Here is a 55,123-nt window from a genome sequence, read left to right as displayed (position 1 = left end):
CCGCCAGCGCCGCGAACCGCGCACCACCATCAGCGGCTCCGTCGGCGGCGTCACGTGCGACCGCACCGCCCGCCGCAGCACCTCAGCCATCCGGGCGTCGCCCTTGACCACGGCCGCCGCCGGGTCGTCGGCGCCCCGCACCTCGACGTGCGCGACCAGGTCGTCGACCGTCGCCTGCCTCACCTCCAACTCGCCCAGCGCGGGCAGCACCTGCTCGATGTAGTGGAGGAAGGAGCGGTTCGGCCCGACGACCAGCGTCCCGGTGCGGGCCAGCCGCTCCCGGTGCGCGTACAGCAGGTACGCCACCCGGTGCAGGCCCACCGCCGTCTTGCCCGTCCCGGGGCCGCCCTGCACGCACACCGAACCCGACAGGCCGCTGCGGACGATCTCGTCCTGCTCGGGCTGGATCGTCGCCACGATGTCCCGCATCGGGCCCACGCGGGGCCGCTCGATCTCCGCCTGGAGGAGCTTGGAGGCCTGTTCGGCTTCGCCCGGGTCGGACAGGTGCTCGTCCTCGTACGCGGTGAGGTCCCCGCCCGTGTACCCGAACCGCCGCCGCAGCGCGACGTCCTGCGGGTCCTTCTTCGAGGCCCGGTAGAACGGCTGCGACACCGGGGCGCGCCAGTCGACGACCATCGGGTCGCCGTCGGCGTCGTGGACGTGCCGCCGCCCGATGTAGAACGTGTGGCCCTCCTGCGTGGTGTGCAGGTAGTCCAGCCGCCCGAAGAACAGCGGCGTATGGGAGAGGTCGGCGAGCGCCTTGATCCGCTCCTCGATCTGCGCCGACAGCACGACGGCGTTGACCCAGTTCGCGGTGACGTCACGGATGTCGAGCGCCTCGACGTCCTCGCGCATGGCGCGCAGGGCGGCGCGCGAGGCGGCGAGATGGGCGCGTTCGCGCGCGAGCGGGTCGGTGGGCACGGCGGAGCCTCCGGCGGTCGTACGGGTGTGATGGCGGGGCCGACCGGTTTCCGACCGGAGGGCGGCGCTCCACGGACGGGAGGCGGGCAAGGCGGGAGATTCTAGCCAGGGACGAAAACGGGGGCGAGCGAATATCCGACCCGTAGGGGATGCCGTATGCCTGGAGTCGTACGAGGGCGGCACCGGGGTTCGGTCTGCGGACCGATGTACCGCCCCGTCACGAAAACCATCATGGAGACATGACCACAGCCACCCTCCACAACGCCCCCGGCGCCACCGCCCTCGGTGCGGCCCGGCACCCCGCCCACCGCCTCGGCAACGCGCTGCGCGCGATCAAGGTGTTCGCCGAAGCGGCGTTCGGGGTCGTCGTCCTCGGCGAGTACGCGGAGGAAGCCGGCGTCAGGCGTCGCTGAGATCCGGATCGGCGTCCTGGGACGGGGACGACGACAGCAGCTCGTCCGCGTCCACGATCCGGTACGCGTACCCCTGCTCGGCCAGGAACCGCTGGCGGTGCGCCGCGAAGTCCTGGTCGATCGTGTCCCGCGCGACCACCGAGTAGAAGTGCGCCTGGTGCCCGTCCGCCTTCGGGCGCAGGACGCGGCCGAGGCGCTGCGCCTCCTCCTGCCGCGAGCCGAAGGTGCCGGACACCTGGATGGCGACCGTCGCCTCGGGCAGGTCGATCGAGAAGTTCGCCACCTTGGAGACCACCAGCACGCTGATCTCCCCGTTCCGGAACGCGTCGAAGAGCTTCTCGCGCTGTGAGTTCGGCGTCTCGCCCTTGATCACCGGCGCGCCAAGGTGCTCGCCCAGCTCGTCGAGCTGGTCGATGTACTGGCCGATCACCAGGATCTGCTGACCGGCGAACTTCCGTACCAGCGCCTCCGCGACCTTCTGCTTGGTCGCGGTCGTCGCGCAGAAGCGGTACTTCTCCTCCGTCTCGGCGGTCGCGTACGCGAGCCGCTCCGACTCGGTCAGATTGACGCGGACCTCGACGCAGTCGGCGGGCGCGATGTAGCCCTGCGCCTCGATCTCCTTCCAGGGCGCGTCGAACCGCTTCGGCCCGATCAGCGAGAAGACGTCCGACTCGCGGCCGTCCTCCCGCACGAGGGTCGCGGTCAGTCCCAGACGGCGGCGGGCCTGGAGGTCGGCGGTGAACTTGAAGACGGGCGCCGGCAGCAGGTGCACCTCGTCGTAGACGATCAGGCCCCAGTCGCGGGAGTCGAACAGCTCCAGGTGGGGGTAGATGCCCTTCCGCTTGGTCGTCAGCACCTGGTAGGTGGCGATGGTGACCGGGCGGATCTCCTTCTTCGTCCCGCTGTACTCGCCGATCTCGTCCTCGGTCAGCGACGTCCGCTTCACCAGCTCGTGCTTCCACTGGCGGGCCGAGACGGTGTTCGTGACCAGGATCAGCGTCGTCGCCTTCGCCTGAGCCATGGCCCCGGCGCCGACCAGCGTCTTGCCCGCGCCACAGGGCAGGACGACGACGCCCGAGCCGCCGTGCCAGAAGCCCTCGACGGCCTGCTTCTGGTACGGGCGCAGCGCCCAGCCGTCCTCGGCCAGGTCGATGCGGTGCGCCTCGCCGTCCACGTACCCGGCGAGGTCCTCGGCGGGCCAGCCCAGCTTGAGCAGCGTCTGCTTGATCTGGCCGCGCTCGGAGGGGTGCACGACGACCGTGTCCTGGTCGATGCGCTGGCCGACCAGCGGCTGGACCTTCTTGGACCGGAGCACCTCCGCCAGGACGGGCCGGTCGGTGGTGGTCAGGACCAGCCCGTGCGTGGGGTGCTTGGTGAGCGTGAGCCGCCCGTAGCGGGCCATCGTCTCGGCGACGTCCACCAGCAGCGCGTGCGGCACGGGATAGCGGGAGAACTCGACGAGCGCGTCCACCACCTGCTCGGCGTCATGGCCGGCCGCCCGCGCGTTCCACAGGCCCAGCGGGGTGACCCGGTAGGTGTGGATGTGCTCGGGCGCGCGCTCCAGCTCCGCGAAGGGAGCGATGGCACGCCGGCAGGCGTCGGCCTGCTCGTGGTCGACTTCGAGCAGGAGTGTCTTGTCGCTCTGGACGATCAGCGGTCCGTTCACGCCTCACCCTTTCCTGGCGGCCTGGGACTGTGGCCAAACATCCAGTGTCGCGCATCGGCGGAGTAAGCGGCCGGGGCTCAGCCGTCTTCCCTGTGATGCTGCTCACCGGTCACGTCCGTTCCCGGCGGGTTCCGTGACCGGTGAGGGGTGAACGGGCGGGGGTCAGATCAGGGGGCTGGTGAAGAGTGGTCCCTCGACCTGGATGTCGGTCAGCGGCCCGCTGATCGGGCCGCCGATCGGCGGCAGTGTGGAGGCTGCGGCGGGGCTGGCGAGGGCGGTGAACAGCAGGGCGGCGCCCGTGAGGAGGAGGGCGAGACGTCGGCTCATTGCGGCTCCTTTCGCGTGTACGGCGCGGGCCCGCACCGTCCGTGGTGGTGCGGGCCCGGTCGCGTCGGGGGGCGGGCGGTCAGACGATCCCGAGAGCTGTGGCGAGATCGATACCGACGGCGGCGGCCTGGGTGGTGAGCGCGGACAGGAACGCGGCGGTGGTGAGGAGGACGGTGGTGACTCGACGCATGGGACGACCCTTCCTGTGGTGCTGTTCGGGACGCCCCGTGGCTGCCCGCGCCGCGCCCGGGGAATGCGGAAGGTCCCCCTGGGGTGGGGTCTTGGTCACTCACGCGCGGTAAATCCGCCGCCCGCGCGCATGATCCGGGCCGGGCGGGATCAGGTCGCGTCGTCGGCGAGTTCCGCGACGCCCGTGATGCGGTGCAGCGGGTACGTGCGGACTTCGTCCGCCGTGTGGTCGTACGCCGTGACGAAGCCGCCCTCGACCCGGACCGGCGCGATGACGCGCTGGCTGGCGGTGCCCTCGGCGTTGACGTAGCCGATCCAGAGCACCGAGCCGGTCATGGCGGCCGCCTGGACGGTGGCGAGGGTTTCGGCGGCGGAGGTGCGGGGCGGTTCGCCGTTCGTGGCGGCGCGGCCGGCCGGCTCGTCCTTGCGGACCACCGTGGAGGCGAGGTCCCCGGCGCGGATCGCCTTCACGGCGGCGCCCAGCAGCGTGGCGTCCGGCTCCGGCGGGCCCTCCGGCACCGGCGCGGGCGCCGTGCGCGCCGGGGTGCGGTAGGCGTGCGCCCGGGTGATCAGGACGTCGCCCTCCGCCGACTCGGCCGCCGGGGCGAAGCCCATGGACCGCAAGCCCTCCAGCAGCGTCGCCGGGTCCGCCTGCGCGGCCAGCACCGTCGGCGCGAGGCGGCGCAGCCGGAGGGCGGCCGACCGCTTGTCGGCGAGGATCTCGCCCAGCACGGCGTCGTCGTCGCAGCGTACGTAGGCGGAGGCGGCGCCCACCCGGAGGTGGCCGTGCTTCCGGGCGACGTCGTCGATGAGGTAGGCGAGCGGCTGCGGAACCGGCGTGCGGGAGTGGGCCGCCAGGAAGGCGTGCAGGTCCGCCGCCGCCTGCCCGGCGTCGAGGGCGCGGCGTACCGAGGCGGGCGTGAAGCGGTAGACGGTGGCGCCGCCCTTGGACTCCACGTCCGCCGCCACGGCCAGCATGTCGGCGAGCGGCCGCTGGAGGGGGCCGGGCGCGACGGCCGTGAGGTCCGCCTGGAGCAGGACGTGGTCGACCGGCTCGGGCAGCAGCGGTGCGAGGAGCGCGGCGGCGCCCGCGTGGGCGGCGACGGCGGCGTGGGCGGGGCGGCGGCCGTTGAACGTCCCCCAGTCCGGGGCGGTGGGGGCGTGGGCGGGGCCATGGGTGTGGGCCTTGTCCGGGTGCTCCTGGGTGTGCCCGGCCGCGCCGTGCCCGGCCGCGCCGTGCCCGGCCGCGCCGTGCCCGGCCGGGCCGTGCCCCGCCGCGCCGTGGCCCGCCGCGCCGTGGCCCGCCGCGCCGTGGCCCGCCGCCGGGACCGGGTGGTCCGTGCCCGGGGCCGGCGCGCCGGGCAGCAGGGCCCGGCCGTGGGCGGACAGGGCGCCGCGCCCCGTCACGCCCAGCAGCTCCGCCTCCGTCAGCGTCCAGCTCGCCAGCCTGGCGCGCAGGTCGGCGCCCTGCTCCTGCGCGGTGCCCCGCAGCGGGCGCTCCCAGCGCAGCCGCGCCAGCAGCGCGTCAGGGTCCGGCGACGCCCCGGCCGGGAGCCCGGCCAGCAGCGTCAGCACCCGGTAACGCACCTCCGGCGCGGCGCCCCGGTCGAGGCCGGGCCCGAGCACCGCGAGGGTGCGGCCCTTCGTGTCCTGGGAGCCCACCAGGCCCGGCGTCCTGGTCGCGGCCAGCCACGCCCCGGCCAGTCGCGCCCACCGCTCGGCGGCCGGCAGGCCGAGCCACTCGTCGTACTCGGGCGTCAGCGCGTACCGCTCGTCCGCCTCCCCGTCCGACGCGATCAGCCCCGCCCCGTACGCGACCTCCAGCCAGAACGCCGCCACCTGCTCCGACACGTCCAGCGCCACCGCCGTCCGCTTCAGGTCGCGTACGGACATGCCGCCCGCGCGCAGGACGGCGGGACCGCCCTCGTTCCACTCCTTCGCGAGCTCCTCGACGGTCGCGAGCGCGGTGTACGCCTGACCCGCCGCCGTGCTGTCCACAACCTGTGGACGGTACTCACGGGTGGGCGTGACGGCGGGCGGCACCGGCTCGGGCGCCCGGTGCGCGCGCCCGGCGCGCAGGTGCAGCGCCGCCTCGCGCGGCAGCACCACCGTGCGCGCCGTCGCCGGCAGCAGCAGGCCCCGGTCGCGCAGCCAGCGCACCGGCGGCGCCGGATTCGGCGTCACCTCCCCGTACGGCGGCCCCCACACCAGCCGGTCCAGCACCCCCAGCGCCTCCACCGGCGCGGTGTCCAGCAGCGCGCCCATCCGCTCCCGGTCCGTGAACAGCTCCGTCAGCGCGGCCACCGCCGACACGGGATCGTGTGTCGTCGGCAGCCCGGCCGCCGCGATGATCTCCTGGAGCCGGGTCGGCGACATGCCCGCCGTCGCCTCCGCCACCGTCGGGCCGAGCCCGGTGGGGGAGGGGTGCTGGGGGGAGGGAGCCAGCAGTTCGCGGGCGGTCCGCACCAGCCGCAGCCGGTCGTCGTCGCCCCACACCAGGGCCTGCTCGCGCAGCGCCCCGACCGCCCGGGGCAGCGCCGCCTCGACGTCCGCGTCGCCCTCGTCGCCGGCCATCAGCCCGAGCAGCACGGGGTACGGGGCCGGGTCCGGCGCCACCGCGAGCGCCTCGGCGGTCTGGAGCGTGAACCGGTCGAGCCGCTCCAGCGCCCGGACGACGGACGCGCGGGTCCCGGCGCGGGTCGCGAGCTGGGTCAGGTCGCCCGGCACGGGAACCAGCAGGTCGGGGCGGGCGCGCAGCAGCGCGGTCAGGCCCTCGTCGCCGCGCGCCCGGAGGGCCTCCGCGAGGGTGCGCGGAGCCGCCGTACCGCCATTGCCTTCGGTTCCTGCGGCCACGTGCGCCTCCCGATCGAGCTCACCGGTCCCCATCCGGACCACGTTAGCCCCTGCGCAGGCGCTAACGTCGTGACGGTGGGGATCGAGAGCGACCAGTTGGTCTTCGACTATCTGAGCCGGGTCGGTGACCTGGCCCAGCAGCGGCAACTGTCCTCGCAGACGCGGATGCGGCTCGTGTCGTCGCTGCGCAGCGAGATCGACAGCCGGCGCGGCAAGGACGACAGCCCGGCGGCGGTACGCGGCATTCTCAAGGCCCTCGGCACGCCGGACGAGGTGGTCGGCGCGGCGGCGGGCGGCGGTGGCCCGGCGCGCCCCGCCGTACCGGTGCAGCGCACCCCGAGTACCCGGCCCGAGACGCCCGCGTGGGAGGCGGCGAGCCCGCACCTGGCCGGGCTGGACGCCCTGGGCGAGCCGGGCGAGCCGGGCGACGGGGCGTCGGCGGGTCAGCCCGACTGGTGGCGCGTCGAGGGGGACGCGCTGCCACCCGGCTTCCGGGGCGGGGTGGAGATCCCGGACATGCTGAAGCCTCCGCCGAAGGCGGGGGAGGTGGGGGAGGCGGGGGAGGCCGGGGAGGCCGGGGAGGTGGAGCCGGAGGCTGCGTCGCCGGAGCCGGTGGCGACGGCCCCCGCGCGTCGCCGGCTCTCCCTGACGGGACTGCGGCTCGGGCACCCGATGCTGGTGGCCGCCGCCGCGCTGCTCGTGGTCGGTGTCGTCCTCGGCTCGTGGCTCGCGCTCGGCGGCGGCTGGCTGCTCGCGTACGGCTCCCGCCGGCTCAGCCGCACGGAGGCGAAGCTCGCGGTGTTCGGCCTGCCGGGCGCCGTCGCGGCGGGCGCCGCGGTATGGCTCTGGGGCCGCATCGACGGCCGCTGGGGCGACCCGATCCCGCCGGGCGGCGACGCCCTGAGCGCCGCGCTCACCGCCACCTGGCCCTGGACGCTGCGCACCGCCGCCCTCGCCTCCGCCCTCTATCTGCTCTGGCGCGCCCGCCGCGCCTGACCGCGTGGCTTTGGCGCGCCCGCCGCGCCTGGCTGGCGCGTGGGTGGGGGGCGTGGCCCCTCCGGGCTCACCTCCTCAAGGCCGGCGCCCTTGGGTTCGTCGCCTGGGAGCCCCCGCCTCGCCGCCAACCTCTGCGGGGGCGACCCTGCACGGCCCCGCCCCGGCCGTCTTCCGGCTGACGGTTTCCTTCGCTCGGACGGTCGACACGCGCGGTGCGAAGCTGCCGCGTCCGGGGGTGTGGGGGCGTCAGCCCCCTTGCACGCCTCCCCCAGCGGAGGCCGGGGGCGGGCCCCCGGTTTCGGGAAGGGGCGGGGTGGGGGACAACGCCCCCTCGCCCGCCGGGCCGCGGCTGCACTCGCGGTGTGAAGCTGGCGCGTCCCGGGAGTGTGGGGCGTCAGCCCCCGTGTACGCCTCCCCCTGCGGGGGGCCGGCTGCCCGCCCGGGCGTCCGGGTGTGGGGGCGTCGGCCCACGCCGGGGCGTCAGGTTTCGGAGGACCACGGCGCGCAGGGCACCACCAGCGGGGAGCCCGTCACCGGGTCCGGGATGACGACCGCGTCGAGGCCGAAGACCTCGCGGACCAGGTCCGCGGTGACCACGTCCGACGGCGGGCCCTCCGCCACCACGCGGCCCGCCTTCATCGCCACCAGGTGGTCGGCGTACCGGGCGGCCTGGTTCAGGTCGTGCAGGACCACGACGACCGTGCGGCCGCGCTCGTGGTTGAGGCGGCGCACCAGGTCCAGGACCTCGACCTGGTGCGAGATGTCCAGGTACGTCGTCGGCTCGTCGAGCAGCAGCAGGTCCGTCTCCTGGGCCAGGGCCATCGCGATCCAGACGCGCTGGCGCTGGCCGCCCGACAGCTCGTCCACCGGCCGGTCGGCCAGCGCGGCGACGTCCGTGCGCTCCATCGCGGAGACGACCGCCCGCTCGTCCTCCTCCGACCACTGCTTCCACCACGCCTGGTGCGGCTGGCGGCCGCGCGACACCAGGTCGGAGACCGTGATCGCCTCGGGCGCCACCGGCGTCTGCGGCAGCAGGCCGATCGACTGGGCGATCCGCTTCGTGGGGATGCGCGACAGCTCCGTACCGTCCAGCAGCACCGAACCGCCGCGCGGCTTCAGCAGCCGCCCCAGCGCCCGCAGCGTCGTGGACTTCCCGCACGCGTTCGGGCCGACGATCACCGTGACCCGCCCGTCCGGTATCGCCAGGTCCAGTTCCCGCACCACCGTGCGGTCCTCGTACGCGAGGGTCAGCTCCCGCGCCGTCAGCCTGCTCACGCCCTACCTCCCGTACGGCTGCGCACGATCAGCCAGATCAGATACGGCGCGCCCACCGCGGCCGTCAGCACCCCCACCGGCAGCTCCTCCGGCGCGAACATCCGCCGCGCCAGCAGGTCCGCCCCCACCACGATCACCGCGCCCAGCAGGGCCGAGCACAGCAGTGGGATCTGCGCCGTGCGCGTCAGCCGCCGCGCGATCTGCGGCGCCAGCAGCGCCACGAAGTCCACCGGCCCGGCGGCCCCCGTCGACACCGAGGCGAGGACCACGCCCAGCAGGACGAGCCCGAGGCGCACCCGGCCCAGCGGTACGCCCAGCGCCGTCGCCGTGTCGTCGTCCAGCGACACCGACCGCTGCGCCCGCGCCGCCCACAGCACGGCGGGCACCAGGGCGAGCAGCGTCCACCCCAGCGGCGCCACCTCGTCCCAGCCGCGCCCGTTGAGCGAGCCCGTCATCCAGATCTGGGCCTGCTGGGCGACCAGGTAGTCGCCCTTCGTCATGAACAGCGTGGTCACCGACCGCAGCGCGATCGCGAAGCCGATCCCGATCAGGACGAACCGGGTCGCGTGCAGCCCGCCGCGCCACGCGAACACGTAGACCAGCCCGGCCGCCAGGACGCCGCCGACGACGGACAGGTACGGCAGCACGGCGTACGAGGTGACGCCGAACGTCATCGCCCCGACCGTCAGCGCGCCCGCGCCCTGGCTGATGCCGATGATGTCGGGGCTGGCCAGCGGGTTGCGGGCGACGGTCTGGATCAGCGCGCCCGCCACCCCGAACGCCGCGCCCACCAGCAGGCCCAGCACCAGCCGTGGCAGCCGCAGCGTGCCCACGACCAGCTCGCTCGGCGATGGCTGCCCGAGGAGCACCTTGAGCACCTCGGCCGGTTCGACGAATCGTTCACCGGCGCAGAGGTACGCCACCGACAGCGCCGCCACCGCCAGGGCCAGCCCGACGGCGACGACGGCCGCGCGCCGGTGCAGCAGGAACGATCCGCCACCGGCTCGTACCACGGTGTACGCGCTCACGCCGGCACCGCCTTCCGGCGTACCAGCGCCACCAGGAACGGCACCCCGATCAGCGCCGTCATCACGCCCGCCGGGACCTCACCCGGCGGGAAGACGATCCGTCCGACGACGTCCGACACCAGCAGCATCACCGGCCCGATCAGCGCCGCCATCGGCAGTACCCACCGGTGGTCACCGCCCACCACCGCCCGCGCGATGTGCGGCACCGCGAGCCCGACGAACGCGATCGGCCCGGCCGCCGCCACCGCCGCGCCCGTGAGGACCGTCGCGCCCACACCGCCCACGATCCGTACCGTCGCCACCCGCTGCCCGAGCCCCTTCGCCACGTCCTCGCCCAACGCCAGCGCGTCCAGGCCGCGCGCCACCGACACCACCAGCACCGTGCCGACCAGCAGGTACGGCCACAGCCGGGCCGCCACGTCGGCGTCGCGCCCGGCCAGCGCGCCCACCTGCCAGAACCGGAACTCGTCCAGCGCGGCGGCCTTCGTCGTCAGCACCGCCGTCGTCACCGACACCAGCAGCGCGTTGATCGCCGCACCGCCCAGCGCCAGCTTCACGGGCGTCGCCCCGCCCCGGCCGGCGGCGGCGATCGCGTACACCGCGACCGACGCGACCGCCGCGCCCACGAAGCCGAACCACACGTAACCCGTCAGCGTGTGCACCCCCGCGAACGCGATCGCCAGCAGCACGCCCACGCTCGCGCCCTGGCTGATGCCGAGGACGCCGGGGTCGCCGATCGGATTGCGGGTGATGCCCTGGAGCGCCGTACCGGCCAGCCCGAGCGCGGTGCCGACCATCAGCCCGACCAGCGTGCGCGGCAGGCGGAGCTGCGTGACGACCTCGCCGTCCTCGCCGCCCCCGCCGTGCAGCAGCGCGTCGACGACGGTGCCGGGGGCGATGGCGCGGGCCCCGACGGCGAGGCTGAGCAGGACCGCGACCAGCAGGGCCACGAGGGCCGCCGCTGTCGCGGCGACACGTCTGGAAGACATCGGACCCCATCGGAAGCACGCAGGTAAGGCTTGGCTGAGCGGGGTCAGTCTAAGCAGGCGTCCGAAAACGGCCGGCAGGCACAATGGCGACCATGGTCCCCACGGTGACGGTCGGCTTCGACCTCGACATGACCCTGATCGACTCCCGCCCCGGCATCCACGCCGCCTACCGGGCGCTCTCCGCCGAGACGGGCGTGATGATCGACGCCGACCTGGCCGTCACCCGCCTCGGACCACCCCTCGAACAGGAGCTCGCGCACTGGTTCCCGGCCGGCCGGATCGAGGAGATGGCGGACCGCTACCGCGAGATCTATCCGGCGTACGCCATCGAGCCGACCCTCGCGATGCCCGGTGCGAGGGGTGCGATTCAAGCCGTTCGCGAGGCGGGCGGCCGGGCCGTCGTCGTCACCGCGAAGCACGAGCCGAACGCCAAGCTGCACCTCGACCACCTGGGCATCGAACCGGACGCGGTGATCGGCTGGCTGTGGGCCGAGGCCAAGGCGGAGGCGCTGCGCGAACACGGTGCGAGCGTGTACGTCGGTGACCACACCGGCGACGTACGCGGCGCCCGCGCGGCCGGCGCCCTCGCCGTCTCCATACCCACCGGGCCGTGCGGCGCGGACGAGCTGCGGGCGGCCGGCGCGGACGTCGTCCTGCCCGACCTGACGGCCTTTCCCGCCTGGTGGGACGCCTACAGGGCGGGCTTGGCGGCCGACCTGGCCTGACGGCGCTGCGCCGCGATCGACCGCAGCACCCCGGCGGCGGCGATCATGAAACCGACACCCATCAGCATGCACACGGCGTACGCCACCGGCGGGAACGGCTCGGTGCCGAGGAACAGCGGCGCCACGGTGATCAGAGTGGCCACGGCGCCGACGATGAAGACGATCCCGCCGGCCCGGACGAGGCCGTCACCGGGGGCGGCGGTGCTCGCAGGGGTTTCACTATGCATTCGGCCAGGGTAGTTCCCTGGCCGGAGGAACAGACCGGCGACGTCTTGTCACCAGCCCCTGGACCATTAGCCTTGGTCCTGGCGGGCCCGAGCGGCCCGCTGTAGTGCTATCCAGAGCCAGTTTTTTATCGAGTACGAGGACGAGGACAGACGTGCCTACCGGCAAGGTCAAGTGGTTCAACAGCGAGAAGGGCTTCGGCTTTCTCTCCCGCGACGACGGCGGCGACGTCTTCGTGCACTCGTCGGTGCTCCCTGCCGGGGTCGACGCCCTCAAGCCCGGCCAGCGCGTCGAGTTCGGCGTGGTCGCGGGCCAGCGCGGTGACCAGGCGCTTTCGGTGACGGTCCTCGACCCGACGCCGTCGGTCGCGGCGGCACAGCGGCGCAAGCCGGACGAACTGGCATCGATCGTCCAGGACCTGACGACGCTGCTGGAGAACATCACCCCCATGCTGGAGCGCGGCCGCTACCCCGACAAGGCCCACGGCAAGAAGATCGCCGGCCTGCTGCGCGCGGTGGCCGACCAGCTCGACGTGTAGCCGGGGCGGCTACGGGAACGACAGTGCGTCCGGGCCGAGGGGTGGCACCAGCCCCTCGGCCGCCGCGCGTGTCAGCAGGCCCCGTACGGCGGCGTAGCCGTCCTCGCCGAGGTCGGCGGTGAACTCGTTGACGTACAGGCCGATGTGCTGATCGGCCACGGCCGGGTCCATCTCCTGCGCGTGTTCCCGTACGTACGGGCGCGACGCCTCGGGGTCGTCCCAGGCCATCCGGACCGATCGACGCGCCGACTCGGCGAGCAGTCGCAGCGTGTCCGCGCCCAGTGAGCGCTTCGCGATGATCGCGCCCAGCGGGATCGGCAGGCCCGTGGTGGACTCCCAGTGCTCGCCCATGTCGGCGAGGCGGTGCAGCCCGTACCGCTGGTAGGTGAAGCGTGCCTCGTGGATGACGAGGCCCGCGTCGACCTTGCCGTCCCGTACCGCCGGCATGATCTCGTGGAACGGCATCACCACGACCTCGCCGACCCCGCCCGGGACGACGTCCGCCGCCCACAGGCGGAACAGCAGGTACGCGGTCGAGCGCTCGCTCGGCACCGCGACGGTCCTGCCCGTGAGGTCCAGCCCCGCCTCCCTGGTGAGGACCAGCGGGCCGCAGCCCCGGCCCAGCGCGCCGCCGCACGGCAGCAGGGCGTACTCGTCCAGGACCCAGGGCAGGACGGCGTACGACACCTTCAGGACGTCGTGGTCGTCCGAGCCGCGCTCGGCCCACCCGTTGGTGACGTCGATGTCCGCGAACGTCACGTCGAGCGCGGGCGCGCCGGGGACGAGGCCGTGCGCCCAGGCGTGGAAGACGAACGTGTCGTTCGGGCACGGGGAGTACGCGATCCTCACAGGTCCTCCAGGAAGACGGTGGTGCCGAGCAGCGTGCTGGCGTGCCGCAGCGAGTCCAGGGCCTGGCCGATGCGCCAGGAGGCGCGGTCGCGCGGGCCGACGGTGTTGGAGACGGCGCGGATCTCGACGACGGGGACGCCGTGGGCGGTGGCCGCCTCGGCGACGCCGAACCCTTCCATGGCCTCCGCCCCGGCACGGGGGTGACGGGTGATCAGCTCGGTGGTGCGGGCGGCGGTGCCGGTGACCGTGGAGACGGTGAGCACCGGTGCGACGAGGCACGGCAGGCCGCCCTCGTGCAGGATCTTGGCGATCCGGTCGGGCAGCCCGGGCGGCGGCAGGTGGACGGAGCGGCCGAAGCCCAGCTCCTCGACGGCGACGTACCCGTCGGGCGTGTCGGCGCCCAGGTCGGCGGCGATGATCGCGTCGGACACGACGATCGCCCCGAGGGGCGCGTGGGGGAGGAACCCGCCGCCGATGCCGGCCGAGACGACGAGGTCGTAGGCGTACGGGGCGGTGGCGAGCGCGCTGGTGGTGCCGACGGCGGCGGCCGTGGGTCCGGCGCCGACGGTGACGAGGTCGACGACGGCTCCGTACGGCGCTCCTGCGCCGGCCGGCGACGCACCGCCGGAGGGGCCCGGAGCGTGCGGCACGGCGCCGTCAGGCGCGCCCGACGCGGCCCATGCGCCCGGTGCGGGTATGCCGTACCGCCCGCCCCACGGCAGGTGCGTCAACGTGTGGCCGGACGGCAGTACGCGCGGAGGCCCGGTGGGGACGAAGCCCGCCAGCCCGGCGGCGACGGAGTCCGCCTCCGCCGCCACCGCCGTCACGACCAGGACGCGCAGCGTCAGGATTCCTTCTTCAGCTCGAAGTGCCAGATGCCGGTCAGCTTCTTGCCGCTGGTCTCGACGATGCTGATCTGCGCCGTGTTGGACGTCTCACCGGTCTGGCTGGAGAGGAACGCGCTGGCCGGGATCGACCGGTACGTCTTCTTGTAGGGCTCCTGCTCGGCCTGCTGGCCGCCGATGAACAGGGTCCAGCCGTTCTCGGCGATCTCCGGGTCGACGCCGAAGCGGACCCGGTCGTCGGCCGAGACCGTGATGGTCTTCTCCGCCTTCTTGTTCAGGCACGACTGGATCTGCGATTCCTTGATCGCTTTGCCGTCGTTGTAGCAGGTCGCTTCGGCGTTGACCGATTCGGACCCGACCGTCACGGTCGCGAGCGGGGTCGGCTTGGTGCCGCATGCGGAGAGTACGAGGAGTCCGGCGGAGACGGCACCCAGAGCGACGCCGGCCCGGCGGGCCTTACCGGAAAAGAACGCAACGGTCATGGCTCGAAGGCTATACGCCGCCCCGCATCACGCCACGCGGGGGTGCGGCGTGCCGCGCCGCGCCGCCGTCAGCAGGCCCCGCACGGTCACCGCCACCCCCAGCGCCAGGATCGCCGCCGCGACCGACATGCCCAGGGGCCCGTTCAGCGGCAGGGCGATGCCGATCGCCCCGCCGACCACCCACGACATCTGGAGCAGCGTCTCGGAGCGGGCGAACGCCGACGTCCGCACCACCTCCGGCACGTCCCGCTGGATCATCGCGTCCAGCGACAGCTTCGACAGGGCCTGCGACAGCCCCGCCACCGCGCCCAGCGCCGCCACCGCCACCCCGCCGAAGAACGCCGCCGCCACGATCGCCGCCGACATCGCGAGCGTCACCATCGCGGCGACGATCAGCTCCGGCGCCCGGGAGCGCAGCAGCGCGCCCAGCGCCGTACCGCAGGCGTTGCCCACGCCCGCCGCCACGCCCACGATGCCCAGCGATACCGCCGCGCTCTGCCCCGACAGCGGGTGCTCGCGCAGCAGGAAGGCGAGGAAGAAGATCAGGAAGCCGGACAGCACGCGGTGCGCGGCGTTCGCCTGGAGGCCGTGCAGGACGGACGGGCCGACCGTACGGAGGCTGGGCTTCTGCTCGCCGTGCGTCAGCATGTGGGCCTTGCGCTCGCCCTTCGCCGAGTCCACCTTGTGCGGCATCGACAGGGCCAGGAACGTTCCGCCGGCGAAGAGCACGCACGCCCCGTACAGCGGCCACTGCGGCCCGATCTGCTGCAAGCCCACCCCCACGGGCGCGGCGATGCCCGTCGCCAGCAGCCCGGCGAGCGTCACCCGCGAGTTCGCCTTCACCAGGGAGAAGCCGTGCGGCAGCAGGCGCGGTACGACGGCGCTGCGGACCACCCCGTACGCCTTCGACGCGACCAGCACGCCGAGCGCCGCCGGATACAGCTCCAGGTCCCCGGTGGCGACCGCGCCCGACAGGGCGACGGCGAGCAGCACCCTGGTGAGCATCGCGCCCGCCATCGCCGCGCGCCGGCCGTGCGGCAGCCGGTCCAGCAGCGGGCCGATGACCGGGGCGAGGAGGGTGAACGGGGCCATCGTGACGGCGAGGTACAGCGCGACCCGCCCGCGGGCCTCGTCGGTCGGTACGGAGAAGAAGACGGTGGAGGCGAGCGCGACGGTGATCATGACGTCACCGGCGCCGTTCACGGCGTGCAGCTCGATCAGTTTGCCGAGGCCCGATTCGCCCGCGCCGTGGGCGTGCGTGGCTTTCCGGATACCGCGCGCGGTGCCCGTGAACGGCAGGTGCAGGGCACGGCCCACCCGCCGTACCGCCCTTCGGAGCGGCCCGGCATCCTCGGACGACCTCACGGCTGCCACCTCGTCATAGTGCCCCAGCAGCCTCTTCGGTGAACCGTGATGAGGGCTACTTGGGGCGGGCAGGTGGGCGGCGGGCTGCGGAGGGGGTAGCGTGCGTAGCGCGCCACCGGCGGAAGTTCTCGGCCGCGCGCCTCTTCGGCATCCCGCAGAATGGATGACGATAGGTGTGCCCGAGACACGTCGGGCGCGGACGTCGATGCGGCCCGCTGGTCCGCTCCGCCCGCCGCCCGTACATCGCGAATCGGCCGGCGCATCTGTGAGACGGCGTAGGAGATGAGCGAGACCTGTGAGTGCTGCGACGACGCGAAGCCGTACTGCGCGTACCCCGGCCCCCGACCGCCTGTGCGCCGAGGCGGTGGACTTCGCGCGGGAAGCGGCCGCCGAGGTGGCCGCGCCCGGGGTGGTGGGTGAGCACACGGGTGTCGTCGCGGAGGGCGACCGGGTCGTCACGCACTTCTTCGAATGCCAGGAACCCGGCTACCGGGGCTGGCGCTGGGCCGTGACGGTCGCCCGCGCCTCCCGCGCCAAGGTCGTCACCCTCGACGAGACGGTCATGCTGCCGGGCCCCGACGCCCTCCTCGCCCCCGAGTGGGTGCCGTGGAGCGAGCGGCTGCGCCCGGGCGACCTCGGGCCCGGCGACCTGCTGCCCACCGAGCAGGACGACCTCCGGCTGGAGCCCGGCTACACCGGTGAGGACGCGCCGCCGCCGAACTCGCCCGTGTCGGAGGAGATGGCCGAGCTCGTCGACTCCGAGGACGCCGACCTCGTCACCCGTACGCCGTCGCGCGGCACCATCGCGGCCGTCGCTGAGGAACTCGGTCTGCGGCGCGCGCGGGTCCTCTCGCGGTACGGGCTGCACGTCGCGGCCGACCGGTGGGAGGAGGCCTACGGGGCCAAGACCCCGATGGCCCAGGCCGCCCCGGCGACCTGCGTCACGTGCGGCTTCCTGATGCCGCTGGGCGGGTCCCTGAAGCAGGCGTTCGGCGTGTGCGCCAACGAGTTCTCGCCGGCGGACGGGCACGTGGTCTCCCTGACGTACGGCTGCGGCGGCCACTCCGAGGCGGCCGTCATGCCCAAGCCCCCGCGCCCGGCCCCGCCGGTCCTGGACTCCATGGGCGCCGACGAGTTCCCCCTCCGCCCCGCCCGCGACAGCGGCTCGGTCCCCCCGGTCTCCCCGGACGCCGCCTCCGAGGACCTCGGCCACAGCTAGCCCTCCCCCCGCCGGGCGCGTCCCCCCACGGGGCGGGCCCCGGACCCGGCGTCCCGTCGACGCGGTACCTTCGGGCCCCGGAGCAAACGCAGGGCGAGAGAGCGGAGCGACACGTGAGCGTGAGGGCGACGGCGACCGAGGGGGCCGACCCGTTCGGCACCGCACGGCTGCGGCGCGGGGTGCTCGACGCGTGGGGCGCCGGGCCCGCGAGGTTCCGGGAGGACGCCAACGCGGAGGAGGACCTGGCGCTCGGCGGGTACCGCGACCGGCTGGTCGTGGAGCTCGCCCAGAACGCCGCCGACGCCGCCGCCCGCGCGGGCGTCCCGGGACGGCTGAGGCTCACGCTGCACCCGGCCGACGGCGACGGCCCCGCCGTCCTCGCGGCCGCCAACACCGGCGCCCCGCTGGACGCGACCGGCGTCGAGTCGCTCAGCACGCTGCGCGCGTCCGCCAAGCGCGAGGGCCACGAGGGCGCGGTCGGCCGCTTCGGCGTCGGGTTCGCCGCCGTGCTGGCCGTCAGCGACGAGCCGGCGATCGTGGGCCGGCACGGGGGCGTGCGGTGGTCGCTGCGCGAGGCCCGCGAGATGGCCGCCCAGGCCGCGCAGGCCAGCCCCGGCCTGGGCGACGAGCTGCGCCGCCGCGACGGCCACGTACCGCTGCTGCGGCTCCCGCTGCCCGCCGAGGGCACCGCGCCCGAGGGCTACGACACGGTGGTGATCCTGCCGCTGCGGGACGCCGCCGCCGTGGACCTGGCCGAACGGCTGCTCGCCGGGATCGACGACGCCCTGCTGCTGACCCTGCCGGGGCTCACCGAGGTCGTCGTGGAGACCCTGAAGGGCACACGGACCCTCACGCGTACGCAGCGGGACGGGTACGTCCACGTCGACGACACGGACGGGGGCACCCGCCGCTGGCGGACCGTCACCCACCAGGGCGCCATCGAGCCCGGCCTGCTCAAGGACCGGCCCGTCGAGGAGCGGCTGCGCCCGCACTGGGCGGTCACCTGGGCCGTCCCCGTGGACGACGAGGGCGCGCCCGCCCGTCCCCGTACCGCGCCCGTGGTGCACGCCCCGACGCCCACCGACGAGCCGCTCGGCATCCCGGCCCTGCTCATCGCGACCTTCCCGCTGGACACCACCCGCCGCCACCCCGCGCCCGGGCCGCTCACCGACTTCCTGGTCGGGCGCGCCGCCGACGCGTACGCCGAACTGCTGGCCGAGTGGCGGCCCGTGTCGACCGGGACGATCGACCTGGTGCCGGGGCCGCTCGGCAAGGGCGTCCTGGACGGCGCGATCCGCGCCGCCGTCCTGGAACTGCTGCCGCGCGTGGCGTTCCTGGCACCGGCGGCGGCCACGGAGGAGCTCCACGCGCTGCGCCCGTTCGAGGCGGAGGTCGTCGAGGGCGCGGGCGCCGACACCGTACGCGTCCTGGCGGAGGTCCTGCCGACGCTGCTGCCCGCCGGTCTGGAGCGCCGTACCGAGCTGCGGGCCCTCGGCGTGGCCCGGCTCCCCCTCGGCGACGCCATCGACCGGCTGGCGGGCACCGAGCGCAGCCCCGAGTGGTGGCACAAGCTGTACGAGTCGCTCGCCGGCGTCGACCCCGACCGGCTGACCGGCCTGCCCGTGCCGCTCGTCGGCGGCCGTACCGCGATCGGCCCCCGGCACGTCCTGCTGCCGCTGCCGGACACGCCCACGGACCTGACCCGGCTGGGCCTGAAGGTCGCCCACCCGGACGCCGCCCACCCCATCCTGGAGAAGCTCGGCGCCCTGCCCGCCACCCCGCGCGCCGTGCTCACCACGCCGCAGGTGCGGGCCGCCGTGGCCGCGTCCCTCGACGGGGGTGACGTGTGGGACGAGGACGGGCTGGACGCGGACGAGCTGGCCGAGACGGTCCTCACCCTCGTACGGGACGCAGGTCTGGAACCGGGCGACGAGCCGTGGCTGGGCGCGCTCGCCCTGCCCGACGAGGAGGGTGAGCTCGCGCCCGCCGGTGAACTGGTGCTGCCCGGCAGCCCGTTCGCCTCGGTGATGCGTGAGGACGAACTCGCGCCGGTCGACGCCGAGTTGGCCGAGAGGTGGGGCGAGCAGCCGCTCGCCGCGTGCGGGGTGCTCGCGAACTTCGCCCTCGTACGGGCCACGGACGTCGTCCTGGACCCGGACGAACTGGAGCCTCGCGAAGGGGACTTCGCCGAGCCGGACGACGCCGGGCTGCTGGACGCCGTCGACGTGTGGTGCGAGGACGTCCTGGACCAACTGCCCGAGACGCCGGTGCCGCCCGTCGCGACCGAGATCGTCGCCGTGCGGGACCTGGACCTGGTCGACGACGACGCCTGGCCCGAGGCGCTGGCCCTGCTCGCCCAGCCGCCGCTGCGCGACGCGCTCACCCAGCCGGTGCGCGTCCTGCTGCCGGACGGTACGACCGGGACGGTCCGCCCGTACACCGCCTGGTGGCTGCGCGATCACCCGGTGCTGGACGGGCGCCGCCCGGCCGGGCTGCGCGCCGCCGGGGCGGACCCGCTGCTGGAGGGGCTGTACGACTCGGCCGACATCGCGACGGGCTTCCGGGACCCGCAGGTGCTGCACGCCCTGGGCGTCCGCACCACCGTCGCCGCGCTCCTCGACGAACCGGGCGGCGCGGCCGAACTGCTGGCGCGGCTCGCCGACCCGGAGCGCGAGGTGACCGCCGCGCAACTGCACGGCCTGTACACCAGGCTCGCCGACCTCGACCCCGAGCAGGTCACCCTGCCCGACCGGCTTCGCGCGGTGGTCGACGGCGCGGTGCGGGTGGTGGACGCGGCGGACGCGTTCGTCGCCGACGCGCCCGACCTGCTGCCGCTCGCCGAGGGCCGCTCCCTGCTGCCGGTGGCCCCGGCGCGGGCGGCGGACCTGGCGGAGCTGTTCCAGGTCCGGCGGCTGAGCGAGGAGGTCGAGGCGGAGGTGACGACGGAGGGCGAGGAGCACGACGTACCCGAGTCGGTGCACGCCCTGCTCGGGGCGGGTACGCCCGCGACGTACGTCGAGCACGAGGAGTTGCGGGCGGGCGGCGTCGAACTGGACTGGCGCCGTACCCCGGACGGGGTCGTCCACGCCGCCACCCTGGAGGGCGTCGCGGCGGGCCTGGCCTGGGCGGCGGGCCAGTGGCCGCGCCGCTTCGAGGTCGCGGCGCTCCTGGAGGACCCCTCCCGCACGGCCGAACTGGCCCGCGACCGCTGGTTCGACTGACCCCCGCCCGGGCCGCATCCGGTGGGGCCGGCCGTTCCCCACTGTTCGGGGAAAACCCCGCCCGTGATCGCCCTGGCGGTGCAGCATGGTCGGGTGCGGATACGGAGACGAACCCAGCCCGAGGCGCAGGCTTCCGACGATCCTCTGCTGGCGCGCGCGTACGAGGACATGGCCTGGTACGCGCGCATCCGTGACCGCTCGCGCCGATGGCACCAGACGGTCGAGGTGACCGCCCTGATCAGCGGAGCCGGCACCGTGGCGGCCGCCGGGCTCCAGGCACCCGCCGCCGTCACGGCCGTCACGGCCGGGGTCACCGTCCTCCTCGGGGGATTCCGCCAGGTCTTCAACCACCTTGAGCGGTACGTCGTCGCCGCGGAGGCGTGGACGCGTCTGCGCCTGGCCGTCCGGCGCTACACGGTGGTACCCGAGGCGGAGCGGGACGAGGCCGTGCGGGGACGCCTGCTGGAGGAGATCGAGGCGATCGCGGTGACGGAGCTGCGCGACTGGGCCGCCACTCGCCGGGCCACGCAGCCCGCGCCCCTGCCGGAGAGCCCGCCGCCCGCCTAGGCCGTGTCCGGCGGATCGTGCCCGGGCCACGTGGTCCGGCGCTCCCCTCCCTTCGACGGGGGCACCCACCCTTCCTTCGGCAAGGGCACGCCCCGCCGGCCTATCGCGCCGGGAAGCGCCGCTCCACCACCCGCCAGGCCAGCTCCACGAGCGCGGCGCCCATCGCCGCGATGGCCACGGCCGCCCACGGCATCGTCGTCCCCACCAGGCGCAGCGCGAAGAAGTCCTGGAGCCAGGGCACGACGAGGACCAGCAGGAAGCCGGCGCCCATCGCCGAGACCAGTCCGATCCGCCACCACGTGTAGGGGCGGGCGATGATCGCCAGCACCCACAGCGACACCAGGAACAGCGTCAGCGTCGCCGCGCTGGTCTCGGCCGCGAGCGCGCCCGGTCCGCTGTAGTGGGTGCGGGCCAGCAGGTAGGTGGCGAAGGTGGCGGCGGCGGCGACGATCCCGGCGGGGATGGCGTACCGCATGACGCGGCGGACGAAGTGGGGCTTGGCGCGCTCCTTGTTCGGGGCGAGCGCCAGGAAGAACGCCGGGACGCCGATGGTGAGCGTGGACAGCAGCGTCAGGTGCCGGGGGAGGAAGGGGTACTCCACCTGGGAGCACACCACCAGGATCGCCAGCAGCACCGAGTACACCGTCTTGGTGAGGAAGAGCGTGGCGACGCGGGTGATGTTGCCGATGACCCGGCGCCCCTCCGCGACGACCGACGGCAGCGTGGCGAAGCTGTTGTTGAGCAGCACGATCTGGGCGACGGCCTTCGTCGCCTCCGACCCGGACCCCATGGAGACGCCGATGTCGGCGTCCTTCAGGGCGAGGACGTCGTTGACGCCGTCGCCGGTCATCGCGACCGTGTGCCCGTGCGACTGGAGCGCGCCGACCATGTCGCGCTTCTGCCGCGGGGTGACGCGCCCGAAGACGGTCCCTTCGTCGAGGGCCGTCGCCATCCCCTCGCGCTCGGCGGGCAGGTGCCGCGCGTCGACCGTCCGCTCGGCACCGGGCAGGCCGAGCTTGCCGGCCACCGCGCCGACCGAGACGGCGTTGTCGCCGGAGATGACCTTGGCGGCGACGTTCTGGTCGGCGAAGTAGGCGAGGGTGTCGGCGGCGTCGGGCCGTAGCCGCTGCTCCAGGACGACGAGGGCGGTGGCGTCGGCGGTCCCGGCGACGTCGGGGTCGTCCAGTTCGCCGCTGACCCGGGCGAGCAGCAGGACCCGCAGGCCCTGCTGGTTGAGGTCCTCGGTCTCGCCGAGCACGGGGTCGCCGTCGGGAAGCAGCACGTCCGGCGCGCCCAGCAGCCAGGTGCTGGTCTGTCCGTCGCCCTCGCTGAAGGCGGCGCCGCTGTACTTGCGCGCGGAGGAGAACGGCAGCGCCTGGGTGCACCGCCAGTCGTCGCTGTCGGGGTACGTGTCGATGATCGCCTGGAGCGAGGCGTTGGGGCGGGGGTCGGACTCGCCGAGCGCGCCGAGGACCTTGCGTACGTACGCCTCGTCCGACCCGTTCAGCGTCCGCAGCTCGGTGACGTCCATGCCGCCCTCGGTGAGGGTGCCGGTCTTGTCGAGGCACACGACGTCGACCCGGGCGAGCCCCTCGATGGCGGGCAGCTCCTGCACGAGGCACTGTTTGCGCCCCAGCCGGATGACGCCGATCGCGAAGGCGACGGAGGTGAGCAGGACGAGCCCCTCGGGGATCATCGGCACGATGCCGCCGACCGTCCGGGCGACCGACTCCTTGAAGTCGGTGTCCTTGACGACGAGCTGGCTGATGATGAGCCCGATCGCGGTCGGGACCATCATCCACGTCACGTACTTGAGGATCGTCGAGATGCCGCTGCGCAGCTCGGAGTGGACAAGCGTGAAGCGGGACGCCTCCTCGGCGAGCTGGGCGGCGTACGCCTCGCGCCCCACCTTGGTGGCGGTGAACGCCCCGCCGCCCGCGACGACGAAGCTGCCGGACATCACCTGGTCGCCGCGCTTCTTCAGGACCGGGTCGGCCTCGCCGGTGAGCAGCGACTCGTCGATCTCCAGGTTGTCCGCCTCGGCGACCTCCCCGTCGACGACGACCTTGTCGCCCGGCCCGAGTTCGATGCAGTCCCCGAGGACGATCTCCGACGTCGGCACCTCGGCCGACACCCCGTCGCGCCGGACGGTGGGCTTGGCCTCGCCGATGAGGGCGAGGGAGTCCAGGGTCTTCTTGGCGCGCAGCTCCTGGATGATGCCGATACCGGTGTTGGCGAGGATGACGAACCCGAACAGGCTGTCCTGGATCGGCGCGACGATCAGCATGATCACCCACAGCACGCCGATGATCGCGTTGAAGCGGGTGAAGACGTTGCCGCGGACGATGTCGACGGTGGAGCGGGAGCTGCGTACGGGTACGTCGTTGACCTCGCCCCGCGCGACCCGCTCGGCCACCTCGGCGGCGGTCAGCCCGGCCGGCCGGTGCTGAACGGGTGGCGGTACGGGGTGTACGGGGTCGAGTTCGGCCCCGGCGTCGATGGTGGGCCCGGTCTCGATCTTCGCCCGCTGCGTCATGTTTCCGACGGTACGGCCGTCGCCGCGCCCGCACACGGCGAGCGGCGGGAAGATCCGCCCCTGGTACGACGCGAATGGTCCCGTGGTGCTACGGCAGCCCGGGCGTCAGCCCTTGTCGGCCTCGGCCGCCGCGCGCTTGAGGGCCGCGTCGCGCTTGCGGACGTACCAGACGCCGATCAGTCCGAGCCCGCCGCCGGCGAGGCAGGTCCACACCCACCAGGTGAGGTCGCGGTCGGCGAACCAGCCGTAGAAGGGGACCTGCACCAGGAAGAGGACGAACCAGATGATCGTGCCGCCGGTGATCGTGGCGACGACCGGCCCCTCCAGGGGTTCGGGTGCCTCGTGCTTGGGGGTCCACTTCGCCATGCGCACAGTGTAGGTGTGCCCCTTCCGCCGACTGGCTCTACGCGCGGAGATACCGATCTTCGTCTGATGCGTTCATACTGAAACGTCTTGTGTCTGACCGGTTTCTTTCGTGTGAACGACCAAACACGACCGGTTATGGCCGCTTTCCCCGCCCCCGCACCATGAGGTTTCGCATGCCCTCCTCGGCCACCGCGCTGGTGGACGCCGGCGCCCAGCCGCCGTCGCCCCAGCAGCCGACCAGCGGCCGCCTGGACCGCTTCTTCAAGATCTCGGAGCGTGGCTCCACGGTCGCCCGAGAGGTACGCGGCGGATTCGCGACCTTCTTCGCGATGGCCTACATCATCGTGCTGAACCCGATCATCCTCGGCAGCGCCAAGGACATGTACGGGCACCAGCTCGACAGTGGCCAGCTCGTCACCGCCACCGTGCTGACCGCAGCCTTCTCGACGCTGCTCATGGGCGTCATCGGCAACGTCCCGATCGCCCTCGCGGCCGGTCTCGGCGTCAACACGGTCGTCGCCCTCCAGCTCGCGCCCCGCATGTCGTGGCCGGACGCCATGGGCATGGTCGTGCTGGCCGGCGTCGTGGTGATGCTGCTGGTCGCCACGGGCCTGCGGGAGCGGGTGATGAACGCCGTACCCCTCGGCCTGCGCAAGGGCATCGCCATCGGCATCGGCCTGTTCATCATGCTGATCGGCCTGGTCGACTCCGGCTTCGTCTCCCGCATCCCGGACGCCGCCCACACCACCGTCCCGCTCCAGCTCGGCGCGAGCGGTCACCTCACCGGCTGGCCGGTCCTGGTCTTCGTGCTGGGCGCGCTGCTCACCCTGGCGCTGATCATCCGGAAGGTGCCGGGCGCGATCCTCATCTCGATCGTCGTCATGACGATCGTCGCGATGGTCGTCAACGCGGTCGCGACCATCCCCTCCTGGGGCCTGACCACCCCCAAGTGGCCCGGCAACCCGGTCGCCACGCCCGACTTCGGGCTGGTCGGGCAGGTCAGCCTGTTCGGCGGCTTCGAGAAGGTCGGCCTGCTGACCGGCTGCCTCTTCGTCTTCACGGTCCTGCTGTCCTGCTTCTTCGACGCGATGGGCACGATCCTGGGCGTCGGCGACGAGGCGAAGCTGATGGACAAGGACGGCAACTTCCCCGGCATCAACAAGGTGCTGCTCGTGGACGGCCTGGCCGTCGCCTCCGGCGGCGCCAGCTCCTCCTCGGCCACCACCTGCTTCGTCGAGTCCACGGCGGGCGTCGGCGAGGGTGCGCGCACCGGCCTCGCGTCCGTCGTCACGGGCGGCCTCTTCTCGGTGGCCCTCTTCCTCACCCCGCTCGCCACGATGGTCCCGTCCCAGGCGGCCACCCCCGCCCTGCTGGCGGTCGGCTTCCTGATCCTGGCCGGGTCGGTGAAGGACATCGACTGGAGCGACTTCACCATCGCGGTGCCGGCGTTCCTGGCGATGGTGATGATGCCGTTCACGTACTCGATCACCAACGGCATCGGCATCGGCTTCATCGCCTTCACCGTGCTCCGGTTGGCGGCCGGCCGCGGCCGCGAGGTCCCGGTGGCGATGTACGTCGTCTCGGCGGTGTTCGCCTTCTACTACACGATGCCGTCACTGGGCCTCACGTAACCCTCCGCCCGGCCACCGGGGCGTGGGCCCCGCCCTCGTGCCCACGGGCATGGGCACCGCCCCGTCCCGTGGCGCCCACCCGTCCCTCCCCGGCGGCTTCGTCCAGGGCCCCCACGGGACGACTGACCGCACCGGGCCGGGGCGCCGGCACGTCCGGCGCCCGGCTCACGGCGGCGCGAAGCCTCGGACGTCGCTTCCGCTCGCCGCCCGGGCGCGGGGACGCCCCGGGTGCCATGCCCCGGCCCGCGGGCGGCACCGGGACCCTCTCGCGGCGCGGAGCTGCCGACCACCCCGGCCCGGCGGGCCCCCGCGGCGGCACCGCCCGCCAGGGCGTCACGCGCCGCGGGCGCCGTAGAAGCGATTCGTTTCGTCGACCGCCGCCTCGAAGCGTTCGTCGAAGTCGTCGCGGATCAGCGTCCGGACCACGTAGTCCTGGACGCTCATGCCGCTGCGGGCGGCATGGCGCCGGACCCGGTCGAGCAGCTCTCCGTCTATCCGCAGGCTGAGCACTGTCGATCCCATGCCGCCCAGAGTCGCCGTCCCGCCCGGACCGCCGCGTCACTTTCCGGCCTGCTCTCACTCGTACGGGTGACCCGCACCACTCCCGGCCCACCCGGTGGTATTTAGCCAGGGTAATGAGTTACGCTAAATACATGCCTGACCTTTCCCACGGTGACCCCGCTGACGCAGCCGCCGTGAACGCCCTGCGCTCCGCCGTCATGCGGCTGGGCCGACGCCTCAAGCACCAGCGCGTCGACGAATCGCTGAGCCCCACCGAGATGTCGGTGCTCGGCACCCTCGCCCGCTGCGGTTCCGCCACCCCCGGTGAGCTGGCCCGCAAGGAGCACGTACAGCCGCCGTCGATGACGCGCATCGTCGCGCTGCTCGAAGCCAAGGGACTGGTCCGGCTGGAGCCGCACCCCGACGACCGCCGGCAGAAGGTCGTCACCCAGACCGAGACGGCCGAGGCCATGCTCGAGGAGTCCCGCCGCAAGCGGAACGCCTGGCTGGCCGCCCTCGCCGAAGGTTTGGACGAGGACGAGTGGGCAAAGCTGCGCGACGCCGCTCCTGTACTGGAGAAGCTCGCGCACCTGTAGGACGTACGACACGAGGAGGCGAACCCTTTTGAGTACGGGACACGGAGCAGACTCCGCACCCGCACACAAGCCCGACGACACCATCACCCGCACCGGGACCTTCTCCTCCCTCAAGGTCCGCAACTACCGGCTCTTCTTCACCGGGGCCATCGTCTCCAACACCGGCACCTGGATGGCCCGCATCACCCAGGACTGGCTGGTCCTCAGCCTCACGGGCTCCGCCGCCGCCGTCGGTATCACCACGGCGCTCCAGTTCCTGCCGATGCTGCTGTTCGGCCTGTACGGGGGTGTCATCGCCGACCGCTACCCCAAGCGGCGCCTGCTGATGCTCAGCCAGGGCGCCCTCGGCCTGTGCGGTCTCGCCCTCGCCGTCCTCACCCTCTCCGGGCACGTCCAGGTCTGGCACGTCTACCTGATCGCGTTCCTGCTCGGCATGGTCACCGTCGTCGACACCCCGACCCGGCAGTCCTTCGTCTCCGAACTGGTCGGACCGGCCCAGCTCCGCAACGCCGTCAGCCTGAACTCCGCCAACTTCCAGTCGGCGCGGCTCGTCGGCCCCGCCGTCGCGGGCCTGCTGATCGCCTCCATGGGCAGCGGCTGGGCCTTCCTCGTCAACGGCCTGTCCTTCCTCGCCCCGCTGACCGCCCTGACGCTGATGCGCACCGGCGAGCTGCACAAGGTCGAGCGCGCCCCGCGCGGCAAGGGACAGTTGCGCGAGGGGCTGCGGTACGTCGCCGGGCGCCCCGAGCTGCTCTGGCCGATCGCACTCGTCGGCTTCATCGGCACGTTCGGCTTCAACTTCCCCATCTGGCTGACCGCGTTCGCCGACGGCGTCTTCCACGTCGGACCGGGCACGTACGGCTTCCTCAACACCCTGATGGCCGTCGGCTCCCTCGCCGGGGCCCTGCTCTCCGCCCGGCGCGGCACCTCGCGGCTGCGGCTGCTCGTCGGCGCGGCGATGGCCTTCGGCGTCCTGGAGATCGCCGCCGCGCTCTCCCCCGCCTTCTGGCTCTTCGCCCTGCTGCTGGTCCCCATCGGCATGCTGGGCCTGACGGTGAACGTCACCGCCAACTCCTCCGTCCAGATGGCGACCGACCCCGTCATGCGCGGCCGGGTGATGAGCCTCTACATGATGGTGTTCGTCGGCGGTACGCCGCTGGGCGCGCCCCTGCTGGGCTGGATCACCGACACGTACGGCGCGCGCGTCGGCTTCGCCACGGGCGGTGCCGTCTCGCTGGCCGCCGCCGTGGTGATCGGCCTGGTGCTGGCCCGGGTGGGCGGCCTCCGGCTGAAGGTCGACCTGCGCCGGGGCCACCCCCACGTGCGGTTCGTGCAGCGGGAGGAGCTGGCGACGGCCGCGTAGCGGGTCCGTGGTCACACCCGCAGCGCCAGCACCTGCCCCTTCCACTCGCCGACCGTGAAGGTCTCCGTGGGAGTGAAGCCGTTGCGTACGTAGTAGTCCACGAGCCGCCCCTCGCTGCCCGCGAAGCAGTCCACGCGGAGCAGCGAGACGCCCTGCCGCCGGGTCTCCTCCACCGCGTGCGCCAGCAGCGCGCTGCCCACGCCGCGCCCGTGGAAGCGGATGTCGGTGGCCAGGAAGCGCACGTACAGCTCCGGTTCGTCGGCGGGCGCGACGTCCGGGCCCGGGTACGGCGTCAGCGTCAGCGTTCCGGCCGGTACGCCGTCGATCTCGGCGATCCACGGCATGCCGTCCGTGACGGTCTCGCGCACCCGCCGCACGGCCCGGGGCTTCGCCGACCACGGCTCGGTGCCCCACTGGTCGGTGATGCCCCGCTCGTTGAGCCAGACGACGGCGCTGTCCAGCATGCCGAGTATCGCGGGGATGTCGTCGGCCCCGCCCTTCCTGATCTCCATCGCGCCCATGTTCATCGGACGAGAATAGGGCGCGCGGATCATGCCAGACTCGCGGTATGAGGCTTTTCGCTGCCGTGCTGCCGAGCAGGGTCGCCGTCGATGAACTCGCCGCCGTGGTGGACCGGTTGAAGCACCTGCCGGGCGCCGACGAGCTCCGCTGGGCGGGGCGTGACGGGTGGCACTTCACACTCGCGTTCATGGGGGAGGTGGACGAGCGGCTGCTGCCGGAACTGCGCGGCCGGCTCGCCCGCGCCGCCCACCGCACCGAGCCCTTCCCGCTGCGCGTGCACGGGGGCGGGCGGTTCGGCCGCCGCGTCCTGTGGGCGGGCGCGGCGGGCGGGCTGGACGACATGCGGCTGCTCGCCGAACGCGCGGACGCCGCCGCCCGCCGCTCCGGCATCCCGATGGACGAGCACCGCCGCTACCAGGCCCACCTGACGATCGCCCGCAGCCGCACGGACGCCGCCGACCTGCGGCCGTTCGTCGAGCGGCTCCAGGACTTCGAGGGCACCCGCTGGGAGGTCGCCGAGCTCGCCCTCGTGCGCAGCAATCTCGGCGGGGGCGGCGACGCGGGCCGGGGGCCGCGCTACGAGACGGTCGGTTCCTGGCCGCTGGGACGGGCGAGCTAGTCTCGAAGGGTGGACCCGAAGACCCGTAACCGGATCATGGCCGGTGTACTCGTGCTGATGTTCGTGATCATCGCCGTGGCGGCCGCGCTCGGCTGACCGAGCGGCGGCCGCCCGTCGGCGCCTGTCACCAGGCGAACGCCTCGGGTGACGGTCCCGGACCCGGGAAGATCGCGTCCAGCTCCGTCAGGACCTCGTCCGACAGCTCCAGCTCCACCGCCCGCAGCGCGGAGTCGAGCTGCTCGGCGGTGCGCGGCCCGACGATCGGCCCCGTCACCCCCGGCCGGGACAGCAGCCATGCCAGGGCCGCCTCGCCCGGCTTGAGCCCGTGCTTGTCGAGGAGGTCCTCGTACGCCTGGATCTGGAGGCGTACGTCGGTGTTGGCGAGCGCGTCCGCCGACCGGCCGCTGGTGCGGCGCGCCCCCTCGGTCTCCTTCTTGATCACCCCGCCGAGCAGCCCGCCGTGCAGCGGCGACCACGGGATGACGCCGAGGCCGTAGTCCTGCGCGGCCGGGATGACCTCCATCTCGGCGCGGCGCTCGGCCAGGTTGTACAGGCACTGCTCGCTGACGAGCCCGACCATGCCGCGCCGCTCGGCGATCTCGTTCGCCTGGGCGATCTTGTAGCCGGGGAAGTTCGACGACCCGGCGTAGAGGATCTTCCCCTGCTGGATCAGCACGTCGATGGCCTGCCAGATCTCCTCGAAGGGAGTGCGGCGGTCGATGTGGTGGAACTGGTAGAGGTCGATGTAGTCGGTGTTGAGGCGCTTGAGGCTGCCTTCGACGGCCCGCCGGATGTTCACGGCCGACAGCCGGTCGTGATTGGGCCATACGTGCCCGTCGGTTCCCATGTTCCCGTACACCTTGGTGGCGAGCACCACCTTGTCCCGGTCGCCGCCACGGGCGAACCAGGAGCCGATGATCTCCTCCGTACGGCCCTTGTTCTCGCCCCAGCCGTACACGTTGGCGGTGTCGAAGAAGTTGATGCCCGCGTCGATGGCGGCATTCATGATCGCGTGACTGCCGGCCTCGTCGGTCTGGGGCCCGAAGTTCATCGTGCCGAGGACGAGTCGGCTGACCTTGAGTCCGGTGCGTCCGAGCTGCGTGTACTTCATGAACGTACAGCCAACGCCTTGGAGCGCCCTCGAAGCAAGGGCGCGCCGGGCGGTGCGCGGTCGGCGCGTGGGGGCGCGCGTCAGTCGCGGGGGAAGTCGGAGGTGTCGAGGACGAGGCCGACGGGGGTGTCGGTGAGGTCGATGGGCTCCCCGAAGTCGAACCGGGCGTCCGCGGTGTACTCCTCACCCTTCGGGTTGGTGTGGAGGACGCACCTGCCGGTGTAGGGGTCGACGATGAGGTAGACGGGCACCCTGGCCTCGGCGTAGGCGGCCTTCTTGGGGCCGTAGTCGTTCATGCCGGTGCTGCGGGAGATGACCTCGGCGACGAACTGGACGTCCTCGTAACGCCACAGGCCCTTTTGATTCAGCGTCGCGCCGTCGGCGATGAGCGTCACATCGGTGGCGAAGCCGTTGAGATGGCCGGGGTAGTCGATGCGGACGTCGGACATCAGCCGCCGCCTGGGGTATTTCACTCGGAGCTGTTCGACGATGTCCATCGTGATCAGCCAGTGAGTCTGACGCTGCGGCGACATGGCGATGTTCCCCCCGACGATCTCGGTCTTGTAACCCTCGGGGACGCCCATCCGCTCGAGCGCCTCGAACATCTCGTCCAAGGTCCGCCCGTCGTTGCTGTCGGCCATGTGGATCCTGTCGTCGTCTACGACGGTCATCGTGGCGCTCCTCCCCGCTGCCGCGTGAGCGCATGCAGCCGCCTCGGAAAACGATACGCACGCGGGGGCCGACACGCCCGTGGCGACAGCTCGCCAGCCCGTGCCTCACGCCCCGCCCAGCCACCCCGCCGCGTCGAGCCGGAAGGCGTCGGCCGGGACGACGGTCCGGAGCGCGGCCTCCATGTCGCGGACCCGTTCCGCCCCGAGGGCCTGGGCCCACTCGCGGTGCAGTTCGTCGAAGATCGCGGCCGAGCGGGCGAGGGCGTCCAGGCCGTGCGGGGTGAGGCGGACCAGCTTGCGGCGGGCGTCGGCGGGGTCGTCGGCGCGCTCGGCGTACCCGAGGGCGACGAGCCGGTCGACGGTCTTGCCGGCGGCCTGCTTGGACACCCCGAGCCGCCGCCCCACCTCGCTGGCGGTCGCGCCGCCGGCCCCGATGGCCTGCATGGCGAACCCGTGCGCGGGCCGCACGTCGGGGTGGCCCTGGTGGGCGAGTTCGGCGTGGAGGCGGTCGATGAGGGTGCGGAACCCGGCGAAGAGCAGGAGCGGCAGCTCGTATCCCCTGCCGCTCCCCTTGCCCGGTTCGACAACCTGGTTTACCTTCTTGTCGTCAACCATGTTGTCCATCCTAGGAGCGGCCATGTTCGTCGACCACACCCTGGACTCCGCCCCGCCCGCCGCCCGCCCCGTGATGGAAGCCGTCTCGCAGCGCATGGGCGGCCGCCTCCCGCGGGCCGTCGCCCGCATGGCGACCTCCCCGGAACTGCTGGAGGGCTTCACGACCCTCACGGCCGTGTTCGACCGCACCACCCTGGACCCGATCGCCCGCGAGACGGTCATCATGACCGTCGCCACGCGCAACGGCTGCGAGGTCTGCGTCGACCTCCACACCCGCAAGCTCCGCGCCCTGGGCGCCGATGCCGAGGTCGTGGAAGCCCTCCGCGACGGCACCCCGCTGCCCGACGAACGCCTGGAGGCGGTACGGCGGTTCGTCGAGGTCGTCCACGCGACGACGGGCGAGGTGCCGGACGAGGACCTGGCCGCCTTCCTCGCCCACGGCTACACCGAACGCAACGCCCTGGAGGTCGTCATGGGCATCGGTACGTACACCATGTCGACGTTCGCGAACCGGCTCACGCGGGCGTAGCCGCCGCCTCCACGTTGGCGATCATCCGGCGCAGCACCTTCAGCGCGGCGACGTACTCGTCGTCGGTGATGCCGTCGTGGATCCGGGCCCGGATGCCGGTCACCAGCTCCTTGATCCGGGCCTTGGCGGCGCGGCCCTCGTCGGTGAGGCGCAGTCGCCCCTCGGCGTCGAGGGCCAGCCAGCCCCGGTGGAGGAGGTGGTCCACGGCGCGGGAGGCGTCGTGCGGGGTGTCCGCGACGTCGGCCAGTCCGGCGACGATGACGTCCCGGGTGACGTCGTCGCCGGCGTCGACCCGGTTGAGCGTCCACCACTGGGGCTGGGTGACGTCCACACGGGCCATGGCGTCACGGATGTGGGTGATGACCGCCTTGTGGGCGACGCCGCTCCAGTAGCCGATGGGCTGCGAGGCGAGGTCCTCGTCGGTGGCGGCGGGGTTGGCGGGGGCGGGAGAGGTCGTTGTCGTCGTCATGGGGAGGACGCTAGAACCTCAACCGCTCTTGAGGTCAACCTCCGTCAGCCGTTGGGTACCAGCATGAAGGCACGAACCGGAGTCGCCTTGTCGGCGGGGCAGTTGAAGCTGCACGTCGTGCCGACGATGGTTCCGTCGTCGTTGATCGCCTGGGCGTTGCTGAGCAGCACGTCGGCGGGCAGGTTCGTCACCCGGTGGTTCAGATCGACCATCTTGTCGCCGTTCCACAGGAACGCCCGGGCCGGTGTCGCGGACGTCTGCCCGGAGAGGCCGACCACCTGGCCGCCGTCGTTGATCCCGTAGGCGTAGCTGCTGTTGTCCTTGCCGCCGAGCGCCCCGAGGTCCCGCATCACGCCTTGCTCCCACAGGAAGGCGTGCGTACGGAGGCCGGCGGTCTGGGAGTTGCCGACGATCTGACCGGCGTTGTTGATGTCCCGGGCCTCGGTGGCCTCGCCGTTGCCGCCCAGCGTCCCGAGGTCGCGCATGACGCCGTCCTGCCACACGAACCCGTGCAGCGGGTGCCCGGACGCCGGCAGCGCGGCGCCGACGACCTGGCCGCCGTCGTTGATCGCGTAGGCGATGCTCTCCGTGTCGTAGTCGGCATCGGTCCGGCCGCCGAGCGTGCCCAGGTCCCGGATGGTTCCGTTCTCCCAGAGGGCCGCCCGGTCGGGTGCCTGCGCGGTCACCGACCGGACGCCGACGACCTGGCCGGCCGCGTTGATGTCCTCCGCGCTGCTCATGCTGCCCGGCCCGTACCCGGTACCCAGGTCCACCATGACGCCGTCGCGGTGGAGGAACGCGTGGGACGGGTCGGTGGAGGTGACGTTCGTGTGCCCGACGACGTCCCCGGCGTCGTTGAGGCCGTTCGCGGAACTGCCCGCGTACGGGCTGTCCAGGAGCGGGACCAGGTCGGTCATGGCCCCGTCCTTCCACGTGAACCCGTGGCGGGACGGCCCCGTGGTGGTGGAGTGGCCGACGGCCTGTCGCGCGTTGTTGACGTCCGCGCCGGCGCTGCCGCTGACGCCGTACCTGTTGGTGCCGAGCACCCCGAGGTCGACGTACGTGTAGGTCGGCACGCCCGTGCCCGTCGGCTGTGCCGCCTGGGCGGCGGGGGCCGTGGCGAGCGCCGCCGAAGTGAGCGTGAGCAGGGTGAGGAAGTGGGATCTCCATCGCATGCGACCAACCTTTTGACAACTGACGCCCCGGCGGAAGGAGTTGGACCATTACGAGACTCTTACCGCCGTGTCCGTCCACGGTCGGACACCGGGTTACCTCCTGGGGCCCATGTGGTTCAGCTCGTGGAGGGACGCCAGGGCGGGACCCCCTGCCTAGCCTCGTCCGCATGAACCGCATTCCTCGCGGCGCCGCCGCCGCGTTACTCGGCCTGTCCCTCGCCCTGCTCGGCACCGGCGTCGCCCATGCGGCACCCGGCACGGCCCCGGCACCGGCGGCCGACAGCGCCCGCGTACGCCTCCAACTTCCGGCACCCACCGGCGCGTTCGCCGTCGGGCGTGACACCCTGCACCTGGTCGACAAGAGCCGTCCCGACCCCTGGGTCCAGGAGGCGGGGGCGCGGGAGCTGATGGTGTCGATGTACTACCCCGCCCGGCCCGGTGGCGGCCGCACAGCGCCCTACATGACCAAGGGCGAGGCCCAAGCCTTCATCGACGACCGGGAGCTGACCGGGGCGGTGTCCGCCGCGACGCTCAGCGGCACCCGCACCAACGCCCGCCCCGGCGCGGCGCCCGTACGCGGGAAGTACCCGCTCGTGGTCCTCTCGCCCGGCTTCACCGTCAACCGCTCCACCCTGACCCTGCTCGCCGAGGAGCTGGCCAGCCGGGGGTACGTCGTCGCCACCGTCGACCACGCCTACGAGTCGGTCGGTACGGCCTTCCCGGGCGGCCGGCTCCTGACGTGCGTCGCCTGCGAGAAGACCGGACCGGGCAGGTACGGCGAGGTGCCCAAGGGCCGGGCGCGGGACGTGTCCTTCCTGCTCGACCGGCTCCTCGCCGACCGGAATCCCGCCTGGCGGCACGCCCGCATGATCGACCGCACCAGCATCGGCATGGCCGGGCACTCCGTCGGTGGCGCCTCCGCCATGTCCACCATGGTCCGCGACCAGCGGGTGCTCGCCGGGGCCAACATGGACGGGTCGTTCATGGAACCCGTGCCCGCCGAGGGCCTGGGCGGCCGCCCCTTCATGATGCTGGGCACCGGCGACGACGACGGCTCCTGGGTACGGGACTGGCCCCTGCTCGACGGCTGGAAGCGCTGGATCAACGTCACCGGCTCGGGCCACTTCACCTTCACCGACACCCCGGTCCTCGCGGACCAACTGGGCCTCCTGCCGCCGGACGAGCCCCTTTCGGGCAAACGGTCACAGGAGATCACCCGGGCGTACATGACGGCCTTCTTCGACCTGCACCTGAAGGGCGTGGACCGCGGACTGCTGGACGGTCCGTCCGCCGACCATCCCGAGGTGGTGTTCCACAAGGCGGGCTGACCGGCCGGACTGACAAATGTCATGCGTTCCCATGACACCAATCCGCCTCTGGGCTGAGGCACTTGACGTGCCGGGGCCATGAGGATGGTCGACGGCGCACACACCGGTGCGCCGTCGACCGTGCAGGAAGGCCCATGGACCCCACCACTCGCCGTGCACCCTCCCCGCTCCGCCACACCCGCCGCCGCGCCGCGCTCGTGTCGAGCGCCGCCCTGCTCGCCCTGGCCGCCGGTACGCTTCCGGCCCACGCCGCGCCCACGGCCACCACGGCCACCACGGCCGTCACGGCCGTCACCGCGTCCAGCCCGGACCACGGCCAGCGTCTCGACCGCAAGGCTCTGCGGGCCTCGCTCGAAGCGATCCACCAGGCCGGCATGTACGGCACGTTCTCCGCCGTACGGGACGGCTCGTCGACGTGGCGGGGCGCCGCCGGGACCGCCGACCTCGCCACCCAGCGCCCGGTACGCGCCCACTACGAGCACCGGGTCGGCTCCATCACCAAGACCTTCACCGCCGTCGCGATCCTCCAACAGGTGGCCAAGGGCCGCATCGACCTCGACGCGCCCATCGCCCGCTACCTGCCCGAGCTGATACCCGACGAGCGCGGACAGGCCATCACGGTCCGCATGCTCCTCAACCACACCAGTGGCCTCGGCGATCACATACTGGGCGCGTTCCCCGGCCTCCTTGAGGACCCGGGCAAGGCCCTCGACGCCCGCCAGTTCCACCGCTTCGACCCCGAGGAGCTGGTACGCCTCGGACTCGCCGCCCCGTCACCGGCACCACGCGGCACGCACGCGTACTCCAACACCAACTACGTGATCGCCGGGCTGCTGCTGCGCAAGGTCACGGGCCAGGAGCCCGCGCGGTACATCACCCACAACGTCATCCGCAAGGCCGGGCTGCGCCACACCTACTTCCCGCGCACCCCGTTCCTGACCGGCCCGCACGCCAAGATGTACGAGTCGTGGCTCGGCCTGATCGAGCCCGCCCGCGACTACAGCGTCTACGACATGTCCTGGTGCGGCCCGGCCGGGTCGCTGGTGTCGACCATGGACGACCTCAACTCCTTCTACCGCCAGCTCCTCGGCGGCAAGCTCCTCGGCCCCGCCGAACTGGCCGCCATGAAGACCACGGTGCCCGCGCACGAGCCGCCGCCCGGCGGTGAGGTGACGTTCCGCTACGGGCTCGGCCTCTACACGCTGAAGATGCCCGACGGCCGCTGGTACTGGGGCCACGACGGCGGCGTCTTCGGTGCCGGTACCTGGGCGCTGTCCACCGAGGACGGCCGCCGGCAGGCCGCGCTCGGCTGGAACCTCATGAAGTACCAGCGCCTCGACGACCAGGGACAGGTGAAGCCCCACCCCATCGACGCGGCGATGCTGCGGTACATGACCGTCGCCCTCGGCGGCACCCCGGCCGATGCCGGGGCCACGACCCCGGCACCCCTCGCCGCGACGGCAGCCGACGGCCTGCGGCGCTGACACCTCCGCGTGGGACCTCCGGACCCACCGTGAAGTCGAAGGTTCAACTAGTTTCCGGACAGGGACGGTCAAGTGCCCTGCTGGTGACGGCTTTTACACTTCGCGGAGCTAAATTGATCTTGCGTAGTCACGCCACCCTCCACAGCCGGAATCGTCCGCCTACGAAAGGCACCGCATGCGCAAGCTCAAGCGTTCCGCCTCCACCGCCGTCGTCGTCGCCGCGCTCGCCGGCACGGCCGCCCTCGCGACCGCCACCCCGGCCTCCGCCGCCGACTACCGGTGCACCACCAGCACCAAGTCCGTGGACGACGCGTCGTACGACGGTCCCTGGGCGGACAACTGGGACTTCAAGGTCAGCCTGTGCGCCAAGCGCTCCGGCTCGACCGTCTACACGTACGCGAAGATCAGTTGGGACGGCCCGGCGTACGGCCAGGTCGACGACAGCACGATATTCGACGGCGCCTACTTCAAGCTCCAGGTCAAGAAGTCGCAGTCCGGCACCGACCCGGTGAAGAAGTCCGCCAACTACTGGGGCATCGAGTCGCGCCTGGAGAACAGCGACTCCAACGCCAACTACAACAACTCGTACACCACGCCCGTCCTCAGCTACAACATCGGCTCCGCCCGTGGCCTGGCCGACGGTGAGCTGTTCCTGGACTGGAACAACGACGGCAAGGGCTTCGGGAAGCACCTGTTCAGCGCCTCCCCGACGGTCTGATCCCATGCGCCGAAAGGGCCCGCCACCTCGGGGGAGGATGGCGGGCCCTTCCAATGGACCGGGTGACCGTCAGATCAGGTGCTGCATCGTGGACCAGCCGTGGCCGATGGTGCGGCCGGCGTCGACGCTGTTGCTGTTGCTGGTGTAGAGGACCAGGTCGCCGCTGTCGCGGTTGGTGGCGACGACGTCGGCACGGCCGTCGTTGTCCAGGTCGGACAGGGTGAGCTGGCTCATCAGGTGGAAGCTGGTGCCGATCTGGATGGCGCCGTTCAGGCTGCTGCCGGTGCTGGTGTAGAGGTTGAGGATGCCGTTGTCCTCGCGGTTGGCGACGACGTCCGCCTTGCCGTCGCCGTTGAAGTCACCGACGGCCAGGTTGGTCATGGCGCCCCAGCCCGAGCCGATCTGCTTGGTGAAGGCGACGCCGGTGCCGGTGCCGGTGTAGAGGTTGAGGGTGGCGTCGGCCTTGTTGACGGTGACGATGTCGGCCTTGCCGTCACCGGTGAAGTCACCGGCGGCCATCTGCTCGACGCCGGTCCAGCCGTGACCGATCTCGGTGGGCGAGTTGAAGCCGCCCGTGCCACGGCCGGTGTAGAGGAAGAGGTCGCCGGTGGAGCCGTTGGTGGCGACGATGTCGCCGTTGCCGTCACCGTTGAAGTCGGCCGCCGCGACCTTGTCCATGGCGCCCCAGCCGGGGCCGACGACGCTGCTCGCGAGAGAGCCCGAGCCGTTGTTGCGGTAGAGGTTGAGCTGGCCGGAGCCGTCCACGCCCAGCAGGTCGTCGATGTTGTCACCGGTGAAGTCGTGCGTGCGCTTCTTCACTTCCTCCACCGGGTACGGCTCGGCGTCGTCGGCACCCAGGCCGGCGCGCGGGCCGCAGGTCGGCCAGGCGTTCTCACCCTGCCTGGCGAGAACCTTCTCGGCGATGAGGATCTGCTCCTGCTTCGTCGCCTGGTGGGCGTAGGTGGCGTAGACCTGGCCGCCGAAGCCCTTCCAGGTGTCGTACGAGAACTGGAGCCCGCCGTAGAAGCCGTTCCCGGTGTTGATGGACCAGTTTCCGCCCGACTCGCATTCGGCGACCTTGTCCCAGGTGGCTACGGAGGCCGCTTCGGCGGTGGTGGCCGTGGCGGCGACGGCGGCGAGCGGGGCGGCGACGGTGACGGCGAGGACGGTGGCGATGTGGCGGAGGCGCGACTGAGCGGACACGGGTGATCAACCTCTGAGTGGGTGAGGGAAGCGGGGAAGTGAAGGGGAGGGGAGGCGGGGCCCGGCCGGTGGGCGGCGGGGCCCCGGGCGCTGCGCTGCGGCGCGGGGGCGGTCGACCGTCAGATCAGGTCGCGGACGCTGCCCCAGCCGTGGCCGATGGTGCGGCCGGCGTCGACGCTGTTGCTGTTGCTGGTGTAGAGGACCAGGTCGCCGCTGTCGCGGTTGGTGGCGACGACGTCGGCACGGCCGTCGGTGTCGAGGTCGGCGAGCGTCAGCTTGTCCATCAGGTGGAAGCTGGTGCCGATCTGGATGGCGCCGTTCAGGCTGCTGCCGGTGCTGGTGTAGAGGTTGAGGATGCCGTTGTCCTCGCGGTTGGCGACGACGTCCGCCTTGTCGTCCCCGTTGAAGTCGCCCACGGCCAGGTTGGTCATGGCGCCCCAGCCCGAGCCGATCTGCTTGGTGAAGGCGACGCCGGTGCCGGTGCCGGTGTAGAGGTTGAGGGTGGCGTCGGCCTTGTTGACGGTGACGATGTCGGCCTTGCCGTCGCCGGTGAAGTCGCCGGCGGCCATCTGCTCGACGCCGGTCCAGCCGTGACCGATCTCGGTGGGCGAGTTGAAGCCGCCCGTGCCACGGCCGGTGTAGAGGAAGAGGTCGCCGGTGGAGCCGTTGGTGGCGACGATGTCGCCGTTGCCGTCACCGTTGAAGTCGGCGGAGGCGACCTTGTCCATGGCGGCCCAGCCGGGGCCGACGACGCTGCTCGCGAGTGAGCCGGAGCCGTTGTTGCGGTAGAGGTGGAGCTGGCCGGCGGTGTCGATGCCCAGCAGGTCGTCGATGTTGTCACCCGTGTAGTCGTGGGTGGCCTTCATGGTGGAGTCGACGATGTTCTTGTAGCGCAGCGCGAAGTAACCGGACGCGGCGTGACCGGAGATGGCGCCGTCGCTGCCGCCGTCGAGCCAGTCGTAGCCGCGTGCCATGTCGTTGGTGGGGTTGGACTGGTGGATGTACTGGAACTTGCCGCTCGCCTTGTCGAGCCACTTCTCGAAGAGGATGACGTGGCCGGAGTGGGTGTCGAGGGCGTCACCCGGCTTGAGGTCGCTCTTGGCGATCACGGCCGTGACGTCGCGGTCGTCCAGGGAGTACGTCGTCAGGCTGGAACCCAGGTGCCAGGCCATCGATATGAAGCCCGAGCAGTCCGGCCGGTACTTCACGTCGTTGGTCGGGCCGTAGACCCAGTTCGCCATGTCCGTGCTCTGGCTGTACTGGACGTTCCGGTCCAGCCAGTTCTGGGCACGCTGGAGCACCTCGGAGCGGGAGATTTCGCCGTTGACGGAAGAGGCGGCGTGGCTGGTACCGGTGCCGATGATGCCGAGGCCGAGCACGGAGGCGGCGACCAGCGTGGCGGAGGCGAGCTTGCGGGCGGTGACGGTGCGGCGAGCGGACATGGTGGATCTCCTCAGGGTGCGTGAAGGCGTGGGTGAGTGATCGGGCTCTCGGGCCCGGAAGTCGGTTGGGGTGCACCGGGCGGACGGGGCGGGCGGCGGCTGCTGGTGGCGTGGCCGGGCATGCCGGGGCTCGGTGCGGTGAGGCGCGGTGATGTGCGCGGTGCGGTGCGGCCGGGCGCATGGTGAGGCGCGGTGCGGCGGGGCGCGGTGACGTGCGTGGTGAGGCGCGGTGAGAGGTGTTACGTCCGCGGGGATGGGCGCGGTCGCGTGCGTGGTGACGTGTGCCGGGCGGTGGGGCCGTGGTCGGCCGCGCTGAGGGCCCGGGCGACCGACCCCCGTGTCACCGGCCGAGTCGGCGGAGCCGGCCGGTCAGGCTGGGGTCGGTCGGGGCGTCAGCCCCAGATGAGGTCGCCCTGCATGACCGCACCCGACGGGGCGGCGGTGACCGAGGTGGTGGTGGAGTCGGCGGGGGCGGAGAGGGCGGCGGGCACCAGGAGGGCGGTACCGGCGACGAGAGCGGCGACCGCGGCGGCCTGGGAGAAGAGGTTGCGGATCATGGCACTGGCCTTTCGGACGAAGGTGACTGACGTGGTGTGAGACCGGAGCGGTCGGCATCCCGCGGTGATGCCTTCGTGCTCTGCTCTCGTTGCTGCTCGGTTCTGCGTTTCCGCCGGTGTTCCTCGGCGGTGACACCAGATTGCCCCGGTGGCGGGAGGGGTGGAAGAGAGATCAACTGGACCGATCGGGCCACGGACGGTTCGGGCCAGCGGCCGGTCCCGCAAGGCCTGTATCGGCCAGGCCGAACGACGCCTCCAGCAGCGGGGCCTCGGCGCGTACGAGCTGCCAGCCCCGCAGCAGGGGCGAGGTGTGCAGGGCGCGAGCACAGGCGCGTGCGGCGAGTTCCTCAGCCTCCAGGAGGCCGTCGGCCAGGACGAAGACGCCCAGGACCGGATAGGGCCGCGCGTGGGCGTGTAGGGAGACGTGCTCGATGTGCTCGTCGGGGTGCGCGAGGCGGCGGACCAAGTCGCCGGTCTCGGCCGGGAGTTCGGGCGGTACGCCGGGGACGGCGGGCTTGAGGGGGGCGTGAATGAGATACATGCGTCCAGCGTTGCCGGAAGGGGCGTCTGGAGCGCCAGTAAACGGACGGGCCCGTTCCGTCCTTGGCCGTTTCGGGCCCGCCCCCAGCCCGCTCTTCTTGCCGTGCCGCAAATGATCTATTGTGACGCCTGAAGTACGAGGCTGGAACTCACTGGGGGGTGGGACGGCATGCTTTCCATGCTCGGATTGGATTCCACGTCGGAAGCGGTCTATAGGGCCATGCTCGCGTATCCGAAAAGCGGTGTGCGCGCGCTGTCAGAACAACTCGGTATTCCTGAAAGTTCGATTCGAGGGGCGCTCGACACCCTCAGTGAGCTGGCGCTTGTGCGTCCGTCCGTCGAAGTTGCAGGAACCATGCGCGCAGTTTCCCCGGAAGTGGGAATGGAACTGCTGATGGCTCGAAGACAGGCGGAACTGGTTGCCGAACAGCAGCGAATGGAAGAGGCCCGCGCCGCTGCCGTACAACTGATCGCGGAATACGCGGATTTGCGTCCGGCGGCCGACTCCGCCGGGGTGGAACAGCTCATCGGACTCGATCAGATTCGTGACCGGCTCACCCGCCTCGGCCGGGAGCTGACGACTGAGGTCATGACCTTCTCGCCGGGCGGCGGACAGTTGCCCGAGAACATCGAGGCGGCCCGCCCGCTCAACCGCGAGCTGCTGGAGAAGGGCGTCCGGATGCGTACGGTCTACCTCGACAGCGTGCGCAACCACCAGCCGACCGTCGACTACGTCAACTGGCTGGCGGAGCTGGGCGGTGAGGTCCGCACCGCCCCGACGCTGCCCACCCGCCTGATCATCGCGGACCGCCGCCTCGCGGTGATCCCGGTCAGCAGCAACGACACCGCCGGCGGGGCGGTCGTCCTCACCGGGCAGGGCATGCTGACCGCGCTGTGCGCCCTGTTCGAGAGCGTGTGGGAGTCGGCCAGGCCCCTGGGCGCGGCGCCCGTGCGGAGGTCCGGGCACGGGCTGACGGACCAGGAGGAGACCGTCGTACGGTTCCTGGCGCAGGGGCACACCGACGAGGCGATCGCCAAGCGGATCGGGGTGTCCACCCGTACCGCCCGGCGCATCGCCACGGATCTGATGGCCCGGCTGGAGGCCCGCAGCCGCTTCGAGGCGGGCGTGAAGGCCGTCCAGTCCGGCTGGCTGCCGGCGGCCTGAGCCGCTCCGGCCGTCCGTCGCCGCCGGTTGGCCCGCTCCGGCCGGCCGTCCGCCGCCGGTTGGCCCGATCCGCCGGTGGCCCGATGCGTCGGCCCCTTACGCCCGGGGCTTCAGCATCCGGTCCAGGAGGTTCTTCGTCGCCCGCTGGACGCGGGGTTCCGCGTGGGCGGGGTCGCCCAGGGCGAGGCTCCAGTGGAAGGTGCCGGCGACGAAGACGAGGGTGCCGTCGGGGTGTTCGGTCAGGGCCGTGTTCTGGACGCGGCGGCCCCGGCCGCCTCCCTTGCCCCAGGTGTCGCCGTACGGGGACTCCGACAGGAGGGTGCGGGTGGCGCCTTCGGGGCTGGGCATCTTCGGGTCGTGGCCGTCGGCCTCCACGCCCACCAGGCCGGCGATCGCCTCGCCGTCGCGCAGGCCGGTGCCGGCCCAGAACCAGTGGCCCGGTTCGCGGACGACGAGGGGCGCGGGCTCGGCGAGGATGCCGTTGTACTGGACGCCGAGCAGGCCCTGTTCGGCCCCGCCGTGCTTCTCGTCGCGCTCGCCGCGAAGGTCGCGCCAGCGCTTGGTGGGGCCGTTCTCGTCGGGTTCCGGGTCGTGGTCCTGCTTGTAGCAGACGACCGCGCGGCAGGGGATGCCGTGGGCGTCCTCGGCGAGGCGGACGTGGAAGTAGATGTTGTTGGCGGCGAGGAAGGCGACGTGGGTGCCCACGGCGACGGCACGCTCCACGACGTCCCGCATGGGCTTCGACCAGTACTCGTCGTGGCCGGGGAAGACCATGGCCGTGTACTGGGCCGGGTCGACGCGGCCCTCGTGCAGGTCGGTGCTGGTGGCGTAGGTGGCGTCGTACCCGTGCCGCTCGATCCACCGGGTGAAGGCGAGGTCCAGTTCCGCCCAGCGGGGCAGGCCGTGGTCGGAGTAGGGCCGGTCGAAGGAGACGCGGAAGGCGCGGTGCTTGTTGTCGCCGACGACGCCGGGGCGGGCGTACCCCTTGTAGAGGTTCTTGCCGGTGCGGCCGTCCAGCGGCCACTGGTTGTACGCCTGGTACGTGGCGAACGGCAGGACGACCAGCACGTCCGAGGCGCGCGCGGGCTCGCGCACCACGAACGGGGTGCAGCTTCGGTGGCCGTCCTCGGCGGTGAACACGGCGACGTAGGCGCCGGAGGTCCAGTCGTCCGGCACGGTCAGGGTCCAGGAGGCGGGCCAGTCGCAGACGATGGCGCCGGTCGTGGGGTCGGGCTTCGGGGTGGGGCGCGGGGCGCCGGGGAGCTCGGGGCTGGTGACCATGGAGCGGCCGCCGGTGCCGCCGTAGTGGCCGATCCGGTGGACGGTGACGGTGAAGGGCTGGGCCTCGCGGAGGGAGACGTGGAAGGCGATCCGCTCGCCCCGGCCGACGGAGGTGGCGGAGGCGTACCCCTGGATCTGGCCGAGCCGGTCCTTGTTGGTGTGCTTGCCGTCCGTGGGGATGTGCCAGCCCTTGGAGCCGGGGAGGGAGTTCTCGGCGGTGACGGGGTTGTGGCCGCTGGCGGCCTTCTTGCGCACGGGAGGGGTGGTGTCCGCACACCCGGTGAGGCCGGCGACGCCTGCTGCTCCGAGGCCGAGCACCCCGAGGGCGGTACGACGGGATATGGGGGATATCGGCGACATCGGGGGCAGGACCTCCGGGGGCGGGGCGGCGCTTGCTTACGCCGCTCGCTCGGAGATGGGGGGCTGCCTGAGACGTCGAAGCCGTGCGTACGCACATTCGTGTGGGGGAAGGACGAATGAACGTTAAATGTGTGTTTTCTGTGAATCAAGCGGGTGTGGTGAAGATCATGAGGCAGGCGTGTAGGGCCCGCCCAGGCCCCACGCCTGGTGCATCGCGGTCGCGAAGGCGGCGGCGAGCTTGTGCTCGCCCGACGGACCGGGGTGGGTGCCGTCGTAGGTGTCGGTGTGGATGTCGTACGCCTCCGGCGGCGACGCCAGGAGGAGCGGCGAGCCCGGCTCGTCGAGGTCGGCGACGGTCTTGGCGAGCAGCTCGTTGAAGCGGGCGCACTCGGCGGCGAACGGAGGCTCGTCCTCGGCGCGCACGTTGGGGATCACCGGCAGGACGACCGCCCGTACGCGGGGGTTGGCGGCGCGGGCCGCGCCGATGAAGGCGCGTACGTTCTCGGAGGTCTGGGCGCTGTTGGTGTAGAAGCCCAGGTCTATCAGCCCCAGGGCGACCAGCAGCACGTCCGCCTCCGCCGCCGCGACCGCCTCGCCGATCAGCGGTGCCATGTGCAGCCAGCCCTCTCCCCAGCCGGACAGGTGCCTGCGGGCGGCGGCGGGGAAGGCCGGGTCGGCGTAGGCGTGCGAGACGGCGGCGTCGGCGGTCGCCTCGTACAGCTCGGTGCGCGGGCCGACGATCGCGTAGGGACCGTCGAAGGTCGCGTCGAGGTGCTGCCACATGCGGTAGCGCCAGGTGTAGTCGCCGGCGCGTCCGATGGTTTGGCTGTCGCCGACGAACATGAAACGCATGGGGGTCATCATCGCCGACCCCGTCCCGTAAGTGCGATGTGACCATGGACACTGGGATCATGCGTTCGTTGCGTACGACCCTGGTGGCGGCCCTCGCCGTGGTGCTGGCGGCCGCCGGCCCGGCCGTGGCGGAGGGTGAGGACGGTGGGTTCACCATCAAGGACCCCCGGATCACCGAGTCCAGCGGCCTGGCCGCCAGCCGCGCGCACCCGGGCGTCCACTGGACGCACAACGATCAGGACGGGCCACGGGTGTTCGCCGTGGACGGGCGGACCGGCGAGACCGTCGCCACGATCACCCTCCGGGGCGTCGGCACGCCCCGCGACATGGAGGCGATCTCCGTCGGGGCGGACGGCGCGGTGTACGTCGGCGACATCGGGGACAACCTCGACGGCTCCTGGGACCACGTCTGGATCTACCGCTTCCCGGAGCCGGAGCAGTTGCGCGACCAGACCATCGACGCCACCCAGTACACGGTGCGGTACGCCGACGGGGCCCGCAACGCCGAGGCGTTGATGGTGCACCCGAAGACGGGGCGGGTCTACATCGCGTCGAAGAACGAGGACGGGGGCGGCCTGTACGAAGGCCCGGCCAGGCTGAGCGCCGACGGTCCGAACGTCTTCCGGCGGATCGGCGAGGTGCCGTGGGTCACCGACGGGGCCTTCTCACCGGACGGGAAGGAACTGGTGCTGCGCGGCTACTTCAGCGCGCGGGCGTACGCGTGGAAGGACGGCCGGCCCGGCGCGGAGAAGCGGCTGAGCGCGCCGTTCCAGCGGCAGTCGGAGTCGGTGACGTACACGGTGGACGGCTCGGCGCTGCTGTTCGGGTCGGAGGGCGCGAAGAGCACGGTGGTGCGCGTGCCGGTGGAGAAGGAGGACGGGGAACCGCCGACCGCGCCTTCGCCCACCGGCGGTTCGCCCACCGGCGGTTCGCCCGGGACGGGCGCGGGTACGGGCGACGGCGGCGACGGGAACGCCACGCTCGGCGCCCTGGTCCTGGCGGGTGTCGCCGCCGTCGTACTGGCGTGGCGGCGTCTGTGGCGGCCCAGGGGCTGAGCACGCCGGGGAGGCCGGCGAAGCCGCTCTCACCCGGAGAGGTGCCGTACCACTTCCCGCGTGAACACCTGCGAGGCCGGGGCGACCCACCGCCTGCTGTGCCGGGCCAGCAGGACGGGTACGTCGGCGAAGCCCGGTCCGGGGACCCGTGCCAGCCGGCCCTGGCGCAGGTGCTCCTGAACCGTCGTGAGCGGGAGCAGGGCCAGGCCCAGTCCGGCGGCCACACAGCCACGCGCCGCGTCCACGCTCCCGAACCGGGTCAGCCTCGGCCGGGCCCCGGCCACGGCGAGCAGCCTCCGCTCCAGGGCGTCGCTGTAGCAGCAGCCCTCTTCCAGCAGGAAGAACTCCTCCGCCGCCAGCTCCTCCCAGGAGACGGCACGCGCAGGCGTACGCGCCGCGAGCGGGTGCCCGGGGGCGCAGACGAGGGCGAGCGGTTCGCGGGCGACCGGCTCGGCGGTCACATCGGGGAAGTCGGCGTCCTCCTCCAGCAGCAGGGCCACATCGAGGCGTCCCGACCGCAGACCCTCCACGCACTCCGCCGTGCCCGCGGCGTGGAGCTGGACGTCGATCTCCGGGTGGCGGGCGCGCAAGGCGGCCATGACGCCCGGGAGCCGGGTGGAGCACAGCGACTCGGGGGTGCCCACGACCACCCGCCCCCTCACGGCCCCCTCACCGTCGTCGCCGCCCGCCCGCAGGCGTGCCACGGCGTCCAGGACGTTCTCGGCCTCCACCAGCAGCCGCCGCCCGGAGTCGGTGAGCAGCGCGCCGGTGGGGAGCCGGTCGAAGAGCCGGGTGTCGAGCTCCCGTTCCAGGGTGCGGATGTGCACGGTGACCGTGGATTGCGCCACGTGCAGCTCCGCGGCGGCGGCGGTGAAGCTGCCGGTCCGGGCGAGGGTCGTGAAGGTGCGCAGAAGCCGGGTGTCCACGGGTCCAGGCTATGCGATTGGCGCATCGACCCGATGAAAACTGATCGTTGGACGCGATGGGACGGCGCGCGCCAGCATAGGGCCATGACCACCACCGAAGCCCGCACCCCGCTGACCGAGCCCCTCCGTTACTCCGCCTTCACCGACGTCCCGGAGGGCGGGAACCCCGCCGGCGTCGTCCTCGACGCCTCCGGGCTGGACGACGCGGCGATGCTCGCGATCGCCGCCGACCTCGGCTACTCCGAGACCGCGTTCGTGACGCGCGCGGACGAGGCGGCGCGACGGTTCCGGGTCCGCTACTTCAGCCCGCTCGCCGAAGTGGCGTTCTGCGGACACGCCACCATCGCCCTGACCGTCGCGCTCGCCGAGCGGCTGGGCGTCGGCGACATCCTCCTCGACACCCCCGTGGGCGAGATCCCCGTGGCCACCGGTCGCGACGGCTCGGGCGCGGTGGTGGCCACGCTGACCAGCGTCCCCACCCGCAGCCGGCCCGCCACGGGCCCGGAGCTGGACGCGACCCTGCGCTCCCTGGGGTGGTCCGGCGCCGACCTCGACCCCGCCCTGCCCGCGCACGTGGCCTTCGGCGGTAACGACCACCTGGTCCTGGCCGCCGCCTCGCGGGCGCGCCTGGCCGACCTGGACTACGACTTCGACGCCCTGGCCGCGGTGATGCGGGAGCACGGGTGGACGACCGTGAACCTGGTGTGGCGCCAGTCGCCGGAGCGGTTCCACGCCCGTAACCCCTTCCCCGTCGGCGGTGTCGTGGAGGACCCGGCGACGGGAGCGGCGGCCGCGGCGCTCGGCGGCTATCTCCGCACGCTCGGCCTGGTCACCCGGCCCACCACGATCGCGATCCGCCAGGGAGAGGACATGGGCCGACCCAGCGACCTGCTGATCGACGTGTCCCCGGAGGACGACCGCACGCGCGTCACGGGACGGGCCGTACCGATCGTCCAGGGATGAGGCGTCCGCCCGCCCGCGCCCGGCGAACGCCTCACGGCCCCCCGCCGCCGCAGCCTCCGCCCCCACCGCAGGCGGACCCGCCTCCGCCCGCGCCGCCGCAGCCCGCCGGGCCCGCGCAGGAGGTGCCGCCCCAGTCGGCGGTGGTGCCGCACCAGTAGGCGGCTCCGAAGCCCGGCGAGCCGGTGCCGGAGCCGAAGGGGCTCTGCCGGGCGGCCCAGGTCTCGGGGGTGACCAGTGCCGTGAACTCCGGTTCCCGCGTGGCGGCCAGACCGCCCAGGGCCACGGCGCCGACGGTGGTGGCCGCCAGTGTGGTCAGGGTGTCGGGCGAGCGGGACGACGGCGGGCGTTCCCGCTCGGCCCGCAAGGTGTCGAGCTTGCACCGGACCTCGTCCGGCACGCGCGCGTGCACCGGTTTCAGCAGCCACGCCGGTACGGCTCCGATCGCGGACAGCAGCACCCCGGCCCACCAGCGGTGCGGCGAGCCGAGGGCGACCTCGCCCACCGTGAGGGCCAGCGGCAGGACCGCCGTGATCCGCAGCAGGCGCCGGGCGCGGTACTGGCGGCGCAGCAGGGACGGGCTGACCAGGACGGACTCGGTCTTCAGGCGGTCGCCGACCGACTGCACGGCGCGGGTCGAGGCCGCCTGGGCCACCAGCTTCCCGAGGCGCTCGGTGCGGTGGATGCCCGCGGCCTCGATGAGCGCCTTCTCGACGGCGTCCGCCGCACCGGACGCGTCCACGCCGTCGTGGAAGGTGACGGTGCCGTCCTCCGTGACGGACAGCCGGCCCTGCTGCTTCATCCGGTACACCGCGATCGTCACCACGCGCCGTGGCCCGCCCGCCAGGAAGGCCAGCTCGTGAGCGGTCAGGTCCTCGCGGACCTCCACCGCGCGTTTCGTCTCCCGCCGTATCCCCGCCGCCACGAGCAGGCGGTGGGCGAGCGCGGCGGCCACCACCGCCAGTGCCGCGAGATAGAGCACACCAGGCCCCATGGCCGTATCCCCCGTCGTACCCCCGTGGTCCCCGTCGGCTGTGTTGTCCCCGCGGAGGGAGATCGGCAAGCGTGCCCGCCGCACAGGGGAGGAGGCGGGGGTGCGCGGGGCGGTCAGCTCTCCGAGGCGGGTGCTGGGGCGTCGGGGAAGGCCACCAGGCTTTCGAAGCCCGCGAGCAGCGCGCGCAGTCCGAACTCGAAGTGGTCGAAGTCGGCGGAGAAGGCGTCCGGCGACAGCGCGGCCAGCAGGGGGTATTCGCCGGTGCGCATGGCCCGGTCGAGGAAGGGCTCCTGGCGCTTCCAGAACTCCTCGTCGCTGACGCCGGTCTCCTTGGCGGCCTCGACCGTCTCGGCCTCCATGCGGGCGATTCCGGTGACGAAGCTCTGGACGGCGATGATCACCGAGATGGTCTCGGGGTCCGTCAGGCCCATGCTCTTCAGCCCCATCAGGGCGAGTTCGAGTCCGCGCAGGGCGCTGGGGCCGAGGACCGTGCGGGTCTGGTTGACCTTCAGCAGCCAGGGGTGGCGGCGGCAGAGGGCGAGTTCGGCGCGGGCCAGGGCGTCGACGGCGGCGCGCCAGTCGCACGGCTCGGGCGGCTGGGGGTCGAGCATCGCGCCCCGCACCCGGTCGAGCATGAGGTCGAGCAGCTCCGCCTTGCCGGGGACGTACCGGTACAGCGACATCGTGCCGGTGCCCAATTCGGCGGAGAGCCGCCGCATCGAGACCGCGTCCAGCCCTTCGGCGTCGGCGACTTCGACGGCGGCGGTGACGATCCGGTCGAGGGTCAGGCCGCGCCTGGGCCCCCGGGTGGGGGGTTCGCCGGTGCCCCAGAGCAGTTCCAGGCTGCGGTTGAGGTCGCCGCTGCCGCTCGTCGCCGTCGTCCGGCCGGGCGTCCTGTCGCTGGTCATGGCGTCAGCGTAAATCACCGCACCAAAACTGAGTACGGTGTACGCTCGCTTGGGTACGGTGTACTCAGTTTTCGGGTACGTGGTTTCGCGAACGGGAGGGCGCATGGACGACTGGGCGGTACGGGCCGAGGGCCTGGAGAAGAGGTACGGGGACAAACGGGCGCTGGACGGGTTCGACCTCGCGGTGCGCGGCGGCACCGTCCACGGCCTGCTCGGCCCCAACGGGGCGGGCAAGACCACGGCCGTCCGCGTACTGGCCACGCTGCGCCGCTTCGACGGCGGCCGCGCGGAGGTCGCCGGGGTGGACGTGGCGCGCGACCCCCGCCGCGTCCGCGCCCTGATCGGGCTCACCGGCCAGTACGCGGCCGTGGACGAGATCCTGACCGGCCGGCAGAACCTGGAGATGTTCGGCCGGCTGTTCCACCTCGGCGGGCGCCGGGCCCGCTCGCGCGCGGACGAGCTGCTGGAGCGGTTCGGGCTGACCGAGGCCGCCGACAAGGGCGTCGAGGGCTACAGCGGCGGTATGCGGCGCCGCCTGGACCTGGCCGCCTCGATGATCCTCGCGCCCCGCGTGCTGTTCCTGGACGAGCCGACGACCGGGCTCGACCCGCGCGGCCGCGGCGAGGTCTGGGACGCGGTACGGGCGCTGGTCGCGGGCGGCACCACCGTCCTGCTGACCACCCAGTACCTGGAGGAGGCCGACAAGCTGGCCGCGCGCGTCACCGTCATCGACCGGGGCCGCGCCATCGCCGACGACACCCCCGAGGCGCTGAAGAACCGCGTCGGCGGCGACCGCATCGAGGTGGTGGCCGCCGACGCGGCCGACCTGCCGCGCGTGGCCAAGACCGTCGCCCGCGTCTGCCTGGGCGAGCCCCACCTCGACGAGGCCGAACGGCGCGTCCACGCGCCCGTGGCCGACCGGGTCACGGCGCTGACCGAGGTGGCCCGGAACCTCCAGGACGAGGGCGTACCGGTCGAGGACATCGGGCTGCGCAGGCCGAGCCTCGACGACGTGTTCCTGCGCCTGACGGGACAGGGGGTCGCGGCATGAGTGCCACCGTGGAACCGATCGCCGGGCGCGGACGGGCCCATTGGGCCCTCGCCGACTGCTGGAACGTCGTGCGGCGCCACCTGACGCTGTATCAGCGCAAGCCCGTCTACATCGCCTGGCAGCTCGGCTTCCCGATCCTGTCGGTCCTGCTGTACGGGTACGTCTTCGGCGGCGCGATGAAGCCGCCGGGCGGTGGCGGGGCGGCCGACTACCGGGACTTCCTGATGCCCGGCATGTTCGTGATGACGATGGCCTTCGGGTTCATCAACACCGCGACGGCCGTGGTGACCGACGCCAACAAGGGCGTCATCGACCGGTTCCGCTCCATGCCCATGGCGCCCTCCGCCGTGGTCACCGGACGCGGTGTCACCGACGCGATCGTGGCCTGCGCGGAGCTGGCCATCCTGGCGGCGACGGCGTTCGCGATGGGCTGGCGCTCGGACGGCGGGTTCGCCGCGACCGTGGCCGCCTTCGCGCTGCTGCTCCTGCTGCGCTACTGCCTGACGTGGGTGGGCATCTGGCTGGGGCTGCTGGTGCCGAACCCGGAGGCGGCCGGCGGGCTGTTCGCGGTCGCCTTCCCGCTCACCATGATCTCCAGCATCTTCGTGCAGCCCGGGACGATGCCGGGCTGGCTGGGCACGATCGCCGCGTGGAACCCGATCTCCTCCACGGCGGTGGCCACGCGTGAGCTGTTCGGCAATCCCGGCGCGGGCGGCGGGAGCTGGGTCGAGCAGCACGCCGTGGCGATGGCGGTGGTGTGGCCGCTGGTGATCACGGCGGTGTTCCTGCCGCTCGCGGTCCGGCGCTTCCAGCGGCTCTCGAAGTGAGGCGGGGGGTGGGCCCGCGGAGGGGGCGCGGGCCCACCCGGTCACCGGGAAGGGCGTACGACGGGCCCTGCTTCGGGCCCTGGCTCAGGCCTTACTTCGGGCACTCCTTCCAGGCCAGCCGGTAGACCGTCTTGATGTCGCCGTCCGTGGAGTCCATGGCGATGAAGCTGTTGGTCTTCGTCGGGTCCGAGGTGCCCGCGCTGACCCGCAGCTCGGTGTTGATGTTGAAGTTCCGCTTCACCCCGCACGGCGCCCACACGAGCTGACCCCAGTCGGTCTCGTCGGTCGCCTGCCAGTTGTTGTCGTAGGGGCCCTTGTACGGGTGGCTCTTCTGCGCCGTGTCGGGCGAGCCCTGGAAGTAGTACGACGCCTTCTGCACGGCGGTGGCGCCGGGTTCCAGCTTGGCGTACCCCCGGTAGTCGGCGCTGGCGACGGCGTAGGTGAAGCCGCCCGGGACGTGGACGATCAGGTTGAGCTGGCAGTTCTTGCGGAAGTCGGTCGGCTTCGCGCCCACGCCCACCTGGGCGAGGTAGTCGCTGTACGTCACGGTGAAGGCGGTGTTGTCCGGGGCCACGGCGACGGCGGCCGTGCCCTGGGGACAGCCCGATCCGTTGACGGTCGCGATCTCGATCACGATCTTGTCGGGCGGGGCGACGATGCCCGCCGAGGCGGGGCTGGGCGCGAGGACGGTCGACGCCAGGGCCGTCGCGACGGTCGCGCCGGCGAGCAGGGTCCGGGGTCTTCTGGACATGGGGCTCCGATCGGTGGCCGGGTGGAGGTGGGGGGTCCAACCGTGGATGTCGTGCACATGTCAACCACTCCGGGGGTCGTGCTCCCGGAGTGCTTCGGATGGTAGGGACCGGTGGAGGGCGTGGATAGGGCGGTAATCGGCCGCGTGCGGAAGGCATACGGAGGGGCCCCGACCAAGCCAGGTCGGGGCCCCTCACCGCGTACCGCTGCTTACAGCTTCTCGATCACGTAGTCGACGCACGCCGTCAGCGCCTCGACGTCCGCCGGGTCGATCGCCGGGAACATCGCGATCCGGAGCTGGTTGCGGCCCAGCTTGCGGTACGGCTCGGTGTCCACGATGCCGTTGGCGCGCAGCACCTTGGCGACCGCCGCCGCGTCGATCTCGTCCGAGAAGTCGATCGTGCCGATGACCTGCGAGCGCTTCGACGGGTCGGCGACGAACGGCGACGCGTACTTGGACTCCTCCGCCCAGCCGTACAGCGTGCGCGCCGAGGTCGCGGTGCGGCGCACCGACCAGTCCAGACCGCCCTGGCCGTTGATCCACTTGAGCTGCTCGTTGAGCAGGAAGAGGGTCGCGAGGGCCGGGGTGTTGTACGTCTGGTTCTTCAGCGAGTTGTCGATCGCAGTCGGCAGCGAGAAGAACTCGGGCACGTGGCGGCCCGAGGCGTGGACCCGCTGCGCGCGCTCCAGCGCGGCCGGGGAGAACACGCCGATCCACAGGCCGCCGTCGGAGGCGAACGACTTCTGCGGGGCGAAGTAGTAGACGTCCGACTCGGTGATGTCGACCGGCAGGCCGCCCGCGCCGGAGGTCGCGTCCACGAGGACCAGCGCGCCCTCGTCGGCGCCCTGAACGCGCTTGATCGGCGCGGCGACACCGGTGGAGGTCTCGTTGTGCGTGAGCGCGTACACGTCCACGCCCGCCTCGGCGCGCGGCTCGGGGTGCGTGCCCGGGTCGGCGGAGACGACGGTCGGCTCGGCCAGCCACGGGGCGAGCTTGGCGGCCTTGGCGAACTTGGAGGAGAACTCGCCGAAGGACAGGTGCTGCGACTTGTTCTCGATCAGCCCGTGGGTCGCGATGTCCCAGAAGGCGGTGGAGCCGCCGTTGCCGAGGATCACCTCGTATCCCTCGGGGAGGGAGAACAGCTCGCGTACGCCCGCGCGGACCTCGCCGACCAGGTTCTTGACCGGGGCCTGGCGGTGGGACGTACCGAGGAGTGAGGTGCCGGTGGCGGCCAGGGCGTCCAGCGCCTCCGTACGCACCTTGGAGGGGCCCGCGCCGAAACGGCCGTCGGCGGGCTTGATGTCAGCGGGAATCCGGATCTCAGCCACGGTCGGAGCCTAGCCGCTCAAGGACGCGGCCGATGACCGTGTCCGTCCGATGAGACACGAAATGGCAAGTCACCACGCACGCGGGCCCAGTTTGACCGGGAGCTCGAAGAGGTCGTTCTGGGTGACGACCGGCTTGTTGCGCAGCTCCGACGCGGGCACCGCCAGATCGAGCTCCGGGAAGCGCCCGTACAGGGCCGGCAGGGCGACCCCGGCCTCCAGCCGGGACAGCGCGGCGCCCGGGCAGACGTGCGGGCCGTGGCCGAAGGAGATGTGCCGGTTGGGCGAGCGGGTGATGTCGAAGGCGCCGGCGCCCGGGCCGTGCTGCTTCTCGTCGCGGCCGATCGCCCCGTACGACACGATCAGCGCGTCCCCCGCCGGCAGGGTCCGGTCGCCGACCCGGACGTCCTCGGTCGCGAACCGGATCAGGACGTGCGAGGTGGGGGTGGAGTGACGGAGGGTCTCCTCGACCACCGCGTCCCAGCCCGCCTCGCCGGAGCGGACGAGGGCGAGCTGCCCGGGGTGGGCGGAGAGGTTCACCACGGCGTTGACGATCAGCGAGATGGTCGTCTCGTGGCCCGCCGCCACCATGAGCTGGAGGGTGGAGACGATCTCCTCGTCCGTCAGGTGGTCGCCGTCCTCCGAGGCGGCGATCAGCGCGCTCGTCAGGTCGTCGCCGGGCTCCGCCCGCCGCGCGGACACCACCTTCGCCATCATCCCGGCCAGCTCGCCGAGGGTCGCCACGACCTCCTCGGGCGGCGTCTGGGTGGAGAAGAACCTGTCGAACAGCACCTTCAGGCGCGGGTGGTCCGCCGGGTCGATGCCCATCAGGTCGCTGATCACGTACATGGGGAGCGGGTAGGCGAAGGCGGCCTTGAGGTCCACGGTCTCGTCCGGGCCGTGCGCGGCGAGGCCCTCCAGCAGGCCGTCGGTCAGCTCGGTGATCCGCGCCCGCATCCGCTCCACCCGGCGCGGGGTGAGCGCCTGGGCGACCAGCGCCCGCAGCCGGCGGTGGTCCTCACCGTCCACGGTCAGCATGGACCGGCCGGGGTTGGCCAGGCCGATCAGCGGCCAGTCCGGCGGTATCTCGCCGCGCCGCCAGGCGCCCCACACGTCGATGTCCTTCACCAGCCGCTTGTCGGTGAGCAGCTCGCGCGCCTCCGCGTGGTGCGTGACCGCCCACACCGGCACCCCGCCCGGCAGGACGACCCGGGCCAGCGGCCCGGCCGCGCGCAGTGCCGCGCTCTCGCCGTCGAGGTCGGTGACGAACGGGTCGAGGTGGATCGGCTCTGTGGTCACGGGGTGCCTCCCAGGGCGGGGGTCGGGGTGAACGTCACGGGCAGGTCGGTCAGGCCGCGCAGCCACGGCGACGGGCGCCGGGTGAGGGAGCCGGCCGGGACGGCCAGGTCCAGGTCGGGCAGCCGGTCCAGCAGCACCTCGATCCCGGTGCGGGCGATGACCTCGGCGATCTCCTGGGCGGGGAACGGGCAGCGGTGCTCGCCGTGGCCGAAGGAGAAGTGGGCGCTGTTGCCGCCGGTGAGGGCCGCGTTGTCGATGTGGACCTGCGGGTCGGCGTTGGCGGCGGCCAGGCCCAGCAGCAGCAGGTCGCCGGCCTTGATGTGCCGCCCGCCCAGGTGCGTGTCGCGCGAGGCCCACCGGCCGGCCACGTTCTGGGTCGGGGTGTCGGCCCACAGCACCTCGTTCATCGCCTCGGCGACGGAGTGGCGGCCGCCGGACAGGGACGCGGCGAACCGGTCGTCGGTCAGCATCAGGCGCAGCGAGTTGCCGATCCAGTCGGCCGTCGGCTGGTGCCCGGCCGCCATCATCACCATCAGGTCCTGGGCGATCTCCTCGACGGTGAACCCGGCCGGGTCGGCCAGCATGCGCGAGGCCACGTCGTCGCCCGGCTCGGCCCGCTTGGCGGCGAGCAGGCCGGACACCGCCCCGGCCAGGTGCTGCTGGCCCGCCAGGGCCCGCTCCCGGCCGTCGATCATGTCGT

At 72.7% G+C, this 55,123-nt stretch carries 54 protein-coding genes (2 of these 54 cut by a window edge); 20 read left to right on the top strand and 34 right to left on the bottom strand.

Annotated elements, in window-relative coordinates; genetic code table 11:
* Positions 1–855: the beginning of a HelD family protein gene (locus ACZ46W_RS20910; protein ID WP_468339862.1), read on the bottom strand. Its footprint begins 1,092 nt before the window's first position; only the first 855 of its 1,947 coding nucleotides appear in the window; its start codon is at positions 853–855; the stop codon falls past the left edge of the window.
* Positions 856–1,160: 305 nt separating this feature from the next.
* Here ACZ46W_RS20910 and ACZ46W_RS20905 point away from each other — a divergent pair, with 305 nt between their 5' ends.
* The gene (locus tag ACZ46W_RS20905; RefSeq protein WP_468339559.1) at positions 1,161–1,334 is read left to right on the top strand and encodes a hypothetical protein; all 174 of its coding nucleotides are present in this window, start codon (positions 1,161–1,163) and stop codon (positions 1,332–1,334) included.
* Here the strand turns inward: ACZ46W_RS20905 and ACZ46W_RS20900 are convergent.
* The 3 genes from ACZ46W_RS20900 to ACZ46W_RS20890 form a co-directional block, all read right to left on the bottom strand.
* Positions 1,321–3,000: a DNA repair helicase XPB gene (locus ACZ46W_RS20900; RefSeq protein WP_468339557.1), complete on the bottom strand. Its 1,680-nt coding sequence runs from the start codon at positions 2,998–3,000 to the stop codon at positions 1,321–1,323. The two genes, ACZ46W_RS20905 and ACZ46W_RS20900, sit on opposite strands and share 14 nt — an antisense overlap.
* 162 nt (positions 3,001–3,162) lie before the next feature.
* The gene (locus ACZ46W_RS20895) at positions 3,163–3,327 is read right to left on the bottom strand and encodes a hypothetical protein (protein WP_468339555.1); all 165 of its coding nucleotides are present in this window, start codon (positions 3,325–3,327) and stop codon (positions 3,163–3,165) included.
* 339 nt (positions 3,328–3,666) lie between these two features.
* Complete coding sequence (locus ACZ46W_RS20890) at positions 3,667–6,402, bottom strand: helicase-associated domain-containing protein (RefSeq protein ID WP_468339553.1); 2,736 nt, start codon at positions 6,400–6,402, stop codon at positions 3,667–3,669.
* 42 nt (positions 6,403–6,444) lie between these two features.
* Between ACZ46W_RS20890 and ACZ46W_RS20885 the strand changes: the two genes are divergently transcribed.
* A complete protein-coding gene (locus tag ACZ46W_RS20885) occupies positions 6,445–7,365 on the top strand; it encodes a hypothetical protein (protein ID WP_468339551.1) in 921 nt (306 codons plus the stop codon).
* Positions 7,366–7,845: 480 nt separating this feature from the next.
* Here the strand turns inward: ACZ46W_RS20885 and ACZ46W_RS20880 are convergent, their stop codons facing one another.
* The 3 genes from ACZ46W_RS20880 to ACZ46W_RS20870 are packed head-to-tail and all read right to left on the bottom strand — an operon-like array spanning position 7,846 to position 10,657.
* Positions 7,846–8,640: an ABC transporter ATP-binding protein gene (locus ACZ46W_RS20880; RefSeq protein ID WP_468339549.1), complete on the bottom strand. Its 795-nt coding sequence runs from the start codon at positions 8,638–8,640 to the stop codon at positions 7,846–7,848.
* Positions 8,637–9,668, bottom strand: coding sequence for a FecCD family ABC transporter permease (locus ACZ46W_RS20875; RefSeq protein WP_468339547.1), 1,032 nt, complete (start codon positions 9,666–9,668; stop codon positions 8,637–8,639). Before ACZ46W_RS20875 ends, ACZ46W_RS20880 begins: the two co-directional genes overlap by 4 nt.
* A complete protein-coding gene (locus ACZ46W_RS20870; RefSeq protein ID WP_468339545.1) occupies positions 9,665–10,657 on the bottom strand; it encodes a FecCD family ABC transporter permease in 993 nt (330 codons plus the stop codon). Before ACZ46W_RS20870 ends, ACZ46W_RS20875 begins: the two co-directional genes overlap by 4 nt.
* A gap of 92 nt (positions 10,658–10,749) precedes the next feature.
* Between ACZ46W_RS20870 and ACZ46W_RS20865 the strand changes: the two genes are divergently transcribed.
* Positions 10,750–11,382: an HAD family hydrolase gene (locus ACZ46W_RS20865; RefSeq protein WP_468339543.1), complete on the top strand. Its 633-nt coding sequence runs from the start codon at positions 10,750–10,752 to the stop codon at positions 11,380–11,382.
* On the opposite strand, the gene ACZ46W_RS20860 is transcribed toward ACZ46W_RS20865, so the two are convergent.
* Positions 11,349–11,609: a hypothetical protein gene (locus tag ACZ46W_RS20860; protein WP_468339541.1), complete on the bottom strand. Its 261-nt coding sequence runs from the start codon at positions 11,607–11,609 to the stop codon at positions 11,349–11,351. The two genes, ACZ46W_RS20865 and ACZ46W_RS20860, sit on opposite strands and share 34 nt — an antisense overlap.
* Positions 11,610–11,761: 152 nt before the next feature.
* Between ACZ46W_RS20860 and ACZ46W_RS20855 the strand changes: the two genes are divergently transcribed.
* Positions 11,762–12,145: a cold-shock protein gene (locus ACZ46W_RS20855; RefSeq protein WP_126886708.1), complete on the top strand. Its 384-nt coding sequence runs from the start codon at positions 11,762–11,764 to the stop codon at positions 12,143–12,145.
* Between the two features lie 9 nt (positions 12,146–12,154).
* Here the strand turns inward: ACZ46W_RS20855 and ACZ46W_RS20850 are convergent, their stop codons facing one another.
* Genes ACZ46W_RS20850 through ACZ46W_RS20835 form a run of 4 tightly spaced genes read right to left on the bottom strand, consistent with a single transcriptional unit; the run spans position 12,155 to position 15,695 of the window.
* The gene (locus ACZ46W_RS20850) at positions 12,155–12,994 is read right to left on the bottom strand and encodes a 1,4-dihydroxy-6-naphthoate synthase (protein WP_468339538.1); all 840 of its coding nucleotides are present in this window, start codon (positions 12,992–12,994) and stop codon (positions 12,155–12,157) included.
* Complete coding sequence (locus ACZ46W_RS20845; protein WP_468339860.1) at positions 12,991–13,836, bottom strand: futalosine hydrolase; 846 nt, start codon at positions 13,834–13,836, stop codon at positions 12,991–12,993. Before ACZ46W_RS20845 ends, ACZ46W_RS20850 begins: the two co-directional genes overlap by 4 nt.
* 2 nt (positions 13,837–13,838) lie before the next feature.
* A complete protein-coding gene (locus ACZ46W_RS20840; protein WP_366128912.1) occupies positions 13,839–14,321 on the bottom strand; it encodes a DUF2771 domain-containing protein in 483 nt (160 codons plus the stop codon).
* A 27-nt stretch (positions 14,322–14,348) separates the two neighbouring features.
* Positions 14,349–15,695 (bottom strand): MFS transporter, encoded by a 1,347-nt coding sequence (locus tag ACZ46W_RS20835; RefSeq protein WP_468339536.1) that lies wholly within the window; start codon positions 15,693–15,695, stop codon positions 14,349–14,351.
* Positions 15,696–15,981: 286 nt separating this feature from the next.
* On the opposite strand from ACZ46W_RS20835, the gene ACZ46W_RS20830 reads away from it, so the two are divergent.
* The 3 genes from ACZ46W_RS20830 (at position 15,982) to ACZ46W_RS20820 (ending at position 20,693) form a co-directional block, all read left to right on the top strand.
* Complete coding sequence (locus tag ACZ46W_RS20830; protein ID WP_468339534.1) at positions 15,982–16,905, top strand: DUF3027 domain-containing protein; 924 nt, start codon at positions 15,982–15,984, stop codon at positions 16,903–16,905.
* 119 nt (positions 16,906–17,024) lie between these two features.
* A complete protein-coding gene (locus ACZ46W_RS20825) occupies positions 17,025–20,126 on the top strand; it encodes a sacsin N-terminal ATP-binding-like domain-containing protein (protein ID WP_468339858.1) in 3,102 nt (1,033 codons plus the stop codon).
* A gap of 93 nt (positions 20,127–20,219) precedes the next feature.
* On the top strand, positions 20,220–20,693 hold the full coding sequence (locus ACZ46W_RS20820; protein ID WP_468339532.1) for an SLATT domain-containing protein: 474 nt from the start codon (positions 20,220–20,222) through the stop codon (positions 20,691–20,693).
* Positions 20,694–20,793: 100 nt separating this feature from the next.
* Here ACZ46W_RS20820 and ACZ46W_RS20815 read toward each other — a convergent pair whose 3' ends face one another.
* Both ACZ46W_RS20815 and ACZ46W_RS20810 read right to left on the bottom strand, forming a co-directional pair.
* On the bottom strand, positions 20,794–23,229 hold the full coding sequence (locus tag ACZ46W_RS20815) for an HAD-IC family P-type ATPase (protein ID WP_468339530.1): 2,436 nt from the start codon (positions 23,227–23,229) through the stop codon (positions 20,794–20,796).
* A gap of 105 nt (positions 23,230–23,334) precedes the next feature.
* A complete protein-coding gene (locus ACZ46W_RS20810; RefSeq protein ID WP_468339528.1) occupies positions 23,335–23,595 on the bottom strand; it encodes a DUF2530 domain-containing protein in 261 nt (86 codons plus the stop codon).
* Positions 23,596–23,768: 173 nt separating this feature from the next.
* On the opposite strand from ACZ46W_RS20810, the gene ACZ46W_RS20805 reads away from it, so the two are divergent.
* The gene (locus ACZ46W_RS20805; protein ID WP_468339526.1) at positions 23,769–25,226 is read left to right on the top strand and encodes an NCS2 family permease; all 1,458 of its coding nucleotides are present in this window, start codon (positions 23,769–23,771) and stop codon (positions 25,224–25,226) included.
* Between the two features lie 333 nt (positions 25,227–25,559).
* Here ACZ46W_RS20805 and ACZ46W_RS20800 read toward each other — a convergent pair whose 3' ends face one another.
* Positions 25,560–25,748, bottom strand: a complete 189-nt coding sequence (locus ACZ46W_RS20800; RefSeq protein ID WP_468339524.1) for a ribbon-helix-helix protein, CopG family — start codon at positions 25,746–25,748, stop codon at positions 25,560–25,562.
* A 131-nt stretch (positions 25,749–25,879) separates the two neighbouring features.
* Here ACZ46W_RS20800 and ACZ46W_RS20795 point away from each other — a divergent pair, with 131 nt between their 5' ends.
* Both ACZ46W_RS20795 and ACZ46W_RS20790 read left to right on the top strand, forming a co-directional pair.
* Positions 25,880–26,323 (top strand): MarR family winged helix-turn-helix transcriptional regulator, encoded by a 444-nt coding sequence (locus ACZ46W_RS20795; RefSeq protein ID WP_468339522.1) that lies wholly within the window; start codon positions 25,880–25,882, stop codon positions 26,321–26,323.
* A gap of 28 nt (positions 26,324–26,351) precedes the next feature.
* A complete protein-coding gene (locus ACZ46W_RS20790) occupies positions 26,352–27,686 on the top strand; it encodes an MFS transporter (protein WP_468339520.1) in 1,335 nt (444 codons plus the stop codon).
* 11 nt (positions 27,687–27,697) lie between these two features.
* Here the strand turns inward: ACZ46W_RS20790 and ACZ46W_RS20785 are convergent, their stop codons facing one another.
* Positions 27,698–28,213: a GNAT family N-acetyltransferase gene (locus tag ACZ46W_RS20785; protein ID WP_468339518.1), complete on the bottom strand. Its 516-nt coding sequence runs from the start codon at positions 28,211–28,213 to the stop codon at positions 27,698–27,700.
* Positions 28,214–28,254: 41 nt separating this feature from the next.
* Here ACZ46W_RS20785 and thpR point away from each other — a divergent pair, with 41 nt between their 5' ends.
* Positions 28,255–28,827: an RNA 2',3'-cyclic phosphodiesterase gene (thpR, locus tag ACZ46W_RS20780; RefSeq protein WP_468339516.1), complete on the top strand. Its 573-nt coding sequence runs from the start codon at positions 28,255–28,257 to the stop codon at positions 28,825–28,827.
* Between the two features lie 124 nt (positions 28,828–28,951).
* Here thpR and ACZ46W_RS20775 read toward each other — a convergent pair whose 3' ends face one another.
* The 3 genes from ACZ46W_RS20775 to ACZ46W_RS20765 all read right to left on the bottom strand — a co-directional run bounded on the left by ACZ46W_RS20775 (position 28,952) and on the right by ACZ46W_RS20765 (position 31,224).
* Positions 28,952–29,938, bottom strand: coding sequence for an aldo/keto reductase (locus ACZ46W_RS20775; RefSeq protein WP_468339514.1), 987 nt, complete (start codon positions 29,936–29,938; stop codon positions 28,952–28,954).
* 80 nt (positions 29,939–30,018) lie between these two features.
* A complete protein-coding gene (locus ACZ46W_RS20770) occupies positions 30,019–30,609 on the bottom strand; it encodes a Uma2 family endonuclease (RefSeq protein ID WP_468339512.1) in 591 nt (196 codons plus the stop codon).
* A 105-nt stretch (positions 30,610–30,714) separates the two neighbouring features.
* A complete protein-coding gene (locus ACZ46W_RS20765) occupies positions 30,715–31,224 on the bottom strand; it encodes a MarR family winged helix-turn-helix transcriptional regulator (RefSeq protein WP_468339510.1) in 510 nt (169 codons plus the stop codon).
* 22 nt (positions 31,225–31,246) lie between these two features.
* On the opposite strand from ACZ46W_RS20765, the gene ACZ46W_RS20760 reads away from it, so the two are divergent.
* On the top strand, positions 31,247–31,753 hold the full coding sequence (locus ACZ46W_RS20760) for a carboxymuconolactone decarboxylase family protein (RefSeq protein WP_468339508.1): 507 nt from the start codon (positions 31,247–31,249) through the stop codon (positions 31,751–31,753).
* On the opposite strand, the gene ACZ46W_RS20755 is transcribed toward ACZ46W_RS20760, so the two are convergent.
* The gene (locus tag ACZ46W_RS20755; RefSeq protein WP_468339506.1) at positions 31,740–32,222 is read right to left on the bottom strand and encodes a MarR family winged helix-turn-helix transcriptional regulator; all 483 of its coding nucleotides are present in this window, start codon (positions 32,220–32,222) and stop codon (positions 31,740–31,742) included. The two genes, ACZ46W_RS20760 and ACZ46W_RS20755, sit on opposite strands and share 14 nt — an antisense overlap.
* A gap of 44 nt (positions 32,223–32,266) precedes the next feature.
* A complete protein-coding gene (locus ACZ46W_RS20750) occupies positions 32,267–33,397 on the bottom strand; it encodes a DUF3466 family protein (RefSeq protein WP_468339504.1) in 1,131 nt (376 codons plus the stop codon).
* A 167-nt stretch (positions 33,398–33,564) separates the two neighbouring features.
* On the opposite strand from ACZ46W_RS20750, the gene ACZ46W_RS20745 reads away from it, so the two are divergent.
* The 3 genes from ACZ46W_RS20745 to ACZ46W_RS20735 all read left to right on the top strand — a co-directional run bounded on the left by ACZ46W_RS20745 (position 33,565) and on the right by ACZ46W_RS20735 (position 36,927).
* Positions 33,565–34,725 carry an alpha/beta hydrolase family protein gene (locus tag ACZ46W_RS20745; protein ID WP_468339502.1) on the top strand — a complete coding sequence of 387 codons (1,161 nt, stop codon included), beginning with the start codon at positions 33,565–33,567 and terminating at the stop codon, positions 34,723–34,725.
* 134 nt (positions 34,726–34,859) lie between these two features.
* Complete coding sequence (locus ACZ46W_RS20740; RefSeq protein ID WP_468339500.1) at positions 34,860–36,209, top strand: serine hydrolase domain-containing protein; 1,350 nt, start codon at positions 34,860–34,862, stop codon at positions 36,207–36,209.
* A 175-nt stretch (positions 36,210–36,384) separates the two neighbouring features.
* Positions 36,385–36,927, top strand: coding sequence for a hypothetical protein (locus ACZ46W_RS20735; protein ID WP_468339498.1), 543 nt, complete (start codon positions 36,385–36,387; stop codon positions 36,925–36,927).
* 69 nt (positions 36,928–36,996) lie between these two features.
* Here the strand turns inward: ACZ46W_RS20735 and ACZ46W_RS20730 are convergent, their stop codons facing one another.
* The 4 genes from ACZ46W_RS20730 to ACZ46W_RS20715 form a co-directional block, all read right to left on the bottom strand.
* Positions 36,997–38,130: a transglycosylase family protein gene (locus ACZ46W_RS20730; RefSeq protein ID WP_468339496.1), complete on the bottom strand. Its 1,134-nt coding sequence runs from the start codon at positions 38,128–38,130 to the stop codon at positions 36,997–36,999.
* Between the two features lie 119 nt (positions 38,131–38,249).
* Positions 38,250–39,572 carry a C40 family peptidase gene (locus ACZ46W_RS20725; RefSeq protein WP_468339494.1) on the bottom strand — a complete coding sequence of 441 codons (1,323 nt, stop codon included), beginning with the start codon at positions 39,570–39,572 and terminating at the stop codon, positions 38,250–38,252.
* 392 nt (positions 39,573–39,964) lie between these two features.
* A complete protein-coding gene (locus ACZ46W_RS20720; protein WP_468339492.1) occupies positions 39,965–40,129 on the bottom strand; it encodes a hypothetical protein in 165 nt (54 codons plus the stop codon).
* Between the two features lie 172 nt (positions 40,130–40,301).
* Positions 40,302–40,670 (bottom strand): hypothetical protein, encoded by a 369-nt coding sequence (locus ACZ46W_RS20715; protein WP_468339490.1) that lies wholly within the window; start codon positions 40,668–40,670, stop codon positions 40,302–40,304.
* A gap of 168 nt (positions 40,671–40,838) precedes the next feature.
* Here ACZ46W_RS20715 and ACZ46W_RS20710 point away from each other — a divergent pair, with 168 nt between their 5' ends.
* The gene (locus ACZ46W_RS20710; protein ID WP_468339488.1) at positions 40,839–41,834 is read left to right on the top strand and encodes a helix-turn-helix domain-containing protein; all 996 of its coding nucleotides are present in this window, start codon (positions 40,839–40,841) and stop codon (positions 41,832–41,834) included.
* A gap of 96 nt (positions 41,835–41,930) precedes the next feature.
* Here ACZ46W_RS20710 and ACZ46W_RS20705 read toward each other — a convergent pair whose 3' ends face one another.
* A complete protein-coding gene (locus ACZ46W_RS20705; protein ID WP_468339486.1) occupies positions 41,931–43,475 on the bottom strand; it encodes a N,N-dimethylformamidase beta subunit family domain-containing protein in 1,545 nt (514 codons plus the stop codon).
* 165 nt (positions 43,476–43,640) lie between these two features.
* A complete protein-coding gene (locus ACZ46W_RS20700) occupies positions 43,641–44,327 on the bottom strand; it encodes a GDSL-type esterase/lipase family protein (RefSeq protein WP_468339484.1) in 687 nt (228 codons plus the stop codon).
* A 59-nt stretch (positions 44,328–44,386) separates the two neighbouring features.
* Between ACZ46W_RS20700 and ACZ46W_RS20695 the strand changes: the two genes are divergently transcribed.
* Complete coding sequence (locus ACZ46W_RS20695) at positions 44,387–45,382, top strand: WD40 repeat domain-containing protein (RefSeq protein ID WP_468339482.1); 996 nt, start codon at positions 44,387–44,389, stop codon at positions 45,380–45,382.
* Positions 45,383–45,411: 29 nt separating this feature from the next.
* Here the strand turns inward: ACZ46W_RS20695 and ACZ46W_RS20690 are convergent, their stop codons facing one another.
* A complete protein-coding gene (locus ACZ46W_RS20690) occupies positions 45,412–46,308 on the bottom strand; it encodes a LysR family transcriptional regulator (RefSeq protein WP_468339480.1) in 897 nt (298 codons plus the stop codon).
* Positions 46,309–46,392: 84 nt separating this feature from the next.
* Here ACZ46W_RS20690 and ACZ46W_RS20685 point away from each other — a divergent pair, with 84 nt between their 5' ends.
* On the top strand, positions 46,393–47,271 hold the full coding sequence (locus ACZ46W_RS20685; protein ID WP_468339478.1) for a PhzF family phenazine biosynthesis isomerase: 879 nt from the start codon (positions 46,393–46,395) through the stop codon (positions 47,269–47,271).
* A 31-nt stretch (positions 47,272–47,302) separates the two neighbouring features.
* On the opposite strand, the gene ACZ46W_RS20680 is transcribed toward ACZ46W_RS20685, so the two are convergent.
* Complete coding sequence (locus ACZ46W_RS20680) at positions 47,303–48,262, bottom strand: TIGR04222 domain-containing membrane protein (RefSeq protein ID WP_468339476.1); 960 nt, start codon at positions 48,260–48,262, stop codon at positions 47,303–47,305.
* Between the two features lie 113 nt (positions 48,263–48,375).
* Positions 48,376–49,170 (bottom strand): TetR/AcrR family transcriptional regulator, encoded by a 795-nt coding sequence (locus ACZ46W_RS20675; protein ID WP_468339474.1) that lies wholly within the window; start codon positions 49,168–49,170, stop codon positions 48,376–48,378.
* Positions 49,171–49,273: 103 nt separating this feature from the next.
* Between ACZ46W_RS20675 and ACZ46W_RS20670 the strand changes: the two genes are divergently transcribed.
* The gene (locus tag ACZ46W_RS20670) at positions 49,274–50,221 is read left to right on the top strand and encodes an ATP-binding cassette domain-containing protein (protein WP_468339472.1); all 948 of its coding nucleotides are present in this window, start codon (positions 49,274–49,276) and stop codon (positions 50,219–50,221) included.
* Positions 50,218–51,048, top strand: a complete 831-nt coding sequence (locus ACZ46W_RS20665) for an ABC transporter permease (protein WP_468339470.1) — start codon at positions 50,218–50,220, stop codon at positions 51,046–51,048. Before ACZ46W_RS20670 ends, ACZ46W_RS20665 begins: the two co-directional genes overlap by 4 nt.
* A 91-nt stretch (positions 51,049–51,139) precedes the next feature.
* Here the strand turns inward: ACZ46W_RS20665 and ACZ46W_RS20660 are convergent, their stop codons facing one another.
* The 4 genes from ACZ46W_RS20660 to ACZ46W_RS20645 all read right to left on the bottom strand — a co-directional run.
* Positions 51,140–51,799, bottom strand: a complete 660-nt coding sequence (locus ACZ46W_RS20660) for a DUF4360 domain-containing protein (protein ID WP_468339468.1) — start codon at positions 51,797–51,799, stop codon at positions 51,140–51,142.
* Positions 51,800–52,008: 209 nt separating this feature from the next.
* Entirely contained in the window at positions 52,009–53,127 is a 1,119-nt protein-coding gene (gene serC / locus ACZ46W_RS20655; protein ID WP_468339466.1) for a phosphoserine transaminase, read from the bottom strand.
* Between the two features lie 69 nt (positions 53,128–53,196).
* Positions 53,197–54,423: a cytochrome P450 family protein gene (locus tag ACZ46W_RS20650; RefSeq protein WP_468339464.1), complete on the bottom strand. Its 1,227-nt coding sequence runs from the start codon at positions 54,421–54,423 to the stop codon at positions 53,197–53,199.
* Positions 54,420–55,123, bottom strand: partial view of a cytochrome P450 gene (locus ACZ46W_RS20645; protein WP_468339462.1) — the 3' portion only. 514 nt of this gene lie beyond the right edge of the window; 704 of the gene's 1,218 nt are visible here — the last part of the coding sequence; its start codon lies beyond the right edge, outside the window; the stop codon is at positions 54,420–54,422. Before ACZ46W_RS20645 ends, ACZ46W_RS20650 begins: the two co-directional genes overlap by 4 nt.

It is taken from the genome of Streptomyces sp. NPDC031064 (assembly GCF_055570965.1).
Note: the sequence above shows the minus strand (reverse complement) of the source record. Positions and strands in the feature narration are given on the sequence as shown.

Bases quoted from the DNA above. Each gene is read 5' to 3' on its own strand.
- ACZ46W_RS20905 (WP_468339559.1), top strand. From the start codon at position 1,161: ATGACCACAGCCACCCTCCACAACGCCCCCGGCGCCACCGCCCTCGGT.
- ACZ46W_RS20895 (WP_468339555.1), bottom strand. From the start codon at position 3,327: ATGAGCCGACGTCTCGCCCTCCTCCTCACGGGCGCCGCCCTGCTGTTC.
- ACZ46W_RS20890 (WP_468339553.1), bottom strand. From the start codon at position 6,402: ATGGGGACCGGTGAGCTCGATCGGGAGGCGCACGTGGCCGCAGGAACC.
- ACZ46W_RS20870 (WP_468339545.1), bottom strand. From the start codon at position 10,657: ATGTCTTCCAGACGTGTCGCCGCGACAGCGGCGGCCCTCGTGGCCCTG.
- ACZ46W_RS20865 (WP_468339543.1), top strand. From the start codon at position 10,750: ATGGTCCCCACGGTGACGGTCGGCTTCGACCTCGACATGACCCTGATC.
- ACZ46W_RS20860 (WP_468339541.1), bottom strand. From the start codon at position 11,609: ATGCATAGTGAAACCCCTGCGAGCACCGCCGCCCCCGGTGACGGCCTC.
- ACZ46W_RS20840 (WP_366128912.1), bottom strand. From the start codon at position 14,321: ATGACCGTTGCGTTCTTTTCCGGTAAGGCCCGCCGGGCCGGCGTCGCT.
- ACZ46W_RS20815 (WP_468339530.1), bottom strand. From the start codon at position 23,229: ATGACGCAGCGGGCGAAGATCGAGACCGGGCCCACCATCGACGCCGGG.
- ACZ46W_RS20810 (WP_468339528.1), bottom strand. From the start codon at position 23,595: ATGGCGAAGTGGACCCCCAAGCACGAGGCACCCGAACCCCTGGAGGGG.
- ACZ46W_RS20805 (WP_468339526.1), top strand. From the start codon at position 23,769: ATGCCCTCCTCGGCCACCGCGCTGGTGGACGCCGGCGCCCAGCCGCCG.
- ACZ46W_RS20800 (WP_468339524.1), bottom strand. From the start codon at position 25,748: ATGGGATCGACAGTGCTCAGCCTGCGGATAGACGGAGAGCTGCTCGAC.
- ACZ46W_RS20795 (WP_468339522.1), top strand. From the start codon at position 25,880: ATGCCTGACCTTTCCCACGGTGACCCCGCTGACGCAGCCGCCGTGAAC.
- ACZ46W_RS20785 (WP_468339518.1), bottom strand. From the start codon at position 28,213: ATGAACATGGGCGCGATGGAGATCAGGAAGGGCGGGGCCGACGACATC.
- thpR (WP_468339516.1), top strand. From the start codon at position 28,255: ATGAGGCTTTTCGCTGCCGTGCTGCCGAGCAGGGTCGCCGTCGATGAA.
- ACZ46W_RS20775 (WP_468339514.1), bottom strand. From the start codon at position 29,938: ATGAAGTACACGCAGCTCGGACGCACCGGACTCAAGGTCAGCCGACTC.
- ACZ46W_RS20770 (WP_468339512.1), bottom strand. From the start codon at position 30,609: ATGACCGTCGTAGACGACGACAGGATCCACATGGCCGACAGCAACGAC.
- ACZ46W_RS20765 (WP_468339510.1), bottom strand. From the start codon at position 31,224: ATGGTTGACGACAAGAAGGTAAACCAGGTTGTCGAACCGGGCAAGGGG.
- ACZ46W_RS20760 (WP_468339508.1), top strand. From the start codon at position 31,247: ATGTTCGTCGACCACACCCTGGACTCCGCCCCGCCCGCCGCCCGCCCC.
- ACZ46W_RS20755 (WP_468339506.1), bottom strand. From the start codon at position 32,222: ATGACGACGACAACGACCTCTCCCGCCCCCGCCAACCCCGCCGCCACC.
- ACZ46W_RS20750 (WP_468339504.1), bottom strand. From the start codon at position 33,397: ATGCGATGGAGATCCCACTTCCTCACCCTGCTCACGCTCACTTCGGCG.
- ACZ46W_RS20745 (WP_468339502.1), top strand. From the start codon at position 33,565: ATGAACCGCATTCCTCGCGGCGCCGCCGCCGCGTTACTCGGCCTGTCC.
- ACZ46W_RS20740 (WP_468339500.1), top strand. From the start codon at position 34,860: ATGGACCCCACCACTCGCCGTGCACCCTCCCCGCTCCGCCACACCCGC.
- ACZ46W_RS20735 (WP_468339498.1), top strand. From the start codon at position 36,385: ATGCGCAAGCTCAAGCGTTCCGCCTCCACCGCCGTCGTCGTCGCCGCG.
- ACZ46W_RS20725 (WP_468339494.1), bottom strand. From the start codon at position 39,572: ATGTCCGCTCGCCGCACCGTCACCGCCCGCAAGCTCGCCTCCGCCACG.
- ACZ46W_RS20720 (WP_468339492.1), bottom strand. From the start codon at position 40,129: ATGATCCGCAACCTCTTCTCCCAGGCCGCCGCGGTCGCCGCTCTCGTC.
- ACZ46W_RS20715 (WP_468339490.1), bottom strand. From the start codon at position 40,670: ATGTATCTCATTCACGCCCCCCTCAAGCCCGCCGTCCCCGGCGTACCG.
- ACZ46W_RS20710 (WP_468339488.1), top strand. From the start codon at position 40,839: ATGCTTTCCATGCTCGGATTGGATTCCACGTCGGAAGCGGTCTATAGG.
- ACZ46W_RS20705 (WP_468339486.1), bottom strand. From the start codon at position 43,475: ATGTCGCCGATATCCCCCATATCCCGTCGTACCGCCCTCGGGGTGCTC.
- ACZ46W_RS20700 (WP_468339484.1), bottom strand. From the start codon at position 44,327: ATGCGTTTCATGTTCGTCGGCGACAGCCAAACCATCGGACGCGCCGGC.
- ACZ46W_RS20695 (WP_468339482.1), top strand. From the start codon at position 44,387: ATGCGTTCGTTGCGTACGACCCTGGTGGCGGCCCTCGCCGTGGTGCTG.
- ACZ46W_RS20685 (WP_468339478.1), top strand. From the start codon at position 46,393: ATGACCACCACCGAAGCCCGCACCCCGCTGACCGAGCCCCTCCGTTAC.
- ACZ46W_RS20680 (WP_468339476.1), bottom strand. From the start codon at position 48,262: ATGGGGCCTGGTGTGCTCTATCTCGCGGCACTGGCGGTGGTGGCCGCC.
- ACZ46W_RS20675 (WP_468339474.1), bottom strand. From the start codon at position 49,170: ATGACCAGCGACAGGACGCCCGGCCGGACGACGGCGACGAGCGGCAGC.
- ACZ46W_RS20670 (WP_468339472.1), top strand. From the start codon at position 49,274: ATGGACGACTGGGCGGTACGGGCCGAGGGCCTGGAGAAGAGGTACGGG.
- ACZ46W_RS20665 (WP_468339470.1), top strand. From the start codon at position 50,218: ATGAGTGCCACCGTGGAACCGATCGCCGGGCGCGGACGGGCCCATTGG.
- ACZ46W_RS20660 (WP_468339468.1), bottom strand. From the start codon at position 51,799: ATGTCCAGAAGACCCCGGACCCTGCTCGCCGGCGCGACCGTCGCGACG.